The organism is Kocuria sp. KH4 (genome assembly GCF_053711175.1).
The window spans coordinates 166397-222387 of sequence record NZ_JBSJYX010000002.1; the positions used below are offsets into that span (position 1 = coordinate 166397).

Sequence of the window (55991 nt, forward strand, 5' to 3'; positions counted from 1 at the left end):
GCGACACCGGCCGACGCCGCACGGGAGGGTGACGCCGCGGCGCCGTCGTCGTCGGAGCCGCAGCCGGTGAGGACGAGGAGCGCCAGGAGAGCGCTGCCGGCCGCCGCTGGAAGTGGACACGACCGCACCATGAGTTCCCCGCTTCGCTCTGCCGCGGCCGGACGCCCCGGTCGGATGGGTCAGATGCTAGACCTCGCACGCTGTGCTCGAGCAACCCCTGTGGAGGCAGGAAAGGAGCGTTTTCATGCGGCCTGGTCAGGAGTGACATGGTCACGACTCCGTTAATGTCAGCCCGACCAGAAGGGTGTTATAGTCACTCCAACCTGAAGGTCCGAGGCGCTGGGAGGTGACGATGACCGCGCAGAACGTGGCCCTGGCCGTGTCCACCGTGATCTTCGCCGCCCGGGACACCGGCCCCGACGGCCGCAAGGAGCTCTGGCTGCCCCTGGTCCGCCGCATCCGCGACCCCTTCCGGGGACTGTGGGCGCTGCCCGGCGGCCCGCTGCAGGAGCACGAGGACCTCGAGGCCTCCGCCGCCCGCTCCCTGCAGCTCACCACCGGCCTGCAGCCGGGCTACCTCGAGCAGCTCTACGCCTTCGGCGGGCTCACCCGCTCGGCCAGCGCCGAGGAGCGGGTGGTCTCGATCGTCTACTGGGCCTCGATCCGCGCCGACCAGACCACCGACCTGCACGCCGACCTCAACGTCACGTGGATGCGCGTGGCAGACCTGCCCCCGCTGGCCTTCGACCACAGCAACATCGTCGACTACGCGCTCTACCGGCTGCGCAACAAGATCACCTACAGCCGGGTGGCCCACTCGTTCCTGGGGGAGACCTTCACCCTCGCCGAGCTGCGGGAGGTGCACGAGGCCATCCTCGGCACCGCCCTGGACCCCGCCAACTTCCGGCGGCAGGTCCTGGCCTCCGGCGCCGTCCTCGACACCGGCACCCGCCTGGAGGGCACCCGGCACCGACCGCCCCGGCTCTACCGCCACGACTCGAACCTCGACCTCGCCGACCGCACCCCGGTCGGCCGCAGCACCCAGGAGCAGACATGACCTCCGTCGCCACCCGCATCGACCTGCTGGCCGAGAAGCCCGCGAACTCGCCCGGCGCCGGCCCGGCCCCGAGCACGTGCAGCACCGCGCTCGGCACGAGCCCGTGGGACTTCGCCCCCACGGTCTCGGCCGGCTACGGCCCCGGTGCCTCCCAGGACGACGTCGTGCCCGCCGGCTCGCCCGCCCAGCCGGTCATCCCCGCCGAGTACCAGCACGCCTCCGCGGAGGAGCTCGACCGCCGCATCGCCGCCGCCAAGACCGCCCTGGGCGACCGCGTGGTGGTGCTCGGCCACTTCTACCAGCGCGACGAGGTGGTCAGGCACGCCGACTTCCTCGGCGACTCCTTCCAGCTGGCCCGCGCCGCCCGCAGCCGCCCCGAGGCGGAGGCCATCGTCTTCTGCGGCGTGCACTTCATGGCCGAGACCGCCGACATCCTCTCCGGCGACCACCAGTCGGTGATCCTGCCCAACCTCGCCGCCGGGTGCTCCATGGCGGACATGGCCGACGAGGACTCCGTCGAGGAGGCCTGGGAGCAGCTCATGGACGTGCTCGGGGAGACCGACGACGACGGCCGGCAGAGCGTGATCCCGGTGACCTACATGAACTCGTCCGCGGCGCTCAAGGCGTTCTGCGGCCGCCACGGCGGCATCGTCTGCACCTCCTCCAACGCCGCCACCGTGCTGGAGTGGGCGTTCGAGCGCGGCCGGCGGGTGCTCTTCTTCCCCGACCAGCACCTGGGCCGCAACACCGCCAAGGCCATGGGGATCCCGCTCGAGCAGATGCCGATGTGGAACCCGCGCCACGACCTCGGCGGCAGCACCGCGGAGCAGCTGGCCGACGCCAGGGTCATCCTGTGGCACGGCTTCTGCTCGGTGCACCGCCGCTTCACCGTCGCCCAGATCGAGCAGGCCCGCGCCGAGCACCCGGGGGTGCGGGTGATCGTGCACCCGGAGTGCCCCATGCCCGTGGTCGACGCCGCCGACGAGCACGGCTCCACCGACTACATCCGCAAGGCGATCGAGGCCGCCGAGCCCGGCAGCACCTTCGCGATCGGCACCGAGATCAACATGGTCAACCGGCTCGCCGACGAGCACCCCGAGCACACCGTCTTCTGCCTGGACCCGGTGATCTGCCCGTGCTCCACGATGTACCGGATCCACCCCGGCTATCTCGCCTGGGTGCTCGAGGAGCTCGTGGCCGGCCGGGTGATCAACCGGATCGCGGTGGACGCCGCGACCGCCCGGGACGCCGAGGTGGCGCTCGAGCGCATGCTGGCTGCGCTGCCGCGGTGAGCGCGCCCCCGTTCCCCCGCGTACTCGTGGTGGGCAGCGGCATCGCCGGGCTCACCACCGCGCTGGCGGCCGCCGGCCGCGGGCTCGACGTGGTGCTGCTGAGCAAGGACCGCCTGGACGAGACCACCACGGTCCGCGCCCAGGGCGGGATCGCCGCCATGACCGCCGGTCTGCCGGGCGGGCAGTCCCGGGACTCCGTGGCCCTGCACGTCCAGGACACCCTCGGGGCCGGAGCCGGCACCTGCGACGACGATGCCGTGCGCGTGCTCGTGCAGGACTCGGCCGCCGCCGTCACCGCCCTGGTGCGGCACGGCGTCGCCTTCGACCGCGCGGGCGGCGCGAACTCCCCGTGGGTGCAGGGCCTCGAGGGCGCCCACTCCCTGCCCCGCATCCTGCACGCCGGCGGGGACGCGACCGGCCGGGAGATCCAGCGCGCCCTCGTGGCGGCAGCCCTGGAGGCCGAGGCCTCCGGGCGGCTGGAGGTCCTCCGGCACACGATGCTCGTGGACCTGGTCTCAGACCGGCACGGGCGGGTGCGGGGAGCCGTCGTCCTCGACGGCGACCGGCCGCGCGAGCTGCGGGCGGACGCCGTGGTGCTGGCCACCGGCGGGGCGGGCCGGCTCTACCCCCACACCACGAATCCCGCGGTGGCCACGGGCGACGGCATCGCCGCGGCCCTGCGCGCGGGAGCCGTCGTCGCGGACCTCGAGTTCGTGCAGTTCCACCCCACCGCCCTCGCCGCTCCGGGCTGCTTCCTGGTCTCGGAGGCCGTGCGCGGCGAGGGGGCGGTGCTGCGGGACGCCGGCGGACGGCGCTTCCTGCAGGACGCGCACCCGCTCGCCGAGCTGGCCCCGCGGGACGTCGTGGCCCGGGAGATCGTCCGCCGGTCGCTGGCCCAGGGAGGCCGGCCGGTGCTGCTCGACTGCACCGGGATGACCTCCTCCGCCGGCACCGGGCACGCGGGGCCGGACACCGCCGCGCACCTGGCGCGCCGCTTCCCCACCATCGACGCCGCCGTGCGGGCCCACGGCGTGGACTGGTCCCGGGAGCCGGTGCCCGTGACCCCGGCGGCGCACTACCTGATGGGCGGGATCGCGACCGACGACCGCGGCCGCACCAGCGTCCCGGGCCTGTACGCCGTGGGCGAGTGCGCGGCCACGGGCGTGCACGGCGCCAACCGGCTGGCCTCCAACTCGCTGCTGGAGGGCGCCGTGTTCGGCGCCCGCACCGCCGGGGCCCTGCCCGGGGACCTGCGGGGCGACGGCACCGCTCGGACGCCGTCCACCCGGCAGCACCCCGCCCGGTTCGCGCCCGGCGGCGTGCTGGCTCTTCCGGACCTGCCCGAGGCGGACGAGCCGTTCGACCGGCAGGCCTTCCAGGCCGCGATGTGGGCCGGCGCCGGCGTCCTGCGGGACGGTCCCGGTCTCGAGGCGCTGGTCCACCGGCTGGCCGCGCTCCGGCCGCCCGCCCTGCTCTCCCGTCCGGCGGTCGAGGACCGGAACCTGCTCACCGTGGGCCGCGCCGTGGCCGCCGCGGCCCTGCACCGCACCGAGTCCCGGGGCGCGCACTTCCGGGAGGACTGCCCGCTCCCCGATCCCGCCCGTGCCCCACGCACCTTCTGGCGCCGGACGCGGTCCGCCCGCCGCACCGGGCACCGAGTCACCACGACTGCATATGCGCACCACGACATGTACGAGAGGATTTCCGCATGCTGACCCGAGCCGCCATCACCGAGGTCGTCGAGCGGGGCCTCGCCGAGGACGCACCCTGGGGCGACATCACGTCCGAGCTGCTCATTCCCGCCACCGCCCTCGCCCGGGCCGAGCTCGTCGCCCGCGAGGACGGCGTCTTCTCCGGCGGTTCGGTCTTCGCCGCCGCGTTCGCCGCCGTGGACCCCGCCGTGGCCGTGGAGCTGATCCCCGCCGACGGGGACTCCTTCGCCGCGGGGGACACGCTGGCCGTGGTGGCCGGGCCCGCCCGCGCTGTGCTGACCGGCGAGCGCGTGGCCCTGAACCTCACCCAGCGGATGTGCGGCATCGCCACGCTGACGGCCCGCTACGTCGCCGCCGTCGAGCAGGCCGTCGCCCGGGTGGAGCGGGCGGCGAACCTGCCGCACGGCACGATCACCCGGACCCGGGTGGCGGACACCCGCAAGACCACCCCGGGCCTGCGGGTGCTGGAGAAGCACGCCGTGCGCAGCGGCGGGGGGCACAACCACCGGCACTCGCTCTCCGACGCCGTGATGGCCAAGGACAACCACCTGGCGCTGCTCACCGCCGACGGGACCGATCTGACCGGCGCGCTGCGGCAGCTGCGCCGCCGGCTGCCCCACACGGTGCACCTCGAGGTGGAGGTCGACCGGCTGGAGCAGATCGAGGCCGTGCTGGCCGGAGGCGCGGACACGGTGCTGCTGGACAACTTCTCGGTGGACGACCTCGTGAGCGGCGTGGCGATCATCGACGGCCGCGCTACGGTGGAGGCCTCCGGCGGGGTGAGCCTGGAGACTATCGGGGAGATCGCCGCCACCGGGGTCGACGTCATCTCGGTGGGCGCGCTCACCCACTCGGCCCGCAACCTCGACCTGGGTCTCGACGTCGTCCTGGACGTCCGGAAGGACTGAGCGTGCTGTACCTCGACGCGGCGGCGACCACTCCCGTGCGGCGGGAGGTCCTGGAGACCATGTGGCCCTATCTCACCCAGGAGTTCGGCAACGCCTCCAGCCACCACGAGGCGGGCCGCCGGGCACTGGCCGGACTGGACACGGCCCGGCGGACCGTGGCCGAGGTGCTCGGCTGCCGACCCGCAGAGGTGGTCTTCACCTCCGGGGGGACCGAGGCGGACAACCTGGCGGTCAAGGGCATCGCCCTGGGGCGGCGGGACCGCGACCCGGCGCGCACGCACGTGGTGACGAGCGCGGTGGAGCACTCCGCCGTGCTGGAGTCCGCGCGCGACCTGGCTCGCTGGGACGGCTTCGCGGTGACCGAGGTGGGCGTCTCACCCGAGGGCCTGGTCGACCCCACCGACCTGGCCGGGGCTGTTCGTCCGGGCACCGCGGTGGTATCCGTGATGCATGCGAACAACGAGACGGGTGCGGTGCAGGCGGTCGCCGAGCTGGCTGCGGTGGCTCGGGCGCGGGAGGTCCCGTTCCATACGGATGCGGTCCAGGCGGCCGGGTCGCTGGAGCTGGACGTCCACGCGCTCGACGTGGCGGCGCTGAGCCTCGCCGGGCACAAGATCGGGGGGCCCAAGGGCGTCGGGGTGCTCTACGTGCGCCGGGGCACGCCCCTGCGCCCCCTGCTGAGCGGCGGCGGGCACGAGCGCGGCCGCCGCTCGGGCACCGTCGACGTGGCGGGCGCCGTCGGTCTCGCCGCGGCCCTGCGGCTGTCGGCCGAGGAGCGGCCGGCGAAGGCGGTGCGCCTGGCCGCCCTGCGGGACCGGCTGATCACCGGGGTCCTGACCGAGGTGCCCGCGGCCCTCCTGACCGGTCCCGACCCGCGGGTGCACCCGGGGTCCCGGCTGCCCGGGCACGCATCCTTCTGCTTCCCGGGGGTCAACGGCGAGACGGTCCTGGTGGACCTGGAGGCACGGGGGCTGCTCGTCTCGTCCGGGTCGGCCTGCTCGGCCGGGGACACCGAGCCCTCGCACGTGCTCACGGCGATGGGCTACCCGCCGGAGGTCGCCACCACCGCGGTGCGGTTCACCCTCTCCGCCGACATCACGCCGGAGCAGGTGGACGGGATCGTCGCGGCCGTGCGCGACGTGGTGCGGCGAGCGGGCTCCCCGCACGGCTGAGGCCGTGGCTCAGCCCACGGGCACCGGGTGCTGCACCCCGTCGTGGCGGACCATGAGCACCGGCTCGCCGGTCGTCTCCGCGGTCCGCATGCTGTCCTCGACCAGGGACCACGGGCCCGCGGGACACGAGCCCGGGGCCGGCCCCTCGGGCGCGGCGCTGGAGGCGCCGCGCCCGTCGAAGCCCTGCAGCCGGAAGCCGGTGACCGTCCCCCGCCACGTGGTCCGGGGCCGGCTCGAGATCGCCCGGGACTCCGTGACCACCAGGTCCGTGCGCCGCGGGAGGACCTCCGCCGTGGCGGCGTGGACGCACGACCAGGAGATGGCGGTGACCGCCTCGGACTCGGCCACGAACTCCAGTGAGGCGGCCTCGGCCCGCAGGGTCGCGTCGTCCCAGCCCAGTGCGGCCCGGACGGCGTTCCCAGTCACGAAGCCCGTGCCGTCCTCGTGCAGCTCCGAGACCGCCCACGGCGGGGCCGCCGGCCCGAGGGCCACCCCCGCCAGGGCCGCCAGTACCGTGATGACCTTCTGCATGTGTCGACCCGTCCCCCCGTTGCCCGGCGCGGCTCCCCCAGCGCCTTCCCGAACGCTAATGGAAGGCCGGGGGCGGATCCAGTTCCGTGACGGACCTGTGACCGCGCTGTGACATGGGACGACACGCTCCACCGGGCGGCCGCGCCCGTCGGGCGGCCGACGACCGCGGGAGGACGCGCCCGGCGGGCGGAACAGGGAGGACCGCCCGGGAGCGGCGGGTCCGGCACCGGGTCGGGCGGACGGCACAGGACCCCCGGACCGAGCGGTCCGGGGGTCCTGTGCGCGGTGGACGGCGCACTGCGCGCCGACCGTGCGGGGTGGGGATCAGACGATCGACGCGCCCCCGGTGCGTGCCTTCTCGAAGCGCTGCTGGACGTCGGCCCAGTTCACGATGTTCCAGAAGGCCTTGACGTAGTCCGCCTTGACGTTCTGGTAGTCGAGGTAGAAGGCGTGCTCCCACATGTCCAGCTGCAGCAGCGGGATCGTGGCGACGGGCACGCCGTTCTGCTGGTCGTACATCTGCTCGATGACGAGGTTGCCGCCGATGGGCTCGTAGGCCAGGATCGCCCAGCCGGAGCCCTGGATCGTGGTCGCCGCGGAGGTGAAGTGGGCGCGGAAGGCGTCGAAGGACCCGAAGTGGTCGTCGATCGCCGCGGCCAGCTCACCGGTCGGCTTGTCGCCGCCCTCCGGGGAGAGGTTGTTCCAGAAGATCGAGTGGTTCACGTGACCGCCCAGGTTGAACTGGAGGTCCTTGGACAGCTTCGCCGCACCGGCGCCGTCGCCGTTGGCGCGGGCCTCCGCCATCTTCTCGAGGGCCGTGTTCGCGCCGGCCACGTAGGTGGCGTGGTGCTTGTCGTGGTGCAGCTCCATGATCTTCGCGGAGATGTGGGGCTCGAGCGCCGCGTAGTCGTAGGGGAGATCGGGAAGGGTGTACTTCTCGGCCATAGGAGAATCCTTTCGATAGCTGTCGTGTGGTTCCACACTCGTCCCGCGCGCGAGCAGGGGTCAAGGAGGTTCCGCCACCAGCGTACGGTGCCCCGGGGTGCGCCGCGCGGGACCTCAGAAGAAGTCGGGGGGCGTCTCGAGCGTGCAGCGGGGCGGGTGCGCCGTCAGCTGGGACGGCACGGTGAACTCGAACTGCCCCGTCTCCAGCAGCCGTTTGAGGTCCCCGAGCTCGGCCGCCAGGTTGCGGCGCACGATCCGCTCGGCCCACCCGGCGATGCCGGCCCTCGCCGCGGTGACGCGGCCGTCGACCGTGGTCCGCACCTCGGTGCCGCCGTCCGCCGCCGTCCACGTGGTGACCGCCAGGAGGTCCACGATCCCCCGGGTGGTCCGGAGCGCCAGCCTCCGCCCCGGTTCGTGCGCGGAGACGATCGTGACGTAGGGGAAGCGCAGCGGGCCGACCCGGCCGAAGAACTCCACCGAGGTCCCGGTCTGCAGCACCGGTGTGCTGATGGTGGGCACCCCCGCCACGCCCCGGTGCCACAGCGGGAAGCAGCCGCTGTCGAGCAGGAAGCGCTCCACCACGCAGGGGTCCACGCCGATCACGTCCTGGGCGTCCACGCGGAACGATGCCGGGCCGAGTGCCATTCCAACCTCCATGCCGGTCCCAGGGCCCGGGACGCCGCCGCACGGCCCCCGGGGCACGGACGGAATCCTTCGTCCATGCACAAACATTCACTTTAGCGACCGGGAGTCCCGCGCGGCCACCTCTGCGTGCACACCCGGTGGAGAAACTTGTCCACAGGTGTGGACGAGCGTGTGCACACGTCGAACACCCGTACGCCTGTTTCCTCCCGTGGGGCGCAGACGCACGTCAGGACAGGGGCGTGCGGTGCTACCCGTGCGTAATTCCACCGGTGGAAGTTATCCACGCTGTGGACAACGCCTGTGGAGGAGATGTCGGGAGGTCCGGATCCGGGAGGTCATGGAAGGTCGCACGGCGTCGGGCCGCCCGGGAGGAGCGGCGGCGGGCGGTCAGCGCCGGGGACCCGCGGACGGGGTCCGGTCCGTCGTCCCGGCCCGGGACCGGGAGCGGCGGACGAGCACGGCGAGCAGGCCGCAGGCCAGGTAGCAGACGAGCACCAGGACCCAGCCGGCGGCGAAGGAGCCGGTGAGCTGCAGCAGCACGCCCATGACCAGCGGCCCGGAGCAGAACCCGGCGTAGAGCCCCATGGTGACCACGCCGGTGGAGGCGCCCACGCGCTCGGCCGGCACGGCTCGCATCGCCCCGGACATCACGATCACGCTGACCGCGAGTGCCGCCCCGCCGTGCAGCACCGCGGCCGGCCACACCGCCCACGCCAGCGCGGGATGCGCGGGGGCCAGCACCAGCAGTCCCGCGCTCACGGCCGCCCCCAGGGCCATGCCGGCGAGCAGCACGAACCCGTCGGCGCCCGGACGGTCCATCACCCGCGCCCACAGCACGCGCGAGGCGATGCCCACCAGCGCCGCGACCGAGACCGTGGCCCCGGCGGCCACGACGTCGAGGCCCAGTTCCCGGTGGGCGTAGAGCGGCAGGTAGACGTTGGCCGCCTGCGCGCCCAGCCCGGTCAGCGCCGCCGCGGCCGCGTACGCGCGCACGACGCCGGGCATCGGCGGGCGGCCCCCGCCCCGCCCCGGCCGGTGGGGGGACGACGACCCCGGCCGGGACGCCGCAGCCGCGCCGGACGCCCGCTGCGGTCCGGGCGCGGGAGCCGTCCGAGGCCCCGCCTCCGCACCGGGCTCCCGTCCCCTGCCGCACCGTGCGGCCGCCCGCCCACCGGCGTGGTTCTCCGGCACGGTGAGCCATCCGTGCACGAGCAGGAGCAGGACTCCTCCGGCGGCCACGGCCACGGCGGTGCGCCAGCCCAGGAGCAGTCCGAGCGCGGGAAAGGTCAACCCAGCCACCAGCTGGGCGGCCTGCACCCCGGCCTGCTTGACGCCGAGCCAGCTCGCACGCCGGTGGGCGGGCACGTGCAGGCGGATGAGCCGGTTGGTGGCCGGATTGGCCATGACCTGGCCCAGGCCCGAGAGCACCATGGCCAGCAGCAGCACGGTGTAGTCCGGCGCGACGGCGGCGAGCAGCATGGCCAGGACGGCCCCGCCGAACATCACGGCCAGCAGGGTGCGCGCGCCCAGCCGGTCCGCCCACCGGCCGGTGCGCACGGCGGTGACGGCGGCGACGAAGAAGGTCACGGTGGCGAGCAGCCCGAACTGCGCCTCCGTGAGCCGGAGGTCCTGGATCACCAGGGGGCTCATCGCGGAGAGGCTGTGCGTCAGCAGCGGGCCCACCGCCATCGTGGCCGTGAGCACGAGCATGAGGTTCGCCCCCGGGGCCCGCTCCCGCTCTCCCGGCGGGTTCACCGGGCGGGCTCCCGGCGCGGCCGGTCGGCGGCGTGCAGTCCGGCGACGCACGCGACGATGCCGGCCAGGAGGAGGGCCTTGGGCCAGGACAGCTGCTCCTGCCCGGTGCCGGCCGCCCACGCGACCGTGAGCACGGCGCCGATCCCGGTCCACACCGCGTAGGCGGTGCCCATCGGGACGACCCGGGCGGCGCGGGCCAGGGTGATCATGCTCAGCACCAGCGCCGCCGCGAAGAGCGCGGTGGGGCCGGGGCGGGTCAGTCCCTCCGCGGCCCCCAGGGACGTGGCCCAGACGGCCTCCAGGACCCCGCTCACGAGCAGCAGCGCCCACGCCCGGGACCGCCGCGCCGGTGCGTCCGGCGAGGCCGTGAGGGAGCGCGGGGGCGGGGCGGTCGACGACGTGCGGCCGGTCGCCGGGAGGTCAGGCGACAAGCCGCAGGCCGATCACGCAGCCGATGATCCCGAGCACGAGCAGGACCTTGAGGGCGGTCGCGGCCTCCCGGCCGGTCAGCATGGACCAGGCCACGGTGAGGGCTCCGCCGATGCCCACCCACACCGCGTAGGCCGTGCCGGTGGGCAGGCTCGTCATGGCGTGGGCGAGGCCGGCCAGGCTCAGGACGGCCGTCACCGCGAACACCGCGGCCGGCACCGGGCGGCGGAGGCCGTCCGAGGCGGCGAGCGCGGACGCCCACACCGCCTCCAGGACCCCCGAGAGGACCAGCACGACCCAGGCTCCCACGGTCAGCGCTTCGGGACCACACGGATCCAGAGGAACCCGTGGGCGTCGATCAGGAGGCCGTGGCGCAGGTCGAGCTCGGTGTTCCCGTGCAGCTCCACGGCCTGGTGCAGGAATCCCGAGAGGGTCTCGCCCGTGACGAACTGGGACCAGTCGGAGAAGTTGGCCAGGCACAGCACCATCGTGTTGCTGCCCGGGCGCTGGTAGCCCAGCACGTGCGGGTTGCGCGTGTCGAAGGGGACGAGGGCGTTGCCGTCGAACTCCGGTGCGCTGCGGCGCAGCTCGACCATCCGGCGGATGCCGCCGAAGATCCGGCCCTGCACGGAGAACAGCTCGTGGCGCCGCTCGTAGTCCTGGACGGGCCGTGGTGGCCGGTGCACCCACCGGGCGTCACCGGCCTGGGCCGGGTCCTCGGCCCAGGCCGGGTCGTTGAGCTGGCCGACCTCGTCCCCGAGGTACAGCAGCGGGACGCCGCCGGTGCTCATCGCCACGGAGTGCGCGAGCAGGACCCGGTCCACCGCGGCGCCGGGGTCCTGCGCGAGGCCGAGCAGCGACGCGGTGGTCCCGCACACGCGGCAGTCGCCGGTGCGCGGATTCTCCTGGAAGGGCACCCCATCGGCGAAGCTGCCGGGGTGACGGCCGGTGTAGAAGGCGTTGAGGAACCGCCGGTGGTCGTGGCCGTCGACCCCGAGCCGGGCCGCGTCCTCGTCGGAGAACGTCCAGCCGATGTCGTCGTGGCCGCGCACGTAGTCCACCCACGCGGTGCCGGGCGGCAGGGCGTGGCGCTCCGCCAGGGCCTGGGCCAGCAGCTTGGGCTCGCGGGTGGCCATCGCCTCCCAGGTCAGGGCCATCTGCAGGGGGTTGTAGGAGAGCTGGCACTGGCCGGGCTCGACGTAGCGGATCACCTCGTCCGGGTGGACGATCGCCTCGGACTTGAACAGCACCGACGGCGCGGCGATGCGGCACAGCGCGTTGTAGGCCCGCAGCAGCACGTGGGCCTGTGGCAGGGACTCGCACGCGGTGCCCAGCTGCTTCCAGATGAACGCCACCGCGTCCATCCGCAGCACCTCCACGCCCTGGGCGGCGAGGAAGAGCAGCTCCGCGGCCATGGCGCGGAAGACCGCGGGATTGGTGTAGTTGAGGTCCCACTGGAAGGAGTAGAACGTGCTCCACACCCACCGGGGATCCTCCTCGGTGGCCCGGATCCTGGTGAAGGAGCCGGGGTGGTCGTCCGGGAAGATCTCGCGGGTGGTGCGCTCGAACTGCTCCGGGACGGTGCGGTCCGGGAAGATCCAGTAGTAGTCCTCGTACTCCGTCTCCCCCGCCGCGGCCCGGCGGGCCCACTCGTGCTCGTCGGAGGTGTGGTTGAAGACGAAGTCCAGGACCAGGCTGATGCCGTGGCGGCGCAGCTCCCGGCTCAGCTCGGCGAGCTCCTCCATGGTCCCCAGGCGGGGGTCCACGCGGCGGTACGACGACACGGCGTAGCCGCCGTCCGAGTTGCCCTCCGGGGCCTCGAACAGGGGCATGAGGTGCAGGTAGGTCAGGCCCAGCTCCTGGAAGTACGGGATCTGCTCCCGGACCCCCTGCAGGCTGCCCGCGTACCGGTCCACGTAGCAGACGCCGCCGAGCATCTGCCGCGAGCCGAACCACGCCGGGTCCTGCTCCCGGCGTGCGTCCAGGGCCTTGAGGTCGTCGGGGCGCTCGGCCCAGGAGCGCGCCAGCTGCAGGCCGAGCTCGGTGAGCTGCTCGAGGAAGTCCTCGCGGTGGCCGTAGACCTCGGCGAAGAGCAGCGTCAGCCGGGGGAAGTGCTCGTCGAACCGTCGCTCGAAGTCCTTCCAGCCGCTCCCCGGCAGCTCGGCCGGACGGCGTTCGCGCACCTGCTGGCGCACGCACTCGGTGATCACACGGGCCTGGTTCTCCGGCGAGAGACCCGGGATCCCGGGCGGACTGGTGTTCGGCACGCTGCTCCTTCGGTCGTCCACTCCTGGGCGGGGCGGTCTCCGAACTCGAGATCCTCCTTGACGACGAGCCCTCGGATGGTCACGGGCTCGTCCCGCGCGCGTCGGCAGGGGGCAGCCCGCACCTCAGCATACTGATGCGCTCCCGGGTTTTCAGCGGTTGACCGGCACACCTCTCCACATCCCTGTGCACAGAGTTGTCCACAGGTGTGGACGATCATTGGGGACAGCGGGGAAACGGGCCGCCGCCGCCGTGTCCGGCCCGGCAGCCGGCGGAACCGGCGGCGCCGGGTGGGGACGCGCGTGTGGACAACCCTGTGCAGGGCCGGTCCCGCCCGGGCGGGACCGGCCGCGCTCAGTAGCCGTTGGCGGAGAGCCACTCCTCGGCCGCGTCCGCCGGGCTGACCGGCTGGTCGCCGCTGACCTTGCGGTTCAGGTCGATGAGGTCCTCCGTGCTGAGCTTGCCGGAGAGCTCGTTCAGGGCGTCCACGGCCTCCGGGGGCAGCCGGTCGGCCGCCGCGAGCGGGAGCACCTGCTGGGCGATGAAGTTGTTCTCCGGGTCCTCCAGCACCACGAGGTCGTTGTCGGCGATCGCCGGTGTCGTCGTGAAGATGTCGGCGACGTCCACGTCGCCGTTGAGCAGGGCCTCGACGGTCAGGGGCCCGCCGCCGTCGTTGATCGGCTCGAAGGACTCCGGCACGCAGCCGTACTTCTCCTCGAGGCCGTCCAGACCGTAGGCGCGCTCGGCGAACTCCGGCGGACCGGCGATCACCAGCTGGCCGCACACCTCGGCCATGTCGGCGATGCTCGTGAGCCCGTACTGCTCCGCGGTGCCCGGCGCGACGACCATCGCGTCCTTGTTCTGCGCCTCGGAGGGCTCCAGCACGGTGAGCCCCTCGGGGAGGGCAGCCGGCAGGGCGTCCATGATCTCCTCGGCGGAGCTCGCGGTGGCCTCGGGGTCGGCGAAGAGCAGGAGGTTGCCCGAGTAGTCCGGGACGACGTCCACGGACCCGTCCTGCACCGCTCCGACGTAGGCCTCCCGAGCCCCGATCCCCAGAGACGTCTCGGTCTGGATCCCGGCGGACTCGAGCGCGCCGGCGTAGAGCTCGGCCACGATCTCGCTCTCCGGGAAGTCGGCGGAGCCCACGGTCACGGTCTCCGCGGACCCCGTGGCGGTCTCCTCCTCCCCGGCGAGCGGGTCGCCGCCGGAGCCGCAGGCCGTCAGCCCCAGCAGCAGGGCGGCGCCCAGGGCCGGCCCGGCGGCGCGGCGGAGGGAAGCGGGAGCAGCGGTCATGGTGGTTCTCCTGTCGGTCGGTGCAGGTGGTCGGTACAGGCAGTCGGGGCGGGCGGGCGGTGGCCGCCGGAGGACGTCGGGCGGTCAGGGCGAGGCCGCGCGCAGGCCCGGCGAGGTGGAGAGCCGCTGGGCCGCGGCGAGCGCGGCGTCCACGGCCAGTGCGAGGAGCGCCACGAGCACCACGGAGCCCAGCATCCGCGAGTAGTCGCGCACCGCCAGCCCGTCGATGAGGTAGCGGCCGAGCCCGCCCAGGTTGATGTAGGCGACCACGGTCACCGTGGCCACGACCTGCAGGGCGGCGTTGCGGATCCCGCCCAGGATCACCGGCAGCGCGTTGGGCAGCTCCACGCGGGCCAGCACCTGTCCCCCGGTCATGCCCATGGCCGTCCCGGCGTCCTTGAGGGCCGGGGAGACGTTCGCGATCCCGGCGTAGGTGCCCGACAGGATCGGGGGGATCGCCAGCAGCACCAGCGCGATGATCGGAGGCACGAGCCCGAGCCCCAGCAGCAGGGTGAACAGGGTCAGCAGGCCGAGCGTCGGCAGGGCGCGCAGGGCACCGGCCAGACCCACGACCAGGCCCGAGCCGCGTCCGGTGTGGCCCACCCACAGACCGAGCGGCACCGCCACGGCCAGGGCCACGGCCAGGGTGATGCCGCTGTAGGCGAGGTGCTCGAGCAGCCGGGCCGGGATGCCGGCGGCCCCCGACCAGTTCTCGGGGTCCGTCAGCCAGGACAGGGCGGTGCCGACGAGGCTCATGCGACGGCTCCTCTGCGCACGCGCGGCACGGGCGGGCGGGCCCCGCCCGCCCGCTGCCACCGGGTCAGGGCGTGCCCGGTCCCGCGCAGCACCAGGTCGAGGAGCACGGCCAGGAGCACGGTGAGGGCGATGCCGACCACGATCTCCTCCAGGATGGAGCGGCGCAGCCCGTCGGTGAACAGCGTGCCGAGGGACTGCACCCCGATCACCGCGCCCACGCTCACCATGGAGATGTTGCTGACGGAGGCGACCCGGAGCCCGGCGACCAGGACGGGCACCGCGAGCGGCAGCTCCACCCCGAGGAACCGGCGCAGCGGGCGGTAGCCCAACGCGGTGGAGGCCTGCAGGACGTCCCGGTCCACGGACTCGAAGGCGTCCACGGAGGAGCGGACGAGGATGGCGACCACGTAGACCGTCAGGGCCACGACCACGTTCAGCACCGAGGTGATCTGCGTGCCCAGCAGCAGGGGCAGGACCACGAACAGGGTCAGGGACGGGATCGTGTAGAGCAGGGACGAGCCCGTGACGAGGACCGGGCGCAGCGTGCGGCTGCGGGCGGCCAGCCGGGCCACCGGGATCGCGATCAGGGCGCCGAGCAGCAGCGGGAGCACCGACTGGAGGAGGTGCGCGCCCGTGAGCTCCAGGACGTGGGGCCAGTTCCGGCTCGTCCAGTTCACCGCGGGGTCCGCCCGCCGAGCCGGGCGTCCTGGATGGCGGCGATGATCTCACCGGGCTCCATGACCCCGACCGCCCGCCCGTCCCCGTCGACCACCACGGCCAGGCCCGAGGGCGAGGACAGGGCGGCGTCCAGGGCGCTGCGCAGGGAGCCGCCGGGCCGGTGCAGGGTGCCCCCGACCACGGGGTCGGTCTCGGCCCCGGTGCGCACCCAGCCGCGCGGGGCGCCGTCGTCGTCGATCCGCAGGGTCCAGCCCCCGGGGAAGGCGCCGTCCCCGGGCCCGACGACGCCGGGGCTGCCGTCCGGGCGGAGGACCGCCACGGAGCGGAGCGGGATGTCGTGGGCCGAGTCGAAGGTGAGGGAGCGGAAGCCTCGGTCGCGGCCCACGAAGTCCGCCACGAAGTCGTCGGCCGGCGCCCGCAGCAGCTCCTCCGGGGTGGCGTACTGGGCCAGGCGCCCGCCCTTGGCGAAGACGGCCACCTTGTTGCCGAGCAGGACCGCCTCGTCGATGTCGTGGGTGACGAACACGACCGTGCGGTGCAGCCGGCGCTGGAGGTCGAGCAGCTCCCGCTGCAGGTCCTGGCGCACCACCGGGTCCACGGCGGAGAACGGCTCGTCCATGAGCAGGATGGGCGGGTCGGCCGCGAGCGCCCGGGCCACGCCCACGCGCTGCTGCTGCCCGCCGGAGAGCTGGGACGGATAGCGGGAGCCCAGCCCCGCGTCGAGGCCGACCGTGGTCAGCAGCTCCCGGGCCCGCTCCCGCGCCTGCCTCTTCGGCACGCCGTTGAGCTGGGGGACGGTCGCGATGTTGTCGACCACGGTGCGGTGCGGCATCAGGCCGGACTGCTGCATGACGTAGCCCATGGAGCGGCGCAGCTCGTGGGCCGGCACGGAGGTGATGTCACGGCCCTCCACGGTGACGGTGCCGGAGGTTGGCTCCACCATCCGGTTGATCATCCGCAGGGACGTGGTCTTCCCGCAGCCGGACGGCCCTACGAAGACGGTCAGCGACCCCCGCGGGATCTCGAGGTCCAGGGCCGCGACGGCGGTCGTCCCGTCCGGGTAGGTCTTGCCGGCACCCTGGAAGCGGATGGCGATGTCGGTCATGGAGATCCTCCCGTTGCCGTGCCGCCAGTATAGGCAAGGAGCTCCGGCGCCCGGCTAGACTCGCGTCCACCGGAGCGGGCCGTCCGCGCCCGGAGGAGGTGGGCGGTGCACAGCCTGGAACTGCTGCTCGGCGAGGACGCCGAGGCGTCCGTGCGCGCCGACTGGGACCGGCTGATCGAGGCGGGCCTGCCCAGCTCCGGCCGGCACCGCTCCCCCTCCAACCGCCCGCACATCACCGTGGTGGCCGCACCCTCCCTGGCCCCGGGAACGGTCCCGGGCGTCGACGAGCGGGTCGCCGCCGCCGCCGGGTTCGTCGACCTGCCGCTGGCCAGCGCCGGGGTGCTGCTGTTCGGCCCCGGGCGGGGCGGCTACGTGGTGGTCCGCCAGGTGGTGACCACCCCGGAGCTGCTCGAGCTCCACCGGAAGGTCTGCGACGCCGTCGGCACCGTGCCCGGGCAGGCCCGCACCTCCTTCCCCGGGTCCTGGACCCCGCACATCACCCTCGCCCGCCGGATGCGCCCGGACCAGGTGGCCGCGGCCCTCGAGGTCCTCGAGCCGCACCCCGCCCCGCTGCGGGCGGTCTCCCTGCGCCGCTGGGACTCGGACGCCCGCACGGTGGTCCGGCTGGCCTGACCGGCCGGGGCCCCGGGTCCCGCGCCCCCGGGCTCCCCGCGACGGCTCGGGTGCGGCCGGGGCCCCGGAGCCGCGTAGGCTCGGAGCATGACGAGCGCACAGGACATCGCCGGCTGGATGGTCGACCGGATCCGCACCGAAGGGCGGCTGTCCCAGGAGCAGGCCGTGCAGGAGATCCCGGAGACCTTCGGGCCCGAGTGGGTCCGCACCTTGGAGAACGGGCACACCGCGATCAGCAAGGAGGTCCTCGCGGAGTTCCGCAAGGCCCACGGCGGCACGGTGCAGTGGGACCGGGACCGCCGCTTCTGGTCCGTCAAGGGCTGACCCCGGGAGGGCCTCCCCCGGATCCCGGGCCCGCCCGCAGCATCCGCCGCCCCATCTCCTGCAGGAGCGCGGCGAGCTCCGGAGGGTCCAGGACCTCCAGCTCGAAGCCGGTCCGCACCAGGTGGAGGGCGGTCTCGGCCAGGTCGTCCCCGCCCGCCTCGAGCACGCACGCGGCCGGGCCGTCGGCCGTGAGCCGCCCCGCCTGCGGCGGGACGACCTCCCCGGCGCGCTCCAGCGGCACGAGCAGGCGCACCCGCACGGTGTGCGCGGAGGCCCAGGTGGTGACCGACCGGCGCACGTGCTCCTCCACGTCGGGCACCGGCCGGGGGACGAACCGGAACGTGGTGGTGCGTCCGCCGTGGATCCGGTCCAGGCGGAACGTGCGCCAGTCGCCCCGGTCCACGTCCCAGGCGAACAGGTACCAGCGCCGGCCCAGGGACAGCACCCGGTACGGCTCGATCCGCCGCTCGGCGCGCCGGCCGTCCCGGGTCTCGTAGTCCAGCCGCACCAGCACCCGCGTCCGCACGGCCCGGGCCAGCAGGACCAGGACGTCCGCGTCCACGCTCGGCCCGGCCGGGACGACGACGTCGACCGCTCCGGCCACGGCCGAGACCTCCTCGCGCAGACCCGGCGGCATCAGCTGGTCCAGGGTCGTCAGCGTCCGCAGCGCGGCCTCGCCCAGCCCGTCGATCCCGGAGGCCGCCGCCAGCCGCAGTCCCACGGCCGCGGCCACCGCCTCCTCCGGCTGCAGCAGCAGGGGCGGCAGCCGGCGCCCCGGCCCCAGCCGGTAGCCGCCGCCGTGCCCGCGGTCCGCCGGCACGGGATAGCCCAGCTCCCGCAGCCGGTCGACGTCCCGGCGCACGGAGCGGACCGTGACGCCCAGCTCCGCGGCCAGCTCCGGCCCGGTCCACACCGGGCGGGACTGCAGCAGGGAGAGCAGGCGCAGGACGCGGCGGGTCGGATCGGTCATGGCACCAGTGTCCCCGCCTCAGCGGACAGGATCTGTCCGCTCCTGCGCGGACACTGGTTGCACGGCCCCGCATCCGCCGAGGGCCCCGCACCGGAGGGAACCGCCATGCCCCACCTCGACGTCGCCGCCTGCGCCACCGACCAGATCGAGTGGCACTGGACCCGTCAGCTGCGGCCCCGCCTCGCCGGCCTGACCGATGACGAGTACCTCTTCGACCCCACCGGCGGATCCGCGTGGACGGTCCACCCCCGGACGGAGCAGCGCACCCCGATGCAGGCGGGCCGCGGGGAGTTCGTGGTGGACTTCGCCCTGCCCGAGCCGGTGCCCGCGCCGTTCACGACCATCGCCTGGCGGATGGCCCACGTCGTCGTCGGGATCCTGGCGGTGCGCAGCCACGGGCACTTCGGCGGCCCGGAGGCCTCCTACCAGGACTGGGCCTACGCCGGCACCGCCGCCGGGGCCCTGGAGCAGCTGGACCGCGAGTACGCGCGCTGGACGGCCGGGGTGCGCTCCCTGTCGGCGGCGGACCTGGCGCGCCCGTGCGGCCCGGCGGAGGGCCCGTACGCGGAGATGCCGATGCTCGCGCTGGTGCTGCACCTCAACCGCGAGCTGATCCACCACGGCGCGGAGCTCGCCCTGCTGCGCGACCTGTACGCCCACACCCGCTGAGCGGTCGGTCCCGCTCCGTCCCGTTCCCTTCCGTTCCGTCCGGTTCCGCACCGTTCCGTTCCGATCCCAGGAGAGCACCATGGCCTTCCTCACCCCCACCGTCACCGACGAGCGCGACGCCCTGGCCACCTTCGCGGGCCAGCAGGTCCGCCAGATCGCCACCACCCTGCAGGGCCTCGACGCCGCACAACTGCGGGCGACCCCGTCCGCCAGCGCCATGAGCCTGGGCGCGCTGGCCCGGCACGTGCTGTTCATCGGGGAGCACGGTCTGTTCGCCGTGCTCACCGACCCCGGCCGGACGCCGGACGAGCCGCACGACCCGGCCGACCACGCGGCCGGTGCCGTCCTGCCGGAGGCCGTGCGCCCGGACGACACCGCCGAGTCGCTGGGCGCGGCGCTGCGCACCCTGGCCGACCGCATGGAGAGCGGCCTGCGGACGGCGGACCTCGAGGCCCGCATCCCCGTCCCGGACGCCCCGTGGTTCCCGCAGGACCTGGGGACCTGGCCCGCCCGGTGGGTGGCGCTGCACATGGTCGAGGAGAACGCCCGGCACGCCGGACACGCGGACATCCTGCGCGAGTCCCTCGACGGCAGGACCGCCTACGAGCTCAACGCCCTGGCGGACGGCCAGGAGTGGGATCCGGAGGACTGACCGCCAGCAGCTCCCGCGGCACCAGGTGCCCGTCCCGCACGCCCTCCAGGAGCCGGGGGTCCACCGGTGCGCCGCGCCGGAGCACGCTGATCGTGCCCGAGGCCTCGAAGACCACGCACGCGATCTCGCCGGGATGGCGCACGCCCGCCATCCGCAGGGCGCCGTGGAGCTCGGGCTCCACCACGTGGACCCGCCGCAGGTTGGCCTCCAGCACCCGGTCGCCGGCCATCAGCAGCACGGCCCGGCTGTTCATCAGCGCGGACGCCCGGATCCCGGAGCGGAGCCGGCCGAACCCGGCCTCCAGGGCGAAGAGCGTGCCGAGCCCGAGCACCGCCGCGGCGAGGGTGGGCGTGTCCCCCAGCACCGCGCGCCCGGCCACGGCCCCGAGCATCACCGCCACGACCGCGTCGAAGGTCGACAGCCGGGAGAGCACGCGCTGTCCGAGCACGCGCACCATGAGCAGGAACGCCAGGTAGATGCCCACGGCCGAGAGCACCACCGCCAGCGCGCCCGGGGCGTCCACCCCGAGGCGCGCCAGGACGTCGTGGGCCACCGGTCAGACCTCCTGGTCCGCGAACTGGGTCTCGTACAGCTCGGCGTAGCGCCCGCCCGACGCCAGCAGCTCGGCGTGCCGGCCGCGCTCCACGATCCGGCCGTCCTCCACCACCAGGATCTGGTCGGCGGAGCGGATGGTCGAGAGCCGGTGGGCGATGACCAGCGCCGTGCGCCCCTCCATCGCCTCGCCCAGCGCGGCCTGCACGTGGGCCTCGTTGGTGGAGTCCAGCGCGGAGGTCGCCTCGTCGAGGATGACCACGCGCGGGGCGGCCAGCAACAGGCGTGCGATCGTCAGCCGCTGGCGCTCACCGCCGGAGAGCCGGTAGCCGCGCTCGCCGACCACGGTGTCCAGCCCGTCCGGCAGGGCCCGGATCACGTGCTCCATCCGGGCCCTGGCCAGGGCGTCCCACAGCTGCTCCTCCGTGGCCTCGGGGCGCACGAGCACGAGGTTCTCCCGGATCGACTCGTGGAACAGGTGCCCGTCCTGGGTGACCATCCCGATGGTCTCCCGCAGCGACGCGAAGGTCACGTCCCGCACGTCCGTGCCGCCGATCCGCACGGCCCCGGAGGTGACGTCGTAGAGCCGGGCCACGAGCTGGGCGATGGTGGACTTGCCCGCGCCCGAGGAGCCCACGAGGGCGACGGTCTGCCCGGGCAGCACCGTGAAGCCCACCCCGTGCAGCACCTCCTCGCCGCCCCGGGAGTCGAGCACGGCGACGTCCTCGAGCGAGGCCAGGGAGACCTCCTCGGCGGAGGGGTAGGCGAAGCGGACGTCGTCGAACTCCACGGACGCCGGGCCGGGGGGCAGGGCCCGCGCCCCGGGCCGCTCCTGGATCAGGGGCACGAGGTCCAGGATCTCGAAGACGCGCTCGAAGCTGACCACGGCGCTCATGATGTCCATCCGGGCGTTGGCGAGCATGGTCAGCGGGGCGTAGAGCCGGGTGAGGAGCAGGGCGAGGGTCACGACGTCGCCGGCGTCCAGGTTCCCGAGGATGGCCTGCGCGCCGCCCAGCCCGTAGACCAGCGCGAGGGCCAGCGCGGAGACCAGGGTGAGCGCGGTGACGAAGACGGTCTGCAGCATCGCCACCCGCACGCCGATGTCCCGCACGCGGCCGGCCCGGCGGGCGAACTCGGCCGCCTCGGCCTCCGGCCGGCCGAAGAGCTTGACGAGGGTGGCGCCGCCGGCGGAGAACCGCTCGGTCATCTGCGTGGACATGGACGCGTTGTGCTGGGCCGCCTCCCGCTGGAGCCGGGCCAGGCGCCCGCCCATGGCGCGGGCCGGGACCAGGAAGATGGGCAGCAGCAGCATGGACAGGGCCGTGACCTGCCACGAGATCGTGACCATGACGACGACGGTGAGCAGCAGCGAGACGATGTTGCTGACCACGCCGGAGAGGGTGTTGGAGAACGCCCGCTGCGCGCCGATCACGTCGTTGTTGAGCCGGGAGACGAGGGCCCCGGTGCGGGTGCGGGTGAAGAAGGCGATCGGCATCCGCTGCACGTGCTCGTAGACCGCCGTGCGCAGGTCGAGGATCAGCCCCTCCCCGATCCGGGAGGAGAGCCAGCGGTTGACGATGCCCAGCGCGGCGTCGAGCACCGCCACCGCGGCGATGGCCACGGCGAGCCGCACGACCACGGAGACGTCGTCGCCGCCGGTGATGGCGTTGACCACGTCGCCCGCCAGGACGGGGGTGACCACGCCCAGCAGGGCCGTGAGCACCGAGATCACCAGGAACACCGTGAGCGGGGAGCGGTGCGGGCGGGCGAAGGCCACGATGCGCCGCAGGGTCTCCCGGTTGATCCGGCGGTCCTTGACGTCCTGGCCCTGGACCGTCCGCCACAGGACCATGTACGGCGAGTTCTGCATGCTCATGGGTGAGCCCCCGATCTGCGGGGATCGCCCGCGCTGGAACCGGCCCGGCGCCGTGGTGGTGCGCGCCGCGCCGGACCGATTTTACGCCCCCGCGCCGACACCGCCGCGGCGGTGCGGGCGGTGTCGGCGGTGGATCAGGCGCGGGCGGCGGCCCGGCGCTTCGCGGCGAGCACGTGGTCCACCGACCAGCGGCCGGCCCCGGTGAGGGCCAGGAGCAGCGTGCCCGCGGCGAGCACCAGGACGAACTCGATCCCGCCGTCGGCCGCGAAGAAGCCGGCCGGCAGGTGCACGAGGACGAGGGCCCCGAGCATGGTGAGGGTCAGAAGGGCGGCCACCACCCGGGTGCCCAGGCCGAGGACCAGCAGCGCCCCGCCGGCGAGCTCGAGCACGGCGACGGCCGGCGCGGCGACCTCGGCCAGCGGCACGCCCATCTGCGCGAACGCCGCCCGGGTGCCGGCGAGGGTCCACTCGCCGACCTTCTGCCAGCCGTGGAGCAGGAACGTGAGGCCGAGGACGACCCGCAGCACGGTCAGCCCGAGGGTGGGGCCGGCGGCCGGGACCGAGGTGCGGGGGCGGTGGCGCGCTCGGGCGCGTGCGTCGTGGACATGTCACGACCCTAGACAGAAATACTTTCCCAGTCAAATTTCATGAGGGGCGTGCCGGTGCGTCACAGCTGGTCGGCGGCCATGCCGCGGGCCGTGGGGCCCTGCGCGTCGTCCTCGACGAGGCGCCCGATCAGGGCGAGCTGCTGGACCTGGACGGGGGTGAGCCGGTCGATCACCGTGCGGCGGACGTGGGCCACGTGACCCGGCGCCACCTGCTCGACCTTCTCCATGCCGCGGTCGGTGATCTCCGCGAGCACCACGCGCTTGTCCTTCTCGTCGCCCGTGCGCACCACGAGGTCGTCGCGCTCGAGGCGCGCCACGATCCGCGACAGCCGGGACTGCGAGGTGTTGGTGGCCGTGGCCAGGTCCGACATCCGCCGCCGCCGGTCCGGGGCCTCGGAGAGCATCGCCAGGACGAGGTACTCGGCGAGGCTGAGGTCGGCCTCGGCCTGCAACTGGGACTCGATGCTGCCGGGCAGGGTGAACATGATGGACACGAGCGCCAGCCAGGCCTCGCGCTCCTCGGGGGACAGCCATCGGGTCTCGGTCATGGGCACGATTCTACGAGCCGGCACCCCGCCGCCGGCCCCGCACCGCCCGCGCCCCATAATGGGGACCATGGACTCCCTCGGCACCTGGCCCCGGCCCGTTCCCGCGGACGATCGCGACTTCGACGTCCAGGTGATGAAGCGCCTGCGCACCGCGCACGGCGAGGACGGCACCTCCGACCGCCCGTCGTGGGGCGAGCGGCTGGGCACCTCGATGCTGCTCGTGGTCCCGCTGCTGACCGCACTGGCCGTGGTCCTGCTGTGGCAGCAGTGGTCCCGCTCCGGGTCCGTGTGGCCGCTCGCGCTGATCGCCGCGCTCCTCGTGGCCACCGCGCTGTGGTGGACGTCCCGGCTGCGCCGCGCCTTCACCGCGGCCCAGGGCCGGCTCGGCACCCGCCTGGCCCACGTGGTGGACCACGGCGTGGGCGTGGTGCGGGAGCTGACCCTGGAGCCCGTCGCGGCGCAGGACGGTGCCGGGGCGCAGACCCCCGAGGACGGCGGGCGGGTGCGTGCCCGCCTCGAGCTGTCCGTCAACCCCGTCCGCGGCTCCCGGTTCCGCACGGTGGTGGAGGCGGTCTACGACGCCGACGCGGCCCTGCTCCTGGAGGTCGGCTCGCACGGGCCGGTGCGCTTCCTGCGCGACGACCCCGAGGGCACCGCGGTGATCGACACGCGGCTCTCCGAGGCGCAGGTCGAGCAGGTCTACCGGGGCGCCGCCCTCAACTGACGCCCTCCCGCTGCGCCCGGCGGGCCTCCGCGCGGCGCTCCTTCTCGATCCTCCGACGCAGCTGCTCGCAGAGGTCCTCCCCCGCCCGCAGCAGCTCCGGGAGGCGCTCCCGCTCGGTGGTCTGGGCGCGGAAGGCGTCCGTCACCCCCACCCCGTGCCCGGGCCGGCGGACCAGGTCGACCGCCTGCCCGGCCTGGACCGTGCCCGGCGCGAGCACCTTGAGATAGGCCCCCGAACGGCCCCGCTCCGTGAACCGCCGCAGCCACCCGCGCACCTGCATGACCCCGCGGAACGTGCCGCACGGGATGCGGGCGTCGGTCACCTGCAGCACCACGTCCCCGATCCGCCAGACCTCGCCCAGCCGGGCGCCGTCCACGTCGACGCCGGAGAGCGTGAGGTTCTCGCCGAAGGAGCCGTCCGGCAGCTCCCGGCCCAGCTCTCCCGCCCAGAAGTCCAGCTCCTCGCGAGCGAACGCGTAGACCGCCTGGTCCGTGCCGCCGTGGTAGGTGCTGTTGCCGATGAAGTCCCCGGCCACCCCGGAGCCCAGACCGCCCTGGCGCGGGCCCGGCTCGCGGACCTCCACGGGTCCCGCCACCGGGCGCTTGCGGATCCCCGTGGGCAGGGAGGACCGGGCGGGGTTCTCCTCGGCCCGGCCGACGTTGACGCTCCGGACGTGTGCGGTCATGGCCGGCGGTCCTCCCCGGGGTCGGGGACCCCCTCGGTGCACTCCGCGGACCCGCGGTGCTGCGTCGGAGGATACACGGCGGGACCCCGGCGGCAGGGCGTCAGCGCGGGTGGCGGAGCGCCCGGGAGCCGGTGTGCGGCACCGTGGGGGTCGCAGCCGTCTCGGCCTCCGGCTCGACGGGCGTCCGGCCCGGGACTCCCGTGGAACGGCCCGCCGGGGCGCTGCCCGTCGCACCGACCGGGTCGTCGGCGAGCTCGTCGCCGAACTCGTCGACGGACTCCTCGCCGAGCTCGTCGGCGGGGCGCCGGGTGCGGGGCAGCCGCGAGGACAGGGACGGGCGCTGGCCGGCCGCGCGAGGGCCGTCGTGGATCTCGGTGACGGACACGGCCATCGCGTTGAGCGCGAGGCCGAGGAGCACGAACACCCACGCCGCGACGGGGTACCACGCCAGGCCGAGGAGCACTCCGATCACGATGAGGGCGACGGAGGTCAGGTAGGCCGGGGTGAGAACGCGCTGGACGTTGAACTTCATGGGTTCCATTCCATCACGCGCGCGCGCGGATCGACCAACGCGCGCGCGCGATTCCCGGCCCGCACCCAGGGTCGCGGCCGGCCGCGGGGCGGACCGTGGCCCGGGCGGCCCCGCGCGTATACCGTGGGCGGCATGGACGCCCTGGATCCCGACCTGCTCGACCTCGCCCGGTCCGCCCGCACGGTCACCGTGCTCTCCGGCGCCGGCATGTCGGCGGAGAGCGGAGTGCCCACGTTCCGCGACGCCGGGACGGGGCTGTGGGCCCGGTGGTCCCCGGAGGAGCTGGCCACGCCCGAGGCCTGGGACGCCGACCCGGAGCTCGTGTGGTCCTGGTACCTGTGGCGGGCGCGGCAGCTGCGCCGGCTGCACCCCAACCCCGGGCACCGGGCGATCGCCCGGTGGGCCGGGCGGGCCCGCGTGCAGGTGGTCACCCAGAACGTGGACGACCTCCACGAGCGGGCCGGGTCGGAGGTCCTCGCCCACCTGCACGGCAGCCTGTTCGCCTTCCGCTGCTCGGCGTGCGGCACCGCCGTCCCCGAGACCCTCGTCCCCGGCCTGTCCCCCGAGCACCCGGCGGACCCGGAGGAGCCCGTCCGTGCGCGCCCGCCGGTGTGCCCGGCGTGCGGCGGAGCCGTCCGGCCCGCGGTCGTGTGGTTCGGGGAGCCGCTGCCCGAGGGCGCCCTGGAGCGCGGCGCCGAGGCCGTGGCGGAGGCCGACCTGGTGCTCGTGGTGGGCACCTCGGGGCTGGTGCAGCCCGCGGCCTCCCTCCTGCTGGTGGCCGCCGGCCGCGGGATCCCCGTGGTGGAGGTCAATCCCGAGGACACGGCCCTCACGCCGCACGCCGACTGGGCCGTGCGGGCCCGCTCCGCCGAGGCGCTGCCCCGCCTCCTGCCGGAGCTCCGGCCGGACCCTCTGTCCGGAGGGATCCGTCCCGCACCGCCCCGGTGAGCACCCGCGACGGTGCGCCGAAAGCCGGGCACCGACCCGGGAACGGCGACAGCTGAGAGCGGAAAGCAGCCTGCTGTCCTTGTCACGGGCTCCCGGCGGCCACAGACTGAACGACGGACACCGGCTCCGGGATCGAGTCCCGGGGCCAACCCCGTCCAGCCACCGGCTGGCTCCCCACGAAAGGCACGGTCCATGACCCAGTCCATGACGCAGTCCCCCACCCTGCCCCTGCACGACGGCCGCACCATCCCGCAGCTCGGCTACGGTGTCTGGCAGGTCGACGCCGACATCGCCGAGGACGTGGTGGGCCAGGCCCTGGCGGCCGGCTACCGGCACATCGACACCGCCATGATCTACGGCAACGAGGAGGGCGTGGGCCGGGCCATCGCCGGCAGCGGCATCCCGCGCGAGGAGATCTTCGTGACCACCAAGCTGTGGAACGACGACCACGGCCACGACTCCGCGCTGAAGGCGATCGACGCCTCCCTGGAGCGCCTCGGCCTGAAGTACGTGGACCTGTACCTCATCCACTGGCCCACGCCGAAGCGCGGGAAGTACCTGGAGACCTGGAAGGCCTTCCGACAGATCCGCGACAGCGGCAAGGCCCGCTCGATCGGCGTCTCCAACTTCCCCCGGGAGGAGCTGCAGGAGATCATCGACGCCACCGGCGTGGTCCCGGTGGTGAACCAGGTGGAGCTGCACCCCTACTTCAACCAGGCCGCGCTGCGGGACTTCAACGCCTCCCACGGCATCCTCACCGAGGCGTGGTCCCCCCTGGGCCAGGGCGGGGACCTCCTGGAGGACCCGGCCATCGCCGCGATCGCCCGCAAGCACGGCGCGACCCCGGGTCAGGTCATCATCGCCTGGCACCTGGCGATCGGGAACGTGGTCTTCCCCAAGACCGTGACCCCCGAGCGGATCCGCGAGAACTTCGCGGCCCTCGACGTGCAGCTCGACGCCGAGGACGTCGAGGCCATCAACGGCCTCGACAACGGCGGGCGCATCGGCTCGGACCCGAAGGACTTCAACTGAGCCCTCGCCGTCCGGGCACGGTCCCCCGCCCCTGACGGCCGCCCGCACCGGTGCTCACCGGTGCGGGCGCCGTCCTGCCCGGTGCGGGTCGGCCACGCGGTAGGTCTCCTGGACCAGTCCGCCCGGGAAGGACCGCACGTCCACCAGCTCCAGCGGGACGTCCGTGCCCGCCCCCGCGAACGGGGCGATGCCCTCCCGCAGCAGCACCGGCACGCGGGTCAGCACGAGGTCGGCGATCCGGCCGGCGTCGAGGAACGAGCGGATCGTGGCGCCGCCGTCCACGTAGACGTGGCGGGCGCCCACGGCGTCGAGCAGCTCGACCGCCCTCGGCACGGACGCCGCCCACCGCACCGGCGCCCCCGCCTCCGCCTCCGCCTTCGTCTTCGTCTTCGTCTTCGAGCTGCCGGAGCCGAGCACCACGACGGGACGCTCGCCGTAGGGCCAGTCCCCGAACCCCAGGACCTGCTCGTAGGTGACGCGGCCGAGGACCACGGCGTCGATCCCGGCCATGAACGCCTCGTAGCCCAGGTCCCCGGCCCCCGCCTCCGCGGCGGCGGCCCCGCGGCTCTCGAGCCAGGCCAGGTCGCCGTCCGGGCGGGCGATGTACCCGTCCACGCTGACGCCCACGTACACGTGCCCGGCCCAGCCGGAGCCGTCCCGACCGCTGTCCTCGTCGCGCTCTGTCCCCACGTCCTGCCTCCTCGCCGCGCCCCTCGTCCGGCCGGTCCCCACGCTAGCCCGGCGGCGGGGCCGCGGAACGTCCCGTGACGGAACCGTTGCACGGCGGCCGGGCCCGCCCGTCCCGGCCGCCGATTGGTGCGGACCCGGCCGACGGGTGAACCATGGTCATCATGGAACACGACACCTCCCGGGCGGGCGACGGCACCACCAGTGCCGCCCCGCAGGGCACCCCCGACAACATCCCGGGCGCGGACCTGCCGCGCCCCGAGGGAAAGACCTTCTTCGGACAGCCCCGCATGCTGGCGAACCTGTTCAGCGTGGAGCTGTGGGAGCGCTTCTCCTTCTACGGCATGCAGGGCATCGTCCTGCTCTACATGTACTTCGCCACGACCGAGGGCGGACTGGGCATCGACCAGTCCACCGCCGCCGGCATCGTGGGCGCATACGGCGGCGCCGTCTACCTGTTCGCCATCCTCGGCGGGTGGGTGGCCGACCGGCTCCTGGGCTCCGAGCGCACCATGTTCGTCAGCGGCGTGCTCATCATGGCCGGGCACATCTCGCTGGCCCTCCTCCCCGCGGTCGCCGGCCTGGCGATCGGGCTGGTTCTCATCGCCGTCGGCTCGGGCGGGCTCAAGGCCACGATCACGAACCTCGTGGGCTCCCTCTACGAGCGCCGGGACCCCCGCCGGGACGCCGGGTTCTCGATCTTCTACATGGGCGTGAACATCGGCGGCCTGACCGGCCCGCTGCTCACCGGCCTCGCCCAGCAGACGTGGGGCTTCCACCTGGGCTTCGGCCTCGCCGCGATCGGCATGGCGTTCGGGCTCACCCAGTACGCGCTGGGCCGGCGCCGGCTGCCCGGCGAGGTCCACCACGTGCCCAACCCCCTGCCCCGCAGCCAGTACGGCCGGTGGATCGGCGTCGCGCTCGCCGCGCTCGCCGTGGTCGCGGCGTCCGTGCTCACGGGCCTGCTCACCGCGGGCAACCTCGCGGACGTCGTGGTGGTCGTGACCGTGCTGGCGGCCGTGGCCCTGTTCGTGCTCCTGCTCACCAGCGCCAAGCTCGACGACGACGAGCGCTCCCGCGTGCGGTCGTTCATCCCGATGTTCATCGGCTCGGCCGCCTTCTGGGCGCTGTTCCAGCAGCAGTTCACCGTGATCACCATCTACTCCGACACCCGGCTCGACCGGGCCCTGGGCGACTGGACCATGCCGATCTCCTGGGTGCAGTCCTTCAACCCGTTCTTCATCATCCTGCTCGCCCCGGTGTTCGCGGTGCTGTGGACGCGCCTGGGCGACCGCCAGCCGTCGACCCCCGCCAAGTTCGGTCTCGGGATCATCCTGATGGGGTCCGCGTTCCTGATCTTCCTGCCGATGGTCGGGGTGTCCTCCGTGCCGGTGCTGTGGGCCGCGCTGATCCTGCTCGTCGCCACCCTCGGCGAGCTGCTGGTCTCCCCGGTCGGCCTGTCCCTGTCCACCCGGCTGGCTCCCCACGCCTACCCGGTGCTGATGGTTTCCCTGTTCTACCTCTCCGTGGCGCTGGGCACCGCCCTGTCCGGCTCCCTGGCCGGGTACTACAGCGAGCAGTCGGAGGCCGCCTACTTCGGCGCCCTCGGCGCGGTGACGATCGTGATCGGCGCGGCCCTGCTGGTGCTCTCCCCCTGGATCCGCCGCCTGATGCGCGGGGTGCGCTGAGCGGGTTCGATCCGCAGCGGGCCCCGACCCGCTGGGCGCCCCGGCCGGGTCCTCACCCGACCGGGGCGCCCTGGGCCCCGCGTCACCCCTGCGCCGCGCCCCGGGTCGTGGCATAGTCTGTGCTCAGACCACCGTCCGGCCGGGCGTGCGCCGGGCACGACCGATTCGAGGCACCCGATGGCCCAGTCCGCCGATTCCCAGACCCGGTCCCGTCCGCAGCCGGAGCTCAAACGGGTGATGGGCCCGGGGCTGCTGCTGCTGTTCATCGTGGGGGACATCCTCGGCACCGGCGTGTACGCCCTGACCGGCAACATCGCCGGGGAGATCGGCGGCGCCGCCTGGGCCCCGATCCTCGTGGCCTTCGTGGTGGCGACCATCACCGCGTTCTCCTACCTGGAGCTGGTGACCAAGTACCCCGGGGCCTCCGGGGCCGCCCTGTACACGCACAAGGCCTTCGGCATCCACTTCATCACGTTCCTGGTGACCTTCGCCGTGCTCAGCTCGGGACTGACCTCGGCGTCCACCGCGGCCTCCGCCGTGGCGTCCAACTTCGCCCGGGGCTTCGGCCTGGAGGTGGGCACGACCGGGATCACCGTGATCGCCGTGACCTTCATCGCGATCCTCGCCGCGATCAACATCCGCGGCGTGACCGAGGGTCTGGTCTTCAACGTGGTCCTCACCTCGATCGAGCTCACCGGTCTGCTCATCGTGATCCTCGTCGGGTTCTGGGCGTCCTTCCAGGGCAAGGCGGACTTCAGCCGCACCATGATCTTCGAGACCTCCGAGGACAAGGGCATCTTCCTGGCGCTGACCGCCGTCACCTCGCTCGCGTTCTTCTCCTTCGTGGGGTTCGAGGACTCCGTGAACATGGTCGAGGAGACCAAGAACCCCAGCCGCGACTTCCCCCGCGTGATGCTCTTCGGCCTGGGCGTCACGGGCGCCGTCTACCTGCTGGTCTCGGTCTTCACCGTGGCGGTCGTGCCCATCGGCGTGCTGGGGGAGTCGACCACGCCGCTGCTGGACATGGTCCGGATCGGGGCCCCCAACATCCCGATCGACGTCATCTACCCGTTCCTGACGATCTTCGCCGTGGCCAACACCGCGCTGATCAACATGCTCATGGCCTCCCGCCTGCTCTACGGCATGGCGCGGCAGGGCGTGCTGCCGCCCTTCCTGGGACACGTGCTGCACGGGCGCCGGACCCCGTGGTCCGCGATCGTGTTCACCACCCTGCTCGCCATGGGCCTGATCATCACGATCAACAAGCTCCTCGGCAGCGGGACGGCGAGCGCCCTCGGCGGCACCACCGCGCTGCTGCTCCTCGGAGTGTTCACCATCGTCAACATCGCGGCGATCGTCCTGCGCAGGGACCACGGCCCCACGCACGAGCACTTCCACGCGCCGCGGGCGCTCCCGTACCTGGGCGCGATCACCTGCGCCTACCTCGTGGGGCCGTGGGCGCAGGACCCCATCGAGTACCAGATCGCGGTGGTCCTGCTGCTGATCGGCCTGGGGCTGTGGATCGTCAACTTCGTCTACGACCGGCTGTTCCTCGGCCGCAAGGTGCGCTTCGAGCACCCCGAGGACCTGGCCCGGCTGGAGGACGACCCCGAGGGCGGGGACCCGCACCGCACCCTGTGACCCGGTCCGCCCGTTCGGGGCGGCCCTGACCGAGGAGAGACCGTGACCGTCGTCGTCGGATACATGCCCACCGCCCCCGGACACGCCGCGCTGGACGCCGCGATCCGGGAGGCCGAGCGCCGTGGCACCGATCTGGTGGTGGTCCAGCCGCGGCCGAAGCGCCACCAGCCGCCGGAGGTGGGGGCCGACATCGACGTGGAGCGGGAGAAGCTCGCCCGCTCCGGGCTGCGCTACGAGCTGCGGGAGCCCGACCACGACAGCGACCCCGCGGACGTCATCCTCGACACCGCCCGGGAGCGGGAGGCCGAGCTCATCGTGCTCGGCATCCGCCGCCGCTCCCCCGTGGGCAAGATCATCACGGCCAGCACCGCCCAGCGCGTCCTGCTCGAGAGCCCCTGCCCGGTGCTGAGCGTGAAGGCCGTCTACGACTGAGCCCCACGTTTTATTTCTGTTTTCGAAATATTAGGCTGGTGCCGGACCCGGATCCGGCGGTCGCCGAGCCCGGGCCCGGTCCCGATGCCGCCGGGACCGCTCCCGCCGCTTCCGAAAGGCCCGCCATGCCCTCCTCGGCCCCCACCCGGTCCCGACCTGCCCCCTGGTGCGGTGAGCCCCGGTCGCCGCGGCGTTCCCGCGGGGCAGCGCTGCTGCGCGTGCTCCTGCCGGCGCTGCTCATCGTGGGGTGGCTGGCCGTGGCCGGGGTCGGCGGGCCGTACTTCGGCAAGATCTCCGAGGTCTCCACGAACGACCAGTCCAGCTTCCTGCCGGAGTCCACCGAGTCCACCCGCGTCACGGACCTGCAGGGCGAGTTCCGGGACTCGGACGCGATCCCCGCGATCGTGCTCCTCGTGCGCGAGGGCGGCCTGGAGCCGGCGGACCGCGCGTGGGCGGAGGAGACCGTGGCCTCCGTCCAGGACAGCGGGCCGGTGGAGGGGCGCCCGTCCCCTCCCCTTCCCGCCGAGGACGGCGAGGCCCTCCAGGTCGTGGTGCCGCTGCCGGACGGCGAGGTCGTCGAGGACGTCGAGGCGCTCTCGGAGCGGTTCGCGCAGGACCGCCCGGACGGCCTGGAGGCCTACGTCACCGGCCCCGCCGGGTTCACCGCGGACCTGGTGGCCGGTTTCGAGGGCATCGACGGCCTGCTGCTGGGCGTGGCGCTGGCCGTGGTCTTCGTGATCCTCCTGGTGGTCTACCGCTCCCCCGTCCTGCCCGTCCTCGTCCTGCTGACCTCGGTCTTCGCGCTGAGCGCCGCGATCCTCGTCGTCTACTGGCTGGCCGCCAACGACCTCGTGACCATCAGCGGCCAGGTGCAGGGCATCCTGTTCATCCTCGTGGTGGGCGCGGCCACCGACTACTCCCTGCTGTACACGGCCCGGTACCGCGACGCGCTGCTGCACCACCGCGGCCGGGCCGAGGCGACCCGGGCGGCGCTCAGGGGGTCCGTCGAGCCGATCGTCGCCTCCGGCGCCACGGTCGTCGCCGGCCTGCTGTGTCTGCTGCTGTCCGACCTCGCCTCCAACCAGGCGCTCGGCCCGGTGGCCTCGGTGGGCATCCTGATGTCGATCCTGGCGGCCCTGAGCTTCCTGCCCGCGGTGCTCTACGCCACCGGGCGGGGCGCCTTCTGGCCGTTCCGGCCCCGCTTCGACGCCTCCGGGGTCGAGCGGGTGCGCGTGGTCGGCCACGGGGCCGGCCGCCGTCCGACCGTGGAGGGGCGGGGCCTGTGGGCGGCCGTGGCCCGCTTCGTGGCCCGCGCCCCGCGGGTGATCTGGGTCGTGACCACGGCGGTGCTGCTGGTGCTGGCCGGCTTCAGCACCCAGTTCCAGGCCACGGGCGTGGAGCAGAGCGAGCTGGTGCTCGGGGAGTCGCAGGCCCGGGACGGCCAGGAGGCCCTCGCGGAGCACTTCCCCGGCGGCTCCGGCAGCCCGGCGGTCGTGCTGGTGCCCACCGGCTCCCTGGACGCCGCGGTCGCTGCGGTGGAGGACACCGAGGGCGTCGCCGACGTGGCCGCCGTCGCCGACGACTCGCCCTCCGGCACCCTGCCCCTGGGGGAGGGCGCGGCCCCGCCGGTCGGCCCGTTCGCCGGCGTGGAGCCGACCGAGGCGGAGGGCCTCTACCAGCTGCAGGCGACCCTGGCCGACGCCGCGGACTCCCCCGCCGCCGAGCGGACCGTCCGGGAGCTGCGGGAGAACCTGTCCGCGGTGGACGAGGAGATCCTGGTGGGCGGGACGACCGCGACGAACCTGGACACCAACGAGACGTCGATCGCCGACCGCACGCTGATCATCCCGGTGATCCTCGTGGTGATCACGCTGATCCTCATGCTGCTGCTGCGCTCCGTCCTGGCCCCCGTGCTGCTCATCCTCACGACCGTGGTCTCGTACTTCTCCGCCCTGGGCGTCTCCGCCCTGGTGTTCGAGCACGTCCTGGGACTGCCCGGTGCCGACCCCTCCGTGCCGCTGTTCGGCTTCGTGTTCCTCGTGGCCCTGGGCATCGACTACAACATCTTCCTGATGTCCCGGGTGCGGGAGGAGTCCCTGGGCCACGGCACCCGGGCCGGCATCCTGCGGGGCCTGACCCTCACGGGCGGGGTGATCACCTCCGCCGGGATCGTGCTCGCGGCGACCTTCGCGGCCCTGGCCGTCATCCCGATCATGTTCCTGGTGCAGCTGGCGTTCATCGTGGCGTTCGGGGTGCTGCTGGACGCGCTGGTCGTCCGCTCGCTGCTGGTGCCCGCCCTGACCTACGACCTCGGGCGGGTCATCTGGTGGCCCGCCCACCGGCGGATCCGACCCTGACCCGGCCGCTCCCCGGCGCGCCCGTTCAGGCGGCGTGGTGGTCGGAGCGGCGTGCGACCACGGGGATCCGGTTCGTCACCGGACGGGACTCCTCCTCGGGCGCCGGCTGCGCCGCCGGCGCCGGCTCGACGGCGTCCCACCCCGCGCCCTCCTGCTGCCAGCCGAAACCGTAGGCCAGCGCGGGCACGAGCAGGTTGGCCAGTCCGCAGCCCACGGCGAGCCCGGCCCACGCGACGGGGAAGGAGGCGAGGACGTCGAGCGGGTAGTGCACCCCCAGGTAGAGCCGGGAGACGCCGACGAGCGCCGCGACCCCCACACCCGCGGCCAGGACCGCCGGCGCCCGACCGGACCGGCGCACCGCGAGGCAGAAGGCCGCCGCGATCGCCAGGGCGGCGCCGGTGTGCCCGGAGGGGAACGAGGTGATGCCGTCCACCAGGACGAGCGGCTCGGCCAGCGCCGCGGCGTCCGGGCGGGGCCGCCCGACCGCCACCTTGGCCAGGGCGACCGCGCCCCAGCCGCAGAGCGCGGTGACGGCGAAGCCGGCCGCGTCCCAGGGACGCCGCCGGCTCCGGGCGAGCCAGGCGGTGAGCGCGACGACGACGGCGAGCGCCCCGGGGGTGGAGAAGGCGTGGTGCAGGGCGAGGGCCGTCAGGTCGAGCGCGCCGGAGCGTGCGACGTCGAGCTGCTGCAGGACCTCGGTCTCCCGGGCCGCGATGCCCGGCGAGTACACCAGGAGCCGACCCACCGTCGCCGTGGCGAGCACGACGATGAAGGGGACGACCACCCACTGGTGCAGCTGGGGCAGGGACCAGGTCGAGCGGACCGGCCGGGGGGAAGAGTGCTGTGCCGGGAATGCCATGGTGACCACCATGACATACACCACGTGGGCACGACGGCTCGGCAGGCCCCTGACAAGGGTCTTCGCCCAGATTTCTCCGACCGGACACAGAGGATGACAAATCATGAAGCTGTGCGAGGGGCGTGGGGCGCCGGCGCGCTCGTCGGCAGACCCGCGCTCGGCCATCGGGCGGCGACGACTCGATCAACCCCAAAAGGATGTTGTTCATGTCGTTCCTCCGTTTCACGTGGAACAGCCGTGCACTGCACCTCATCATTAACGCCGCGGGGTTGTGGTGCTTTCCGTGCGGAGGGCGCCGCACGTCGTCGGCACCGAGGCCGGGACGGCCGGCATGTCCCACATTCGGGGGACGATGACGTGCCGGGGGTGCCGCACTAGACTGATCCGCCAACGAGGCCCCGTGCCACCCGACCGACGATGGAGCACCCGTGTTCAAGAAGGACCCGTCCCGCCGCGCCCGCCCGGCCGCCTCCCACGCCGAGGCCGCGCAGCACGTCGCGCAGGGAGGGGTCGCGATCTACTGGCGGCCCGGCTGCCCGTTCTGCGGCATGCTCGAGCGTGGCCTGGCGGAGGAGGCCGACCGCGCCACCTGGACGAACATCTGGGAGGACCGGGACGCCCAGGCGTTCGTCGAGTCGCTCAACGACGGCAACGCCACCGTCCCCACGGTGGTCACCCGCGACGAGCACTTCGTGGCGGCCTCCCGCGACCAGGTGGCCCGGACGAGGGCCCTGCTCGCGGACTCCGCCGCCGCGCCCTGAGCACCGGAGACCGGCGCGGTGCCGCCACCGCCCGGGGCGGCGGCCGGTGCGGCCCGGGGAGGACTCCCCCTGTCTTCGACCTATGAATGATGAATAGAATCTTGCTTCGGCACATGTTCACCGGCGAAAGAGGACGACGATGTCCGAGCCCGTCGAGCCCCGCGCCAAGCCGGGTTCGCAGACATCCCTGCGCAACGCCAACCAGCGCCGCGTGCTCGACACCGTACGCCGCAACGGCCACCTGACGCAGGCCCAGATCTCCCGGCGCACCGCCCTGGCGCCGTCCACGGTGTCCAACATCGTGCACGAGCTCATCGGCGCCGGCCTGCTCGTCATGGAGGCCGACAACGCGGGCCGCCGCGGCCAGCTGATCAGCTTCAGCGGGTCGGCCGGGCACGTGGTGGGCATCGACGTGGGGCACCGGCACCTCACGGTCGCGGTCGCCGACCTCAACCAGCGGATCCACGCCCAGCGGCGCCACGACCTGCCCGCGGGGCACCGCTTCGCCGACGACCTCGAGCTCGCGGGGCGGGCCCTGGACGACCTGTTGGAGGGCCTCGGCACCGCCCGCCCGGAGCTGCTCGCCGCGGGCCTGACCCTGCCGGCGCCCGTCGACCTGGACGGCCGGCTGATCAGTGCGAGCGCGATCCTGCCCGCCTGGAGCGGGATCGACGTGCGCGAGGAGGCCGGCCTGCGGCTCGGCCTGCCCGTGGTGGTCGAGAACGACGCCAACGCGGGGGCCCTGGGCGAGCACGCGTGGGGAGCCGGACGGGGGGCGCGCAACATGGCCTACATCAAGATCGGCCACGGCGTGGGCTCGGGCCTCATCCTCAACGGCGCCCTCTTCCGCGGCGCCACGGGGTCGGCGGGCGAGATCGGCCACTCGACCGTCGACGAGCGGGGCCGGGTGTGCCGGTGCGGCAACCGGGGCTGCCTGGAGACCTACGTCTCCTCGGAGGAGACCGCGCGGCTGCTGGCCGACACGCACGGCCCGGACCTCACGATCCCCGACCTCGTCGCCGCCGCGGCCGCCGGGGACGTCGGCTGCGCCCGAGTCATCGGCGACACGGGCCGGATGCTGGGCACCAGCGTGGCCAACCTGTGCAACATCATCAACCCCGAGCTCGTGGTCATCGGCGGGGAGATCTCCCGCGCCGGGGACCTGCTGCTCGACCCGCTGCGCGAGATCGTCTCCCGCTACGGGATCCGCGGCGGCGTGCAGGACCTGCGGATCGAGGCCGCCCGGCTCGGCATCCAGGCCCACGTGGCGGGCGCGGTCATCCTGGCCCTGCAGCACGCGGAGCTGCCGGCCGGGGCCGGACCCGCCCGCTGAGCAGGACGGTGGAACACTGTGTTCGACTAATGGACATCCGGTGTGCCGAGTTCTACTGTGGAGCGGACCACACCATCCCCTCGACGCCGGCCGGTGCGTGCGTCCCGGGGTGCGGGGGCCGGCGCCCCGGCCCCCCGCCGAGAATCCTCACCAGCAAGGGAGCTGTCCGATGAGTCAAGACGCCACGACCCCGCCGGTCGCGGAGCACCCCAACACCTCGGCCGTCATCAAGATCAGCATCATCGCCGCCTTCGGCGGCTTCCTCTTCGGCTACGACTCCGCCGTCATCAACGGCGCCGTCGCGTCCATCCGGACCGAGTTCGACATCGGCGCCGCCGTGCTCGGCACCACCGTGGCCTCGGCCCTGCTCGGCGCGGCGGTGGGCGCCTTCTTCGGCGGCCGGATCGCCGACCGGCTGGGCCGCGTGCCCGTCATGAAGATCGCCGCCGTGATGTTCCTGCTCAGCGCGCTCGGCTGCGGCCTGGCGTACCACCTGGGGTGGTTCATCCTCTGGCGCGTGGTGGGCGGCGTGGCGGTGGGCGTCGCCTCGGTCATCGCCCCGGCCTACATCGCGGAGGTCGCCCCCGCCGCCGTGCGCGGCCGCCTGGGCTCGCTCCAGCAGCTGGGCATCGTGCTCGGCATCTTCGTCTCCCTGACGGTCGACGCCCTGCTGGCCGCCTGGGCCGGCGGCGCGGACGAGCCGCTCTGGCTGGGGCTGGAGGCCTGGCGCTGGATGTTCCTGGCGATGGCGGTGCCCGCGGTGACCTACGGGATCGGCGCCTTCGCCATCCCGGAGTCCCCGCGGTACCTGGTCCTCGCCGGGCGGGCCGACGACGCCCGCCACGTGCTGACCGGCCTGCAGGGGATCGTCTCCGCGAACGACCGCGTCCAGGCCATCCAGCAGTCCGTCCACTCCGAGCGCAAACCCCGGATGTCCGACCTCCGCGGCCGCATGGCGGGCCTGAAGCCGATCGTGTGGGTGGGCATCGGCCTGGCCGCGCTGCAGCAGTTCGTGGGCATCAACGTGATCTTCTACTACTCCAACGTGCTGTGGCAGTCGGTGGGGTTCACCGAGGCCGACTCGTTCACGATCACCGTGATCACCTCCGTCACCAACGTCGTCGTGACCGTCGTGGCGATCGCCCTGGTCGACAAGGTCGGGCGCCGGCCGCTGCTGCTCGTGGGCTCCACGGGCATGACCCTGTCCCTGGCGACCCTGGCCGTCCTGTTCGCCACGGCCGACGTCGTCGACGGCGCCCCGGTGCTCGGCCCCGTCGCCGGGCCGGTCGCCCTGGTGGCCGCCAACCTCTTCGTGGTGTTCTTCGGCGTCTCCTGGGGCCCCATGATGTGGGTGCTGCTCGGCGAGATGTTCCCCAACGCCATTCGCGGCGCGGCCCTGGCCGTCGCCGGCTTCGTGCAGTGGGTCGCGAACTTCCTGGTCACCGTGACCTTCCCGCCGCTGGCCGAGGCCTCCCTCGGCCTCGCCTACGGGCTGTACGCGCTCTTCGCCCTGGTCTCCCTCGTGTTCACGATCAAGATGGTCCGGGAGACCACCGGCATCGAGCTGGAGGACATGCAGGACTGAGCCGGCACCGCGGCTCCGGCGGACGACGGCGGTAGGTATCCCCCTCCGGGGAGGCGGACCGCCGTCGTCCGCCCGCCTCGAGGGCACCACCCTTCTGCGATCCGCCGCACGGTGCCGGACGGGAGGTGTGCACCCTTCGTTACTCGTCGGTGACCGCCCGGACACGCATCGCCGCCGACTTCGGGTATTTTCGGGACAGCTGTGCGCGGCCGTCCCCCGAAACCGGTCCCGGCCCGCCCGGCCCCACCGCTCCATTTTCAACGGCGAAAAGGAACCACGTTGACCCAGACCACTGCGGATCCCGCATCCCCTGCTGAGACCACTGCCCGGAAGTCGGCGGGCCACGTGATCGTGGACACGCTCGTGGCGCACGGGGTGGAACGCGCCTATGTGGTGCCGGGCGAGTCCTACCTGGACGTGCTCGACGGGCTGCACGACTCCCCGATCGCCACGGTGGTGTGCCGCCACGAGGGCGGGGCGGCGTACATGGCCGAGGCCGACGGGAAGATGAACCCGGTGCCGGGGGTGGCGATGGTCACCCGCGGGCCCGGGGCGGCCAACGCCCACGTGGGACTGCACACCTCCTGGCAGGACTCCACCCCCATGGTGCTGTTCGTGGGGCTGATCCCGTTCGAGCACCGGGACAAGGAGGCCTTCCAGGAGTTCGACCCGCACGCCTGGTTCGACTCCGGGGCCAAGCGGGTGATGGTCCTGGACCACGCCGAGCGGGCCTCCGAGATCGTGGCCGAGGCGTTCTTCGCCGCCGCCTCGGGCCGGCCCGGGCCGGTGGTGGTCGGGCTGCCCGAGGACATCATCCGCACGCAGATCGATCCCGCCCTGCACCCGCCGATCCCGGTGGCCACCGGCGGGATGACGGTCAACGACTGGAAGGCGCTGCGCGATGCGCTCTCGGCGGCGGAGAAGCCGTTGTTCGTCACCGGCGGCAACGACTGGACCGACGCCGGGGCGGCGGGGCTGACGGCGTGGCTGGAGGAGCACCACCTGCCGGCCGCCGCGGAGTGGCGCACCGAGGGCACCGTGGGCTTCGACTCGCCCTCCTACGTGGGCCCGATCGGCTACGGCCGCCCGGCCGCGACCTTCCAGATGCTGGAGGAGACCGACCTGCTGGTGTTCGTCGGCACGGTGCCCGGGGACGTGATCACCAACGGGTTCCTGGTCCGCCAGGACTGGGACAAGAAGAACTTCCTGGTCACCATCGACCCGTCCCTGCGGGGCCGGTCGGGGCCGGTGTCCTACCAGATCGTGGCGAAGCCGGACGTGTTCGTGCGAGACCTGGTGCGCATCGACCTGCCGGCCAAGCCGGTGTGGAAGGAGTGGACCGCCCGCCTGCGCGCCGCCCAGGTCGAGTTCTCCGCCCCCGCCCCGATGGTCACCGACCGGACCCCGGCGCAGGCCCCGGCGCGGATGGACACGATGATGGCCCACCTGGTCGCCGGTCTGCCCGCCGACGCCATGGTGACCTTCGGCGCCGGGGAGCACACCAACTTCGCCCACCGGTACTTCCCCACCCGCGGCTACGCCTCGATGATCTCCGCCCGCAACGGCTCGATGGGCTACTCGGTGCCCTCGGCGGTGGCCGCCTCGCTGCGCTACCCCGGGCGGCGGGTGGTGACCATCGCCGGGGACGGAGAGTTCCTGATGAACGGCCAGGAACTGGCCACCGCCGCCCAGTACGGGGCCACCCCGCTGGTGATCGTGATGGACAACCAGGAGTACGGCACGATCCGCACCCACCAGGAGCGCGACTACCCGCACCGGGTCTCGGGCACCCAGCTGGTCAACCCCGACTTCGCGCTCATGGCCCAGGCCTTCGGCGGGTACGGGGTGCGCGTGGAGCACGAGACCGAGATCCCCGGCGCGCTCGAGGCCGCCCTGGAGGCGATCGACGAGCAGGGCCGCTTCGCCCTGATCCACCTCGTCGTCGAGCAGCGCGTGAAGGCCTACTGACCGGCACACCGCGACCGGCACGCCCTCGCCGACGTTCCCGGAACGCCGGCGGGGCCGCAGCGCCGCGGCGGCTCAGCCTGCCAGCGGGTGCGCCAGCTCGTCCTGGCGCATCCGGCCGGCCCACAGGGCCACGAGCCCCAGCGCCGGGGTCAGCACGGCCACGGTCCAGAAGATCACCGGCAGCGGCACGACCTGGGCGACCGGGCCCGCGATCGCCATCGACACCGGCATGAGGGCGATGGAGACGAAGAAGTCGAGGCTCGAGATCCGGCCGAGCAGGTGCCGCGGCACGCGGCGCTGCAGCAGGGTGCCCCACAGCACCATGCCCGCGCCGTCCCCGGCGCCGACGCACGCGAGGCACACCGCCATGACCCAGAACGACTCCGTGGTCGCCACCAGGCCGAAGGGCAGCGTCCCGAACCCCCAGAGCCCGATCATCCAGCTGAGATAGCGCCGCGGCAGGGGCAGCGAGGCCACCACCAACGAGGCCAGCGCACTGGCCCCGCCGTAGCACGCCAGCAGGTAGCCGAAGGTGGCGGCGTCCCCGCCCAGCCGGTCCCGCACGAGGAAGGGGACGAGCACCTCCAGGGGCCCGAGCAGCAGGAAGACCGCGCACACCGCCCACAGCAGCGTCCACAGCAGCCACGGCGTGCGCACGGTGTGGCGCACGCCCTCCATGAGGTCGTGCCGCACGGACGCGACCACGCCCCCGGACGGCTCCGGCGCCCGGGCCGCCGGGCCCGCCGCGGGCGGCGTCTCCCGCTCGGGCACGTGCAGGCGCAGCAGCAGCACGAGCGCCGCGAGGTGGCACACCGCGATCAGGGCGACCGCACCGCCGGGGGCCAGGATGCCGATGAGCACACCGGCCACGGCCGGGCCGGCCGCCTGCTGCAGCAGCGGGCGCGCCGTGCCCTCCACCCCGTTGGCGGCGAGCAGCTGATCGGCGGGCAGGACCCGGGGCAGCGCGGCCGAGTACGCCGGGTAGAAGAAGCCGATGCCGGCGCCGAACACGAACGCCGCGGCGCCGAGGTGCCACAGCCGCAGCCCGCCGGTCAGGGCGAGCAGCGCGACCGTCCCCGCCGTGAGGGCGTTCGCGGTCTCGACCAGGCGCAGCAGGGCCGCCAGCGGAAAGCGATCCGCCGCGATGCCGCCCACGAGCACGACCGCGAGCATGCCCAGCGCCCCCACGGCCGTCACGGCCGACAGGTCCACGGCCGTCCCGTCCAGCTCGAGGACCTGGTTCACCAGGGCCACCGCCCACATCCCCGCGCCGAAGACGCTGACGAACATCGCGAGGGCGAGCACACGGTACTCGCCGAGCCGGAAGGGCTCCAGCGCGCGGGGCAGGGGCATGGCGCCAGTCTACGGAGCCGTCCGCGGGGCGCCACGGTGGTGGCCGCCGCCCGGTCCGTAGCAGACTGGAGCGGTGCAGACCTTCCTCCCCTACCCGGACTTCGCCCGCTCCGCCCGTGCCCTGGACCGCAAGCGGCTCGGCAAGCAGCGGGTGGAGGCCCTCCAGGTGCTGCGCGCGGCCACGGTCCCCGGCTACGGCTGGTACCGGCACCCGGCCACCGCCATGTGGACCGGCCACGTGCCCGCGCTGGTGGCCTACGGGCGGGCCATGGTCGACGAGTGGACCGCCCGCGGCGGCGCCGACAGCACCGCGTGGCAGATCCGGGAGTTCGCCCCGGAGGCCTGGGACCGGTATCCCGACGACGGCGTGGCGCAGCCGCCCCCGTGGCTGGGCGACGACGCGTTCCACCGCTCCCACCGCTCCAAGCTGCTGAGCAAGGACGAGGAGCTCTACCGGGACGTGTTCCCGGACGACGCCGCCGGGCTGGACTACGTGTGGCCGGAGCCCGCGCAGCCCCGCACTCCCCCGGCGGAGCCGCCGCACGGCCGGCGCGCCTGGGTCCTGGCGCCGGGGACGCACGAGGCCGCCGGAGGCGCCGTGCTCGTCCCGTTCCGCGTCCCGGAGGGGATCCGGGAGAACTCCTGGATGGCGGCGGTGGCGCGCGTCGAGCAGGAGCTGCAGGAGGGCGAGCCCGTGCTCCTGCTGCACGGGGCACCCGGCCCCGAGCAGGTCGTGGAGCGGACCGTGCTGCGCGAGAACGTGCACCACGCCGTCGCGGGGTTCTCCCTCGAGCTCGAGCCCGGGGACCGGGTCCTGCGCCGGGAGCTGCCGGCCCCCGCACGGCTGCAGTCCCCGCGCCCGGTCTTCGCCGTCCCCGCCGAGGCCGTGGGCGCCGGCGCGTGAGCCCGGCCGCCGTGCTCGGCGCGGCCCTGCTGGGCCTCGGCTCGGGCCTGGCCCTCATCGTGGCCATCGGGGCGCAGAACGCCTTCGTCCTCCGGCAGGGTCTGCGCCGCCAGTTCGTCGGCACCGTGGTGGCGCTGTGCACGGTCTCCGACCTGGTCCTCATCGCCGCCTCCGTGGCCGGCACCTCCCTCCTGGAGCAGGCGGCGCCCTGGCTGATGGCCGCCCTGCGCTGGGCCGGGGCGGCGTTCCTGCTCGGCTACGGGCTGCTGGCCGCCCGGCGGGCCCTGCGACCCGCGGGTGGGCTGGCGGCGGCCGGGTCGGCGCTCCCCGGCCGCGGACGGGTGGCGCTCACCGCGCTGGCCCTGACCTGGCTCAACCCCCACGTCTACGTGGACACCGTCCTGGTCATGGGATCGCTGGCGAACGCCCAGGGCGAGCAGCTGCGCTGGTGGTTCGCCGGCGGGGCGATGACCGCCAGCGCGCTCTGGTTCGGGGGTCTGGGGTGGGGCGCCGCCCGTCTGCAGCGGTTCTTCGCGGCACCCGCGTCCTGGCGGCTGCTCGACGGCGCGCTCGCGGCGCTCATGCTGGGGCTCGGCCTGCAGCTCGCACTGGGCGCCTGACGGCGCACCGGAGCCCGTTTCATCTCCTGTCATGCGGGAACGCCGAGCCGAAGGGTCGGTAGCATGTCACTCACCCGGTGCCCGTCGTGCCGGACGGCAGGAGGCGCACATGCGAGGGTCCCACGTTCCCGCCACGGGGACGATCACCGTCACGGACTGGCCGGATCCGCGGGCCACGGAGCCGGGTCAGCTGGTGGTGCGGATGCTGCACGCCTCGATCTGCGGCTCGGACCTGCACGTGGTCTTCCACGGCCTGCTGCACGCCGAGGGCCCCCGCCGCCCCGGCTATCCCGGCCACGAGGGGGTCGGGGTGGTGGTGGAGTCCCGGTCGGAGCACGTTCCACCGGGCGCGCTGGTGCTCACCGTCCCGCAGGGGGAGATGGGCGGGTGCTTCGCCGAGCTGCAGCTGCTGGACGACCGGCACGTCGTCGAGCTGCCCGCCGGCACCAACCCCGCCGACTCCCGGCAGCTGCGCCGGCTCATGATGGCCCAGCAGTACGGCACCTGCCTGTACGCCATGCGCCAGTTCTGGCCCGTGGAGACGCCCGCCCGGCGCGCGCACACCTGCGTGGTGATGGGCGCCGGCTCCGCGGGGCTGTTCTTCGTGGAGGAGGCCCGGCGGCTGGGCTTCGAGCACGTCGTCGCCTCCGACCTCGATCCCGGCCGGCTCGGGGTCGCCCGGGGGCTCGGCGCCATCCCCGTGCACGTGCCGGAGCAGGACCTGGGCGAGGTCGTGGCCGCGGTGAGCGGCGGGCGCGGCGCCGATCTCGTCATCGAGGCCGTGGGGCACGATGTGCTGCGCGACCAGGCCGTGGACCTCGCGGCGCACCGGGGCGTGGTGGGCTTCTTCGGCCTGCCGGAGCGGCACGGGCCCACGGACATGCCGCTGTGGACGGCGTTCCGCAAGAACCTGCGGCTGCAGTGCTCCGTGGCGGCGCAGGCCGAGCCGGGACTCACGTCCTTCCGCGAGGCGCTGCGCCGGATCTCCGAGGGCGAGATCGACGTGGAGCACTGCCTGGGCCCCGAGCTGCCCCTCGAGCGGCTGCCCGAGGCCATGCAGCGGGCCGAGGCGCACGGCCCCGGCGACCTCAAGCTCACCGTGACGCCGTGAACGGGCGCATCCGTCCCCCTGCCGGCTCCGCGGCCGACGACCGGCCCGCCGCCGGCACCCCCGTCCTGCCCGCCGTGACCGCCACGACCCAGAGCTCGCTCGCCGTCCAGGTGATGACGGCGGTGCGGCGGGCCGTCATGGCCGGGCAGATGGAGCCCGGGCGGCTGTACTCCGTGCAGCAGCTGGCCTCCGTCATGAACGTCTCCCGCAGCCCCGTGCGGGAGGGCCTCCTCCGGCTGGGCGAGGCCGGGCTGATCCGGTTCCACCGCAACCGCGGCTTCGAGATCGTCGAGGTGAGCCCCGGCGACGTCGCGCAGATCCTCGCCGTGCGCACCGCCCTGGAGGTCCCCGCCGCCCGGCGGGCGGCGGCTCTCGCGCAGCCGCCGGACCTGGGCCGGGTCCGGGCGCAGTGGGAGGCGATGCACGCGGCGGCCCGGGCGCAGGACCTCGAGGCGACCGCCGGGGCCGACGAGGGGCTGCACCTGGTGCTGCTCGAGCTCGCGGGGAACCAGCAGGCGGCGCGGCTCGTGGAGCGGCTGCGCGCCACCACGTCGTTCCTGGGCGTCGTGACCGCCACGACGCTGCGCCCGGTCGGCGAGCTCGCCGGGGAGCACGACGCCCTGGTGCAGGCGGTGCTCGCCCAGGACGGGAACGCCGCGGGCGAGGCCATGCGCGAGCACCTCGCCTCCACGGCCGAGCGGCAGATCGGCCAGGCCCTGCGCGCCCGGGGCACCGCGGAGCGGGACGTCCCGGAGCTGGTGCGCCGGATCTGGGGCGAGGCCTCCCGGGGGTACTGAGCGCGGCTCAGTCCCCGGCACCGGCCCCGAGCGGGAGCCGCAGCTCGAAGCGGCAGTGGCCCCGCCCGTCCTCGCCCGCGGTGAGCGTGCCCCCGTGGGCCGCCGCGATCTCGCGGCTGATCGCCAGTCCCAGACCGGAGCCGCCGGTGTCCCGGGTCCGGGAGTCGTCCAGGCGCACGAACCGCTCGAAGACCCGCTCCCGGTCTCCCGGGACGATGCCGGAGCCGTCGTCGTCCACGGTCACGACCGCCTCCTCCCCCTCCGTGCGCAGGGACACGGCGATCCACGACCCGGCGTGCCGCTCCGCGTTGGAGAGCAGGTTGCGGAGCACCTGCTGCAGCCGGCTCCCGTCCCCGCGGATCCGCACCGGGTCCGCGTGCACCCGGACCTCGTGCCGCGACGCGGGCCGCATCCGGGCGACCTCCTCCCGCACCACCTCGTCGAGGTCGGTGTCCGCGACGCGCAGCGGCAGCCCGGCGTCGTCGATCTTCGCCAGGGTCAGGAGGTCCTCCACGAGCCGGCCCATCCGGCGGGACTGGGAGCGGAGCACGGGGGCGACCTCGGGCCACATCGTGGCGGACGGGTCCGAGGCGGCCACCTCGATGGTGGTCGTCAGGGTGGCCAGCGGGCTGCGCAGCTCGTGGGAGGCGTCGGCCACGAACCGGCGCTGGGCCCGGTCGGAGGCCTCCAGGCGGTCCAGCATCCCGTTCATCGTGCCGGCGAGCGCGGCGACCTCGTCCCCGGTGGGCGGCACGTCCACCCGCTCCCCGAGGTGGGCGGTGCCGATCCGGCGGACCTGCCCGGTGATCCTCCGCACCGGGGCGAGGGAACGGCCGACCAGGAACCACATGAGGGCGGATCCGAGCAGGGCCAGCACCGGCCCGCCGACGAGCAGGAACAGGCTCACGGCCCCGATCGTGTGCTGCTGCAGCGCCATGGGCACGGCCACGGTGAGCGTGAAGGGCACGTCGTTGATGTACATGCCGTGCGAGACATAGACGAAGTCGTCCGCGCGCGGCCCCGGTCCGGCGGTGTCCGCCGCCGAGTCGTAGGACCGCCCCGGCTCGAGCGTGGGCGGGGACAGGCCGGCGTCCAGCGCGGAGGCGGGCGAGGCGGCGACCAGCCGTCCGTCGGCGCCCTGCAGCTGCACGAGCACACCCGGCCGCCCGAGCCGCTGCATCAGCTCCCCGAGGCCGGACGTCGTGTAGACGGCCGTCTCCCGCGCGGTGCCGCCGGCCGTCCGCGGCTGCCAGGGAACACCGAGGTCCTGCAGGATCTCGGTCTGCCGGGCCACGGCCTGGTCGTGGGCGGCCCCCACGGCGGTGCGGTGCAGGAGCTCGAGCAGCACGGCCCCGGCCACGGCGACCACGAGCAGGATGAGCAGTCCCGCGGCGGCCGTGCTGCGCCGGCGCACGCCCCACCGCTCGAACGGCGCCCTCCGGCGGGTCCTCACCGGCCCGGCGCCCCGGGCTCGTCGGGCACCAGGCGGTAGCCCATGCCGCGGACCGTCTGCAGGGTGGACAGGCCGAAGGGGGCGTCGATCTTCTTCCGGAGGTAGCCCACGTAGACCTCCACGATGTTCTCCGAGCCCTCGAAGCCGGCGTCCCAGGCGTTGTCCATGATCTGGAGCTTGGAGACCACCTTCTCCTTGTTCTGCAGGAGGTACTGCAGGATGACGTACTCCTTGGCGGTCAGCTCCAGGCGCTCTCCGCGGCGGGTCACGGTGCGGCGGACGGGGTCCAGCTCCAGGGACCCGGCGGAGAGCACCACCGGCCGCTCGGGGGCGCCCCGGCGGATGAGCGCCCGCAGCCGGGCGACGAGGACGAGGAAGCTGAACGGCTTGGTCAGGTAGTCGTCGGCGCCGAGGTCGAACGCGTCGGTCTGGTCGTACTCGCCGTCCTTCGCGGTGAGCATGAGGACGGGCACCCAGTTCTCGGCGGCACGCATCTCCTCGAGCACGGCGTAGCCGTTCCTGCCGGGCAGCATCAGGTCAAGGACCACGACGTCGTAGGGGTTCTCCCGGGCCAGCCACGCCCCGGTGACGCCGTCGTGGGCCACGTCGACCACGAAGCCCTCGTTCGTCAGGCCGCGGCGCACCGACTCCGCGAGGTCCACCTCGTCCTCCACCAGCAGCACGCGCACGCGTTCCTCCTCCTCCCCGGCCGCCACGGGGGCTGGGCGGCACGCCCCCAGTGTCCCGCACCGCGCTGAGGATCCGTTGAGGGCGGCGCGCCCCTGCGCCGGCGCCTTCTCCCCATCCGGTGCACAACGTTGTCCACAGGTGTGGAGAACCGTGTGCACAGCCGTCGCTCCACAGCGTTATTAACAGCTGTGGACGCCGCTGTGGCGCCGTCCACAGCGGGGATGACAGGTGTGGAATTCCACGGCTGTAACTTGTTGACAGCTGGGGACGGAGCCTGTGGAGAACCGGGCGGCACGTCCCGTGCGGCTCAGCGTCGGCGGACGGCGCGGCGTCGTGCGGCCGCGGTGTAGCCGAAGGCCACGAGCGCCCCGGTGAGCAGTCCGCCGAGGTGCGCCTGCCAGGCGATGCCGGGGAAGAGGAAGCCGAAGACCACGTTGACGCCGATGAGCACGGCGATGGGCGTGATGGACTGCCCCAGGTGCCGCTGGAGGACGAAGAGGGCCCCGAAGAGCCCGAAGACGCCGCCCGAGGCACCGACCACCAGGCTCAGCGGGTGCGAGAGCACCAGGACGCCCACCGACCCGCCCAGGACGGAGAGCAGGAACAGCAGCAGGAACCGGGTCCGGCCGAGCGCGGGCTCCAGCATCCGTCCGAACAGGTAGAGCATGTACATGTTCAGGAGCAGGTGGAACGGGCTGGACATCGAGTGCAGGAAACCGCTCGTGAGCATCCGCCACGGCTCGGACGTGGTCATCACCGGGGCGTAGGCGAACAGCTGGAGCAGGCTCACGCCCGCGGCCTGGCCCAGCCACTGCAGGGCGTAGACCACGGCGTTGGCGCCGACGAGCCACCACGTGACGAGCATCGGCGAGCCCTGCGGCGCCCGGCCGCCCAGTCCGGTGCGCACGGCGGGGCGGCGGCGCGAGGCCTCCTGCACGCAGTCGACGCAGTGCACGCCCACCGCGGCCGTGCGCTGGCACTCCGGGCACACCGGGCGGCCGCACCGCTGACAGGTGACGTAGCTGGGGCGGTCCGGGTGGCGCGGGCACACGGGGACCTCTCCCCCGGTGGACGCACCGTACTGCGGTCGCTCGCCGCTCACTGGGACTCCTCGTGGGCCGGCCCGCGGGCCGGGATCGGTGGACAGGACTCGGTGGACGGGGACGGCGCAGGCCCGTCCGGATCGCTCCGGACGGGCCTGCGCCGTGGCCCCGGCGGCGCCGGGGCGGGGGTCCTGGTGCGGCCTAGAGCTGCTCGACGTCGATCGAGGTGATCACGCAGTCCTCGACCGGGCGGTCCATGCCACCGGTGCGGACGTTGTTCAGCTCGTCGACGACCTTGCGCGACGCGTCGTCGGCGACCTCGCCGAAGATGGTGTGCTTGCCCTGCAGCCAGGTGGTGGGGGCCGTGGTGATGAAGAACTGGGACCCGTTGGTGCCCCGCCCGTTGCGCTTGCCGGCGTTGGCCATCGCGAGGATGTAGGGCTCGTTGAAGTTCAGCTCGGGGTGGATCTCGTCGTCGAACTCGTAGCCCGGCCCGCCGATGCCCTGGCCGAGGGGGTCCCCGCCCTGGATCATGAAGTCGCGGATGATGCGGTGGAAGACCACGTCCTGGTACAGGGGACCGGTCTGCTTCTCGCCGGTGCGCGGGTCGCTCCACTCCTGGGTGCCGTCCGCGAGGCCGATGAAGTTCTTGACGGTCTTCGGGGCGTGGTTGCCGAACAGGTTCACGACGATGTCGCCGTGGTTCGTGTGGATCGTCGCCTTGGCGGTGGGGATCGCAGAAGTCATGGGCTCATTCTTGCACGCGGGCGGAGGCCGCTCCGAGACGGCCGGTGGCGTTCAGCGCACAGTGAAAAGCCCCGGTATCGCGCGGGAGCACCCCCCTCCGGGTGGGATCTGCCCGTATGCTGACCATGGATTGTCACGACCCGAGGAGGGATGGATTCATGAGCTTCACGAAGTCCAAGAGCGAGAAGAAGGCCGCCACGGCGCAGAAGGCCGCGGAGAGCAAGGTGCTCGACGCCGGCAAGTGGGCGTCCAAGGAGATCGGCGAGCTGGCCCCTCGGCTCCAGCACGGCGTCGAGGCGGGTGCCGCCGCCCTGGCCGGTGGCGTGGCGAGCGCCGGGCCGAAGGTCCAGGAGGGCCTCGGCCGGGCCCACGACCTGTCCGGCTCCGCGAAGCTGAAGGCGGCCGCCGTCACCGCCCCGGTCGCCGCGAAGGCGTCCAAGGCCGCGGCCCCCGTGGCCGCGAAGGCCGCCGACCGCGCCGCCGAGGGCCGTGCCGCGGTGCAGGCGAAGTACGCCGGTGCCGCCGCCCTGCTCGCGGGCAAGTTCGCGGACGCGGACACCCCCGAGCAGCTCGAGGCCATCGTCGCCAAGCTGACCGGTGACAAGAAGGCCGTGGCCAACGCGAAGAAGGCCGCCGCGAAGGTCGCCAAGGACTACGCCAAGCAGCAGAAGAAGGCCGAGGGCTCGCACAAGGGCCTGCTGGTGCTGGGCCTGCTGGTGGCCGGCGGCGTCGCCGGCGTGGCCGCCTGGAAGGCGTCCCGCCCGGTCGAGGACCCCTGGAAGACCCCCGCGGCCACGTCCCCGCGGGTGACGGCCTCCCCGGTCGCCCAGCAGACCACCGTGGCCGCCGGCACCGGCGTGCAGGTCGACGACGTCAAGGACGCCACCACCCCGGCCGGCCAGTCCGGTGGGGTCTCGGAGGCCGCCGCCGAGGTCAAGGACAGCGCCCAGTCCGTGGGCGAGGACGCCAAGGCCACGATCCACGAGGTCAAGGAGCAGATCCAGGGCAAGAAGGACGACAACGCGTCCTGATCTCCCGATCCCGCCGCGAAGGCCCCCGCTCCCCGTCCGGGAGCGGGGGCCTTCGCCGTGGAGCGGGACAGGGGACGCACCGGCCCGGCCGCCGGGAATGCAAAGAATCCCGACCGAGCAGGTGCTCGATCGGGATTCCGGGTGGTGGAGGCGAGGGGACTCGAACCCCTAACCCTCTGCTTGCAAAGCAGATGCGCTACCAATTGCGCCACGCCCCCGCAGGGCCCGGACTACTCCACCTCGTCAGTGGCGTCCGCCCACGCGGTACGGTCGGCGTCGGTCTCCCGCAGCTTGGCGAGCACCGCGACCGATGCTCCGACCAGGGCGAGAACCGCAGCCACTTTCCTGTTCACGCCTGCCTCCTGACATGCGAAAAAAGGGAACCGTGGGCGTACCAGGAATTGAACCTGGGACCTCTTCGTTATCAGCGAAGCGCTCTAACCGTCTGAGCTATACGCCCTTCCGGCCCTTGCGGACCGAGAAGAAACGATACCGGAGTTGCCGACCCGTGCCAAATCCGGCCCGGCACGGGCCCCGCCCCCGGTGACCGCACCGCGCCGGGTCAGTCGTCCGTGAGGGTGAGGCCGACTCCGCCCACGAGGGCCGCGGCGATGTTGTAGAGCAGTGCCGCGAGCACCGACAGCGCGGTCAGGAGGATCACGTTGACCACCGAGACGATGGTCGCGAAGATCGCGATCTGCCCCAGCGAGAGGAAGTCCTTCACGTTCAGCGCCCCGCCCGCGCCGCCCAGCATGCCGAGCAGCTCGTTGATGCCGTCGAACATCCCGGTGAGGTCCAGGACGATCCACAGCACCACGGAGGCGACCACGGTGATGATCCCGAGCGCCACCGAGAGCAGGAACGCGAGCTTGAGCACCGACCAGGTGTCCACCTTCGAGACCACGAGCCGCGCCCGGCGCACCCTCGGGCGCGGTGCGGGGCGGACCAGTCCCTTCGTCGAGCCGGCCGGCCGGCCGCTCTTGGCCGGGGCCGGGGCGGACTTCACCGGCCGGGGGGCGGTGCGGGCGGCCGCGGCCGGCTTCGCCGCGGCGCCGGGCCGGGGCGCGGACGCGAGGGGGGCGCGTCCGGACTTGCCGGCGGCGTTGGAGCCGGAACTCGAGCTCATGCGTTACCTCCGTTGTTGTTCGCGTCCCACGCTACTTCATCGTCCGGCGTGTCCCCGGTTCCGGGGACGGAGTCGAGCTCACCGGTGTCCTCGGCCTGCTGCACGTCGGCCGTCTCCATGGACTCGTCCTGCTGGACGTCGATCTCGGCCACGGCCTCGGCGTCGACCTCCTGCGCGATCTCGCGGTCGGCGTTGTGGGCCACGCCCGTGATGGAGTCGCCCGCGGAGGGCTTGGCGAAGATCACGCCCATCGTGTCCCGGCCCTTGGCGGGGACCTCGGAGGCCCCGGTGCGCACGACCTTCCCGGACTCCATGACCACGAGGACCTCGTCCTCCTCGCCCACGATCAGTCCGCCGACCAGGCGGCCGCGCTGCTCCGCGAGCTTCGCCACCTTGATGCCGAGCCCGCCGCGGCCCTGCACCCGGTACTCGTCCACCTTGGTGCGCTTGGCGTAGCCGCCCTCGGTGACCACGAACACGTAGGCCTCGTCGGTCACCACGTTGGCCGAGAGCAGCTCGTCGCCGTCGCGGAACTTCATGCCGGTGACCCCGGAGGTCGCCCGGCCCATGGGACGCAGCACGTCGTCCGAGGCGGTGAAGCGCAGGGACATCCCGTTGCGGGAGATGAGCAGCAGGTCGTCCTCGGCGGAGGCCAGCTGCGCCGAGACCAGCTCGTCGTCCTCGCGCAGGTTGATCGCGATCACGCCGGCCGAGCGGTTGGTGTCGTAGTCCAGCAGCCGGGTCTTCTTCACCAGGCCGTTGCGGGTGGCGAGCACGAGGTACGGGGCGTCGTCGTAGGAGCGCAGCTCCATGACCTGGGCGATCCGCTCCCCCGGCTGGAAGGCCATCAGGTTGGCCACGTGCTGGCCCTTCGCGTCCCGGCCCGCCTCGAGCAGCTCGTAGGCCTTGGTCCGGTAGACCCGGCCCAGGTTCGTGAAGAACAGGATCCAGTTGTGCGTGGTGGTCACGAAGAAGTGCTCGACGACGTCGTCCGCGCGCAGCTGCGCCCCCCGGACCCCCTTCCCGCCGCGGCGCTGGGACCGGTACTGGTCCGAGCGGGTGCGCTTGACGTATCCGCCGCGGGTGATGGTCACGACCATCTCCTCCTCGGGGATCAGGTCCTCCATCGACATGTCGCCGTCGTAGCCGTACTGGATCTCGGAGCGGCGGTCGTCGCCGTAGCGGCCCACGATCTCCTCGAGCTCGGTCGAGATGATGTCGCGCTGGCGCGCCTCGGAGGCGATGATCGCGGTGTACTCGGCGATCAGCCGCTCCAGCTCCGCGTGCCGGTCCTGGATCTTCTGCCGCTCCAGGGCGGCGAGCCGGCGCAGCTGCATGTTGAGGATGGCCTGCGCCTGGTCCTCGTCGATCTGCAGCAGCTCCATGAGCCCGGTGCGGGCGTCGTCGGCCGTCGGGGAGCGGCGGATGAGCGCGATGACCTCGTCGAGGGCGTCGAGGGCCTTGAGCAGGCCCCGCAGGATGTGGGCCTCCGCCTCGGCCTGGCGCAGCCGGTACCGCGTGCGCCGCACGATCACGTCCATCTGGTGGGTGACCCAGTGCCGGATGAAGGCGTCGAGGCTGAGGGTGCGGGGCACCCCGTCCACCAGCGCGAGCATGTTGGCGGAGAAGTTGTCCTGCAGCTGCGTGTGCTTGTAGAGGTTGTTGAGCACCACCTTGGCCACGGCGTCCCGCTTGAGCACGATCACCAGGCGCTGGCCGGTGCGCCCGGAGGTCTCGTCCCGGATGTCGGCGATGCCGGTGATCCGGCCGTCCTTCACGAGGTCGGCGATCTTCATCGCGAGGTTGTCCGGGTTCGCCTGGTAGGGCAGCTCCGTGACCACCAGGCACGTGCGGCCGTGGATCTCCTCGACGTTGACCACGGCCCGCATCGGGATCGAGCCGCGACCGGTCCGGTAGGCCTCCTCGATGCCCTTGTGGCCGAGGATCTGCGCCCCGGTCGGGAAGTCGGGGCCCTTGATCCGCTGCAGCAGCTCCTCGAGCAGCTCCTCGTTGGAGACGTCCGGGTTCCGGAGGTACCACTGCACGCCGTCGGCGACCTCGCGCAGGTTGTGCGGCGGGATGTTGGTGGCCATGCCCACCGCGATGCCGGAGGACCCGTTGACCAGCAGGTTCGGGAACCGGGACGGCAGCACCGACGGCTCCTGGTTCTTGCCGTCGTAGTTGTCCTGGAAGTCCACGGTCTCCTCGTGGATGTCCCGGACCATCTCCATGGCGACGGGCGCCATCTTGGTCTCGGTGTACCGCGGGGCCGCGGCGCCGTCGTTGCCCGGGGAGCCGAAGTTGCCCTGGCCCAGCGCGAGCGGGTAGCGCATCACCCAGTGCTGGATCAGGCGCACCAGGGCGTCGTAGATCGCCGAGTCGCCGTGCGGGTGGTACTGGCCCATGACCTCGCCCACCACGCGGGCGCACTTGTTGAAGGACCGGTCCGGGCGGTAGCCGCCGTCGTACATCGCGTAGAGGACCCGGCGGTGCACCGGCTTGAGCCCGTCCCGGACGTCCGGGAGGGCGCGGCCGACGATGACGGCCATGGCGTAGTCGAGGTAGGACCGCTGCATCTCGGTCTGCAGGTCCACCTGCTCCACGCGGTCGGTCAGCACGGTCGAGGTCTCGAGGTCGCCGGCGGGGGCGGCGTCCTCCGGGGTCTGTCCGTCCTGGATCTCGTCACTCATGCGGTCTTTCCGTTCTGTCTGCTGGTTCTCGGTGTCCTGCCGGCGTCCCGGTCCCGGTTGAATATGCCGGGCCGTTCATGTGTCGCGGGTCAGATGTCGAGGAACCGGATGTCCTTGGCGTTCTGCTGGATGAACTCGCGGCGGGACTCCACGTCCTCGCCCATGAGCACGGAGAAGACCTGGTCCGCGGCGGCGGCGTCCTCCATGGTCACCTGGAGCAGCGTGCGGTGCTCGGGGTCCATCGTGGTGTCCCACAGCTCGGTGTAGTCCATCTCGCCGAGACCCTTGTAGCGCTGGATGCCGTTGTCCTTGGGGATGCGCTGGTTGTTGGCCAGGCCCCGGGCGAGGGCCTGGTCCCGCTCGGCGTCCGAGTAGACGTAGTCGTGCGGTGCGTTGGACCACTTGATCCGGTACAGCGGCGGCTGGGCCAGGTAGACGAAGCCGTGCTCGATCAGCGGGCGCATGAAGCGGAACAGCAGGGTCAGCAGCAGCGTGGTGATGTGCTGGCCGTCCACGTCGGCGTCGGCCATCAGCACGATCTTGTGGTAGCGCGCCTTCTCGATGTCGAAGTCGTCGCCGATGCCCGCGCCGAAGGCGGTGATCATCGACTGGACCTCGGCGTTGGACAGCGCCCGGTCCAGCCGCGCCCGCTCCACGTTGAGGATCTTGCCCCGCAGGGGGAGGATCGCCTGGTGGGCGGGATCCCGGCCCTGCACCGCGGAGCCGCCCGCGGAGTCGCCCTCCACGATGTAGATCTCGGACAGGGACGGGTCCTTGGACGAGCAGTCCTTGAGCTTGCCCGGCATCCCGCCGGACTCCAGGAGGCCCTTGCGGCGGGTGGTCTCGCGCGCCTTCCGGGCCGCGAGCCGCGCCTGCGAGGCGTTGATGGCCTTGCGGATGATCTCCCGCGCCGCGGCCGGGTTGCGCTCCAGCCAGTCGCCGAACCGGTCGTTGACCTCGCGCTGGACGAAGGCCTTCGCCTCGGAGTTGCCGAGCTTGGTCTTCGTCTGGCCCTCGAACTGGGGCTCGGCGAGCTTGATCGAGATGACCGCGGTCAGGCCCTCCCGCACGTCGTCCCCGGTGAGGTTCTCGTCCTTGTCCCGCAGCAGCCTGTTCTCCCGGGCGTACCGGTTCACCAGCGAGGTCATGGCCGAGCGGAAGCCCTCCTCGTGGGTGCCGCCCTCGTGGGTGTTGATCGTGTTCGCGTAGGTGTGCACCGACTCGGTGTAGGCGGTGGTCCACTGCATGGCGAGCTCGAGGGACATCTTCCGGTCGGCGTCCTCGGTCTCGATCGCGATGACGTCGTCGTGGACGAGGTCGGCCTTCTTGGACGTGTTCAGGAAGGTGACGTAGTCGAGCAGGCCGTGGTCGTACTTGTAGACGACCTTCCGGTGACCGGAGGCGTTCGCCTCCTCGTGGTTGAGCCGGGGGGCGTCCGTGCCGCCGTCGCGGCCCTCGACGGGCTCCGCGTCCGCGCCGCCGGCCGGGCGGGCCCCCGAGTGGTCGGAGGCGGAGCCGGCGATCTCCTCGCCGGACTCCTCGGCCACGCGCTCGTCCGTCAGGCTGATCTTGAGGCCCTTGTTGAGGAACGCCATCTGCTGGAAGCGCGCCCGCAGGGTCTCGAAGTCGAAGTCGACGGTCTCGAAGATCTCGGGGTCGGGGTAGAAGACCTGGGTCGTGCCGGTCTCCTCGGTCTCCTCGCCCCGGACCAGCTCGCCCTGCGGCCGCCCGCCCTCGGCGAAGGCCATCCGCCACACGTGCCCCTGACGGCGCACCTCGGTCTCCACGCGGCGGGACAGGGCGTTGACCACCGAGATGC

The 55991-nt window shown here is 73.5% G+C and carries 55 protein-coding genes and 2 tRNA genes (2 of these 57 running past the window's edge); 25 read left to right on the plus strand and 32 right to left on the minus strand.

Features of this window, described 5'->3' with window-relative positions:
* Positions 1-131: the start of a DUF6318 family protein gene (locus ACWCOM_RS02870; protein ID WP_454547228.1), read on the minus strand. The gene continues 562 nt to the left of window position 1, outside the view; the window shows 131 of its 693 coding nt (coding positions 1-131); its start codon is at positions 129-131; its stop codon lies beyond the left edge, outside the window.
* A 221-nt stretch (positions 132-352) separates the two neighbouring features.
* On the opposite strand from ACWCOM_RS02870, the gene ACWCOM_RS02875 reads away from it, so the two are divergent.
* Genes ACWCOM_RS02875 through ACWCOM_RS02895 form a run of 5 tightly spaced genes read left to right on the plus strand, consistent with a single transcriptional unit; the run spans position 353 to position 6141 of the window.
* Positions 353-1057: an NUDIX hydrolase gene (locus tag ACWCOM_RS02875; RefSeq protein ID WP_454547229.1), complete on the plus strand. Its 705-nt coding sequence runs from the start codon at positions 353-355 to the stop codon at positions 1055-1057.
* Positions 1054-2349: a quinolinate synthase NadA gene (gene nadA, locus ACWCOM_RS02880; protein WP_454547230.1), complete on the plus strand. Its 1296-nt coding sequence runs from the start codon at positions 1054-1056 to the stop codon at positions 2347-2349. The genes ACWCOM_RS02875 and nadA overlap by 4 nt, the downstream gene beginning before the upstream one ends.
* A complete protein-coding gene (gene nadB / locus ACWCOM_RS02885; protein ID WP_454547231.1) occupies positions 2346-4064 on the plus strand; it encodes an L-aspartate oxidase in 1719 nt (572 codons plus the stop codon). The genes nadA and nadB overlap by 4 nt, the downstream gene beginning before the upstream one ends.
* Positions 4058-4969, plus strand: coding sequence for a carboxylating nicotinate-nucleotide diphosphorylase (gene nadC / locus ACWCOM_RS02890; RefSeq protein WP_454547232.1), 912 nt, complete (start codon positions 4058-4060; stop codon positions 4967-4969). The genes nadB and nadC overlap by 7 nt, the downstream gene beginning before the upstream one ends.
* Positions 4970-4971: 2 nt before the next feature.
* Positions 4972-6141 (plus strand): cysteine desulfurase family protein, encoded by a 1170-nt coding sequence (locus tag ACWCOM_RS02895; RefSeq protein ID WP_454547233.1) that lies wholly within the window; start codon positions 4972-4974, stop codon positions 6139-6141.
* A gap of 9 nt (positions 6142-6150) precedes the next feature.
* Here the strand turns inward: ACWCOM_RS02895 and ACWCOM_RS02900 are convergent, their stop codons facing one another.
* From ACWCOM_RS02900 to ACWCOM_RS02950, 11 genes are all read right to left on the minus strand, one after another.
* On the minus strand, positions 6151-6672 hold the full coding sequence (locus tag ACWCOM_RS02900) for a hypothetical protein (protein WP_454547234.1): 522 nt from the start codon (positions 6670-6672) through the stop codon (positions 6151-6153).
* A gap of 324 nt (positions 6673-6996) precedes the next feature.
* On the minus strand, positions 6997-7617 hold the full coding sequence (locus ACWCOM_RS02905; RefSeq protein WP_444697850.1) for a superoxide dismutase: 621 nt from the start codon (positions 7615-7617) through the stop codon (positions 6997-6999).
* A 114-nt stretch (positions 7618-7731) separates the two neighbouring features.
* Positions 7732-8262, minus strand: coding sequence for an SRPBCC family protein (locus ACWCOM_RS02910; RefSeq protein WP_454547235.1), 531 nt, complete (start codon positions 8260-8262; stop codon positions 7732-7734).
* Positions 8263-8649: 387 nt separating this feature from the next.
* Entirely contained in the window at positions 8650-10017 is a 1368-nt protein-coding gene (locus tag ACWCOM_RS02915) for an MFS transporter (protein ID WP_454547236.1), read from the minus strand.
* A complete protein-coding gene (locus tag ACWCOM_RS02920; protein ID WP_454547237.1) occupies positions 10014-10448 on the minus strand; it encodes a DMT family transporter in 435 nt (144 codons plus the stop codon). The genes ACWCOM_RS02915 and ACWCOM_RS02920 overlap by 4 nt, the downstream gene beginning before the upstream one ends.
* Complete coding sequence (locus tag ACWCOM_RS02925; RefSeq protein WP_454547238.1) at positions 10438-10755, minus strand: DMT family transporter; 318 nt, start codon at positions 10753-10755, stop codon at positions 10438-10440. The genes ACWCOM_RS02920 and ACWCOM_RS02925 overlap by 11 nt, the downstream gene beginning before the upstream one ends.
* A 2-nt stretch (positions 10756-10757) precedes the next feature.
* Positions 10758-12713, minus strand: coding sequence for an amylosucrase (locus tag ACWCOM_RS02930; RefSeq protein WP_454547239.1), 1956 nt, complete (start codon positions 12711-12713; stop codon positions 10758-10760).
* Between the two features lie 352 nt (positions 12714-13065).
* Complete coding sequence (locus tag ACWCOM_RS02935; RefSeq protein WP_454547240.1) at positions 13066-14004, minus strand: ABC transporter substrate-binding protein; 939 nt, start codon at positions 14002-14004, stop codon at positions 13066-13068.
* Between the two features lie 84 nt (positions 14005-14088).
* Positions 14089-14760: an ABC transporter permease gene (locus ACWCOM_RS02940; RefSeq protein ID WP_454547241.1), complete on the minus strand. Its 672-nt coding sequence runs from the start codon at positions 14758-14760 to the stop codon at positions 14089-14091.
* Positions 14757-15437 (minus strand): ABC transporter permease, encoded by a 681-nt coding sequence (locus ACWCOM_RS02945; protein ID WP_454547242.1) that lies wholly within the window; start codon positions 15435-15437, stop codon positions 14757-14759. Before ACWCOM_RS02945 ends, ACWCOM_RS02940 begins: the two co-directional genes overlap by 4 nt.
* Positions 15434-16543, minus strand: a complete 1110-nt coding sequence (locus tag ACWCOM_RS02950) for an ABC transporter ATP-binding protein (RefSeq protein ID WP_454547243.1) — start codon at positions 16541-16543, stop codon at positions 15434-15436. The genes ACWCOM_RS02945 and ACWCOM_RS02950 overlap by 4 nt, the downstream gene beginning before the upstream one ends.
* Positions 16544-16648: 105 nt before the next feature.
* Here ACWCOM_RS02950 and ACWCOM_RS02955 point away from each other — a divergent pair, with 105 nt between their 5' ends.
* On the plus strand, positions 16649-17176 hold the full coding sequence (locus ACWCOM_RS02955) for a 2'-5' RNA ligase family protein (RefSeq protein WP_454547244.1): 528 nt from the start codon (positions 16649-16651) through the stop codon (positions 17174-17176).
* An 87-nt stretch (positions 17177-17263) separates the two neighbouring features.
* Positions 17264-17500 (plus strand): DUF6953 family protein, encoded by a 237-nt coding sequence (locus tag ACWCOM_RS02960; protein ID WP_047805053.1) that lies wholly within the window; start codon positions 17264-17266, stop codon positions 17498-17500.
* On the opposite strand, the gene ACWCOM_RS02965 is transcribed toward ACWCOM_RS02960, so the two are convergent.
* Positions 17490-18470: a helix-turn-helix transcriptional regulator gene (locus ACWCOM_RS02965; protein ID WP_454547245.1), complete on the minus strand. Its 981-nt coding sequence runs from the start codon at positions 18468-18470 to the stop codon at positions 17490-17492. The genes ACWCOM_RS02960 and ACWCOM_RS02965 overlap by 11 nt on opposite strands.
* A 105-nt stretch (positions 18471-18575) precedes the next feature.
* Between ACWCOM_RS02965 and ACWCOM_RS02970 the strand changes: the two genes are divergently transcribed.
* Together ACWCOM_RS02970 and ACWCOM_RS02975 are read left to right on the plus strand one after the other, a co-directional pair.
* Positions 18576-19139 (plus strand): DinB family protein, encoded by a 564-nt coding sequence (locus ACWCOM_RS02970; RefSeq protein ID WP_454547246.1) that lies wholly within the window; start codon positions 18576-18578, stop codon positions 19137-19139.
* Between the two features lie 79 nt (positions 19140-19218).
* Positions 19219-19791: a mycothiol transferase gene (locus tag ACWCOM_RS02975; RefSeq protein ID WP_454547247.1), complete on the plus strand. Its 573-nt coding sequence runs from the start codon at positions 19219-19221 to the stop codon at positions 19789-19791.
* Here the strand turns inward: ACWCOM_RS02975 and ACWCOM_RS02980 are convergent.
* The 4 genes from ACWCOM_RS02980 to ACWCOM_RS02995 all read right to left on the minus strand — a co-directional run bounded on the left by ACWCOM_RS02980 (position 19748) and on the right by ACWCOM_RS02995 (position 23375).
* Entirely contained in the window at positions 19748-20344 is a 597-nt protein-coding gene (locus tag ACWCOM_RS02980) for a DUF421 domain-containing protein (protein WP_454547248.1), read from the minus strand. The two genes, ACWCOM_RS02975 and ACWCOM_RS02980, sit on opposite strands and share 44 nt — an antisense overlap.
* 3 nt (positions 20345-20347) lie before the next feature.
* Positions 20348-22219, minus strand: a complete 1872-nt coding sequence (locus tag ACWCOM_RS02985; RefSeq protein WP_454547249.1) for an ABC transporter ATP-binding protein — start codon at positions 22217-22219, stop codon at positions 20348-20350.
* A gap of 134 nt (positions 22220-22353) precedes the next feature.
* Positions 22354-22746 carry a DoxX family protein gene (locus ACWCOM_RS02990; RefSeq protein WP_454547250.1) on the minus strand — a complete coding sequence of 131 codons (393 nt, stop codon included), beginning with the start codon at positions 22744-22746 and terminating at the stop codon, positions 22354-22356.
* A gap of 140 nt (positions 22747-22886) precedes the next feature.
* Complete coding sequence (locus ACWCOM_RS02995) at positions 22887-23375, minus strand: MarR family winged helix-turn-helix transcriptional regulator (RefSeq protein WP_047805059.1); 489 nt, start codon at positions 23373-23375, stop codon at positions 22887-22889.
* A gap of 67 nt (positions 23376-23442) precedes the next feature.
* Here ACWCOM_RS02995 and ACWCOM_RS03000 point away from each other — a divergent pair, with 67 nt between their 5' ends.
* Complete coding sequence (locus ACWCOM_RS03000; protein ID WP_454547251.1) at positions 23443-24099, plus strand: hypothetical protein; 657 nt, start codon at positions 23443-23445, stop codon at positions 24097-24099.
* Here the strand turns inward: ACWCOM_RS03000 and ACWCOM_RS03005 are convergent.
* On the minus strand, positions 24092-24784 hold the full coding sequence (locus tag ACWCOM_RS03005) for an MOSC domain-containing protein (RefSeq protein ID WP_454547252.1): 693 nt from the start codon (positions 24782-24784) through the stop codon (positions 24092-24094). The genes ACWCOM_RS03000 and ACWCOM_RS03005 overlap by 8 nt on opposite strands.
* Positions 24785-24884: 100 nt before the next feature.
* Positions 24885-25316 (minus strand): hypothetical protein, encoded by a 432-nt coding sequence (locus ACWCOM_RS03010; RefSeq protein WP_454547253.1) that lies wholly within the window; start codon positions 25314-25316, stop codon positions 24885-24887.
* Between the two features lie 132 nt (positions 25317-25448).
* On the opposite strand from ACWCOM_RS03010, the gene ACWCOM_RS03015 reads away from it, so the two are divergent.
* Positions 25449-26264, plus strand: a complete 816-nt coding sequence (locus ACWCOM_RS03015) for an NAD-dependent deacylase (protein ID WP_454547254.1) — start codon at positions 25449-25451, stop codon at positions 26262-26264.
* Positions 26265-26468: 204 nt separating this feature from the next.
* Positions 26469-27296 (plus strand): aldo/keto reductase, encoded by an 828-nt coding sequence (locus ACWCOM_RS03020; protein ID WP_454547318.1) that lies wholly within the window; start codon positions 26469-26471, stop codon positions 27294-27296.
* Between the two features lie 54 nt (positions 27297-27350).
* Here the strand turns inward: ACWCOM_RS03020 and ACWCOM_RS03025 are convergent, their stop codons facing one another.
* Positions 27351-27986 (minus strand): dihydrofolate reductase family protein, encoded by a 636-nt coding sequence (locus tag ACWCOM_RS03025; RefSeq protein ID WP_454547255.1) that lies wholly within the window; start codon positions 27984-27986, stop codon positions 27351-27353.
* Between the two features lie 161 nt (positions 27987-28147).
* On the opposite strand from ACWCOM_RS03025, the gene ACWCOM_RS03030 reads away from it, so the two are divergent.
* The 4 genes from ACWCOM_RS03030 to ACWCOM_RS03045 all read left to right on the plus strand — a co-directional run bounded on the left by ACWCOM_RS03030 (position 28148) and on the right by ACWCOM_RS03045 (position 34101).
* Positions 28148-29671: a peptide MFS transporter gene (locus ACWCOM_RS03030; RefSeq protein WP_454547256.1), complete on the plus strand. Its 1524-nt coding sequence runs from the start codon at positions 28148-28150 to the stop codon at positions 29669-29671.
* Positions 29672-29848: 177 nt separating this feature from the next.
* Positions 29849-31312: an APC family permease gene (locus ACWCOM_RS03035; protein WP_454547257.1), complete on the plus strand. Its 1464-nt coding sequence runs from the start codon at positions 29849-29851 to the stop codon at positions 31310-31312.
* Positions 31313-31354: 42 nt separating this feature from the next.
* Positions 31355-31744, plus strand: coding sequence for a universal stress protein (locus ACWCOM_RS03040; protein WP_454547258.1), 390 nt, complete (start codon positions 31355-31357; stop codon positions 31742-31744).
* A 125-nt stretch (positions 31745-31869) separates the two neighbouring features.
* Positions 31870-34101, plus strand: a complete 2232-nt coding sequence (locus tag ACWCOM_RS03045; RefSeq protein ID WP_454547259.1) for an MMPL family transporter — start codon at positions 31870-31872, stop codon at positions 34099-34101.
* Between the two features lie 25 nt (positions 34102-34126).
* Here ACWCOM_RS03045 and ACWCOM_RS03050 read toward each other — a convergent pair whose 3' ends face one another.
* On the minus strand, positions 34127-34960 hold the full coding sequence (locus ACWCOM_RS03050) for a phosphatase PAP2 family protein (protein ID WP_454547260.1): 834 nt from the start codon (positions 34958-34960) through the stop codon (positions 34127-34129).
* 428 nt (positions 34961-35388) lie between these two features.
* Here ACWCOM_RS03050 and ACWCOM_RS03055 point away from each other — a divergent pair, with 428 nt between their 5' ends.
* From ACWCOM_RS03055 to ACWCOM_RS03070, 4 genes are all read left to right on the plus strand, one after another.
* Complete coding sequence (locus ACWCOM_RS03055; protein WP_454547261.1) at positions 35389-35721, plus strand: glutaredoxin domain-containing protein; 333 nt, start codon at positions 35389-35391, stop codon at positions 35719-35721.
* 139 nt (positions 35722-35860) lie between these two features.
* On the plus strand, positions 35861-37054 hold the full coding sequence (locus tag ACWCOM_RS03060) for an ROK family transcriptional regulator (protein WP_454547262.1): 1194 nt from the start codon (positions 35861-35863) through the stop codon (positions 37052-37054).
* A 169-nt stretch (positions 37055-37223) separates the two neighbouring features.
* Entirely contained in the window at positions 37224-38639 is a 1416-nt protein-coding gene (locus tag ACWCOM_RS03065; protein WP_454547263.1) for a sugar porter family MFS transporter, read from the plus strand.
* 279 nt (positions 38640-38918) lie between these two features.
* Positions 38919-40607 carry a thiamine pyrophosphate-dependent enzyme gene (locus tag ACWCOM_RS03070; RefSeq protein WP_454547264.1) on the plus strand — a complete coding sequence of 563 codons (1689 nt, stop codon included), beginning with the start codon at positions 38919-38921 and terminating at the stop codon, positions 40605-40607.
* A gap of 72 nt (positions 40608-40679) precedes the next feature.
* On the opposite strand, the gene ACWCOM_RS03075 is transcribed toward ACWCOM_RS03070, so the two are convergent.
* A complete protein-coding gene (locus ACWCOM_RS03075; RefSeq protein WP_454547265.1) occupies positions 40680-41960 on the minus strand; it encodes an MFS transporter in 1281 nt (426 codons plus the stop codon).
* Between the two features lie 73 nt (positions 41961-42033).
* Here ACWCOM_RS03075 and ACWCOM_RS03080 point away from each other — a divergent pair, with 73 nt between their 5' ends.
* From ACWCOM_RS03080 to ACWCOM_RS03095, 4 genes are all read left to right on the plus strand, one after another.
* Positions 42034-42864 carry an MSMEG_6728 family protein gene (locus ACWCOM_RS03080; RefSeq protein ID WP_454547266.1) on the plus strand — a complete coding sequence of 277 codons (831 nt, stop codon included), beginning with the start codon at positions 42034-42036 and terminating at the stop codon, positions 42862-42864.
* Positions 42861-43484, plus strand: a complete 624-nt coding sequence (locus tag ACWCOM_RS03085) for a LysE/ArgO family amino acid transporter (RefSeq protein WP_454547267.1) — start codon at positions 42861-42863, stop codon at positions 43482-43484. The genes ACWCOM_RS03080 and ACWCOM_RS03085 overlap by 4 nt, the downstream gene beginning before the upstream one ends.
* A 109-nt stretch (positions 43485-43593) precedes the next feature.
* Entirely contained in the window at positions 43594-44595 is a 1002-nt protein-coding gene (locus ACWCOM_RS03090) for a zinc-binding dehydrogenase (RefSeq protein WP_454547268.1), read from the plus strand.
* Positions 44592-45392: a GntR family transcriptional regulator gene (locus ACWCOM_RS03095; protein ID WP_454547269.1), complete on the plus strand. Its 801-nt coding sequence runs from the start codon at positions 44592-44594 to the stop codon at positions 45390-45392. Before ACWCOM_RS03090 ends, ACWCOM_RS03095 begins: the two co-directional genes overlap by 4 nt.
* A gap of 7 nt (positions 45393-45399) precedes the next feature.
* On the opposite strand, the gene ACWCOM_RS03100 is transcribed toward ACWCOM_RS03095, so the two are convergent.
* The 4 genes from ACWCOM_RS03100 to ACWCOM_RS03115 all read right to left on the minus strand — a co-directional run bounded on the left by ACWCOM_RS03100 (position 45400) and on the right by ACWCOM_RS03115 (position 49325).
* Positions 45400-46845 carry an ATP-binding protein gene (locus ACWCOM_RS03100; protein ID WP_454547270.1) on the minus strand — a complete coding sequence of 482 codons (1446 nt, stop codon included), beginning with the start codon at positions 46843-46845 and terminating at the stop codon, positions 45400-45402.
* Complete coding sequence (locus ACWCOM_RS03105; protein WP_454547271.1) at positions 46842-47534, minus strand: response regulator transcription factor; 693 nt, start codon at positions 47532-47534, stop codon at positions 46842-46844. Before ACWCOM_RS03105 ends, ACWCOM_RS03100 begins: the two co-directional genes overlap by 4 nt.
* A 308-nt stretch (positions 47535-47842) precedes the next feature.
* Positions 47843-48637, minus strand: coding sequence for a rhomboid family intramembrane serine protease (locus tag ACWCOM_RS03110; protein ID WP_454547272.1), 795 nt, complete (start codon positions 48635-48637; stop codon positions 47843-47845).
* 142 nt (positions 48638-48779) lie between these two features.
* Positions 48780-49325, minus strand: a complete 546-nt coding sequence (locus ACWCOM_RS03115; RefSeq protein WP_062735760.1) for a peptidylprolyl isomerase — start codon at positions 49323-49325, stop codon at positions 48780-48782.
* A 158-nt stretch (positions 49326-49483) separates the two neighbouring features.
* On the opposite strand from ACWCOM_RS03115, the gene ACWCOM_RS03120 reads away from it, so the two are divergent.
* On the plus strand, positions 49484-50356 hold the full coding sequence (locus ACWCOM_RS03120; protein WP_454547273.1) for a hypothetical protein: 873 nt from the start codon (positions 49484-49486) through the stop codon (positions 50354-50356).
* Between the two features lie 142 nt (positions 50357-50498).
* Here the strand turns inward: ACWCOM_RS03120 and ACWCOM_RS03125 are convergent.
* The 6 genes from ACWCOM_RS03125 to gyrB form a co-directional block, all read right to left on the minus strand.
* Positions 50499-50574 (minus strand) — tRNA-Ala (locus ACWCOM_RS03125).
* Between the two features lie 12 nt (positions 50575-50586).
* Positions 50587-50709 (minus strand): hypothetical protein, encoded by a 123-nt coding sequence (locus tag ACWCOM_RS03130; RefSeq protein ID WP_454547274.1) that lies wholly within the window; start codon positions 50707-50709, stop codon positions 50587-50589.
* 33 nt (positions 50710-50742) lie between these two features.
* Positions 50743-50816 (minus strand) — tRNA-Ile (locus tag ACWCOM_RS03135).
* Between the two features lie 102 nt (positions 50817-50918).
* Positions 50919-51482 (minus strand): DUF3566 domain-containing protein, encoded by a 564-nt coding sequence (locus tag ACWCOM_RS03140; RefSeq protein ID WP_454547275.1) that lies wholly within the window; start codon positions 51480-51482, stop codon positions 50919-50921.
* Positions 51479-54172, minus strand: coding sequence for a DNA gyrase subunit A (gene gyrA, locus ACWCOM_RS03145; protein WP_454547276.1), 2694 nt, complete (start codon positions 54170-54172; stop codon positions 51479-51481). Before gyrA ends, ACWCOM_RS03140 begins: the two co-directional genes overlap by 4 nt.
* Before the next feature lie 89 nt (positions 54173-54261).
* Positions 54262-55991: the 3' portion of a DNA topoisomerase (ATP-hydrolyzing) subunit B gene (gyrB, locus tag ACWCOM_RS03150; protein ID WP_454547277.1), read on the minus strand. 370 nt of this gene lie beyond the right edge of the window; the window shows 1730 of its 2100 coding nt (coding positions 371-2100); its start codon lies off the right edge, out of view; its stop codon occupies positions 54262-54264.

Coding starts and splice junctions, on each gene's coding strand:
- ACWCOM_RS02875 (WP_454547229.1), top strand. CDS start 353: ATGACCGCGCAGAACGTGGCCCTGGCCGTGTCCACCGTGATCTTCGCC.
- nadA (WP_454547230.1), top strand. CDS start 1,054: ATGACCTCCGTCGCCACCCGCATCGACCTGCTGGCCGAGAAGCCCGCG.
- nadC (WP_454547232.1), top strand. CDS start 4,058: ATGCTGACCCGAGCCGCCATCACCGAGGTCGTCGAGCGGGGCCTCGCC.
- ACWCOM_RS02900 (WP_454547234.1), bottom strand. CDS start 6,672: ATGCAGAAGGTCATCACGGTACTGGCGGCCCTGGCGGGGGTGGCCCTC.
- ACWCOM_RS02905 (WP_444697850.1), bottom strand. CDS start 7,617: ATGGCCGAGAAGTACACCCTTCCCGATCTCCCCTACGACTACGCGGCG.
- ACWCOM_RS02910 (WP_454547235.1), bottom strand. CDS start 8,262: ATGGCACTCGGCCCGGCATCGTTCCGCGTGGACGCCCAGGACGTGATC.
- ACWCOM_RS02935 (WP_454547240.1), bottom strand. CDS start 14,004: ATGACCGCTGCTCCCGCTTCCCTCCGCCGCGCCGCCGGGCCGGCCCTG.
- ACWCOM_RS02940 (WP_454547241.1), bottom strand. CDS start 14,760: ATGAGCCTCGTCGGCACCGCCCTGTCCTGGCTGACGGACCCCGAGAAC.
- ACWCOM_RS02950 (WP_454547243.1), bottom strand. CDS start 16,543: ATGACCGACATCGCCATCCGCTTCCAGGGTGCCGGCAAGACCTACCCG.
- ACWCOM_RS02960 (WP_047805053.1), top strand. CDS start 17,264: ATGACGAGCGCACAGGACATCGCCGGCTGGATGGTCGACCGGATCCGC.
- ACWCOM_RS02965 (WP_454547245.1), bottom strand. CDS start 18,470: ATGACCGATCCGACCCGCCGCGTCCTGCGCCTGCTCTCCCTGCTGCAG.
- ACWCOM_RS02970 (WP_454547246.1), top strand. CDS start 18,576: ATGCCCCACCTCGACGTCGCCGCCTGCGCCACCGACCAGATCGAGTGG.
- ACWCOM_RS02975 (WP_454547247.1), top strand. CDS start 19,219: ATGGCCTTCCTCACCCCCACCGTCACCGACGAGCGCGACGCCCTGGCC.
- ACWCOM_RS02985 (WP_454547249.1), bottom strand. CDS start 22,219: ATGAGCATGCAGAACTCGCCGTACATGGTCCTGTGGCGGACGGTCCAG.
- ACWCOM_RS02995 (WP_047805059.1), bottom strand. CDS start 23,375: ATGACCGAGACCCGATGGCTGTCCCCCGAGGAGCGCGAGGCCTGGCTG.
- ACWCOM_RS03000 (WP_454547251.1), top strand. CDS start 23,443: ATGGACTCCCTCGGCACCTGGCCCCGGCCCGTTCCCGCGGACGATCGC.
- ACWCOM_RS03005 (WP_454547252.1), bottom strand. CDS start 24,784: ATGACCGCACACGTCCGGAGCGTCAACGTCGGCCGGGCCGAGGAGAAC.
- ACWCOM_RS03010 (WP_454547253.1), bottom strand. CDS start 25,316: ATGAAGTTCAACGTCCAGCGCGTTCTCACCCCGGCCTACCTGACCTCC.
- ACWCOM_RS03015 (WP_454547254.1), top strand. CDS start 25,449: ATGGACGCCCTGGATCCCGACCTGCTCGACCTCGCCCGGTCCGCCCGC.
- ACWCOM_RS03020 (WP_454547318.1), top strand. CDS start 26,469: ATGACGCAGTCCCCCACCCTGCCCCTGCACGACGGCCGCACCATCCCG.
- ACWCOM_RS03030 (WP_454547256.1), top strand. CDS start 28,148: ATGGAACACGACACCTCCCGGGCGGGCGACGGCACCACCAGTGCCGCC.
- ACWCOM_RS03035 (WP_454547257.1), top strand. CDS start 29,849: ATGGCCCAGTCCGCCGATTCCCAGACCCGGTCCCGTCCGCAGCCGGAG.
- ACWCOM_RS03045 (WP_454547259.1), top strand. CDS start 31,870: ATGCCCTCCTCGGCCCCCACCCGGTCCCGACCTGCCCCCTGGTGCGGT.
- ACWCOM_RS03050 (WP_454547260.1), bottom strand. CDS start 34,960: ATGGCATTCCCGGCACAGCACTCTTCCCCCCGGCCGGTCCGCTCGACC.
- ACWCOM_RS03060 (WP_454547262.1), top strand. CDS start 35,861: ATGTCCGAGCCCGTCGAGCCCCGCGCCAAGCCGGGTTCGCAGACATCC.
- ACWCOM_RS03065 (WP_454547263.1), top strand. CDS start 37,224: ATGAGTCAAGACGCCACGACCCCGCCGGTCGCGGAGCACCCCAACACC.
- ACWCOM_RS03075 (WP_454547265.1), bottom strand. CDS start 41,960: ATGCCCCTGCCCCGCGCGCTGGAGCCCTTCCGGCTCGGCGAGTACCGT.
- ACWCOM_RS03090 (WP_454547268.1), top strand. CDS start 43,594: ATGCGAGGGTCCCACGTTCCCGCCACGGGGACGATCACCGTCACGGAC.
- ACWCOM_RS03115 (WP_062735760.1), bottom strand. CDS start 49,325: ATGACTTCTGCGATCCCCACCGCCAAGGCGACGATCCACACGAACCAC.
- ACWCOM_RS03120 (WP_454547273.1), top strand. CDS start 49,484: ATGAGCTTCACGAAGTCCAAGAGCGAGAAGAAGGCCGCCACGGCGCAG.
- ACWCOM_RS03140 (WP_454547275.1), bottom strand. CDS start 51,482: ATGAGCTCGAGTTCCGGCTCCAACGCCGCCGGCAAGTCCGGACGCGCC.
- gyrA (WP_454547276.1), bottom strand. CDS start 54,172: ATGAGTGACGAGATCCAGGACGGACAGACCCCGGAGGACGCCGCCCCC.